49 protein-coding genes and 3 tRNA genes (2 of these 52 only partly in view) are annotated in these 56,862 nt (G+C 65.5%); 20 read left to right on the forward strand and 32 right to left on the reverse strand.

What is annotated here, in order from left to right:
• The 3 genes from HV681_RS19890 to HV681_RS19900 form a co-directional block, all read left to right on the forward strand.
• On the forward strand, positions 1 to 428 hold the final stretch of the coding sequence (locus HV681_RS19890; protein ID WP_175124668.1) for a Bug family tripartite tricarboxylate transporter substrate binding protein. 541 nt of this gene lie to the left of the window's left edge; 428 of the gene's 969 nt are visible here — the last part of the coding sequence; the start codon falls outside the window, past its left edge; the stop codon is at positions 426 to 428.
• A 213-nt stretch (positions 429 to 641) separates the two neighbouring features.
• Positions 642 to 1,652 (forward strand): acyltransferase, encoded by a 1,011-nt coding sequence (locus tag HV681_RS19895; RefSeq protein ID WP_175124669.1) that lies wholly within the window; start codon positions 642 to 644, stop codon positions 1,650 to 1,652.
• A 290-nt stretch (positions 1,653 to 1,942) separates the two neighbouring features.
• Complete coding sequence (locus tag HV681_RS19900; protein ID WP_175124670.1) at positions 1,943 to 3,088, forward strand: aromatic ring-hydroxylating oxygenase subunit alpha; 1,146 nt, start codon at positions 1,943 to 1,945, stop codon at positions 3,086 to 3,088.
• A 90-nt stretch (positions 3,089 to 3,178) separates the two neighbouring features.
• Here HV681_RS19900 and HV681_RS19905 read toward each other — a convergent pair whose 3' ends face one another.
• The 5 genes from HV681_RS19905 to HV681_RS19925 form a co-directional block, all read right to left on the reverse strand.
• Positions 3,179 to 4,309, reverse strand: coding sequence for a TIGR03364 family FAD-dependent oxidoreductase (locus HV681_RS19905; RefSeq protein WP_175124671.1), 1,131 nt, complete (start codon positions 4,307 to 4,309; stop codon positions 3,179 to 3,181).
• An 88-nt stretch (positions 4,310 to 4,397) separates the two neighbouring features.
• Positions 4,398 to 5,420 (reverse strand): putative 2-aminoethylphosphonate ABC transporter substrate-binding protein, encoded by a 1,023-nt coding sequence (locus HV681_RS19910; protein WP_175124672.1) that lies wholly within the window; start codon positions 5,418 to 5,420, stop codon positions 4,398 to 4,400.
• Positions 5,421 to 5,547: 127 nt separating this feature from the next.
• Positions 5,548 to 6,378, reverse strand: a complete 831-nt coding sequence (gene phnX / locus HV681_RS19915) for a phosphonoacetaldehyde hydrolase (RefSeq protein ID WP_414631980.1) — start codon at positions 6,376 to 6,378, stop codon at positions 5,548 to 5,550.
• A 17-nt stretch (positions 6,379 to 6,395) separates the two neighbouring features.
• The gene (locus tag HV681_RS19920) at positions 6,396 to 8,204 is read right to left on the reverse strand and encodes a putative 2-aminoethylphosphonate ABC transporter permease subunit (RefSeq protein ID WP_254595025.1); all 1,809 of its coding nucleotides are present in this window, start codon (positions 8,202 to 8,204) and stop codon (positions 6,396 to 6,398) included.
• Positions 8,182 to 9,255, reverse strand: a complete 1,074-nt coding sequence (locus HV681_RS19925; RefSeq protein WP_175124674.1) for a putative 2-aminoethylphosphonate ABC transporter ATP-binding protein — start codon at positions 9,253 to 9,255, stop codon at positions 8,182 to 8,184. Before HV681_RS19925 ends, HV681_RS19920 begins: the two co-directional genes overlap by 23 nt.
• A 145-nt stretch (positions 9,256 to 9,400) precedes the next feature.
• On the opposite strand from HV681_RS19925, the gene HV681_RS19930 reads away from it, so the two are divergent.
• Positions 9,401 to 10,264, forward strand: a complete 864-nt coding sequence (locus tag HV681_RS19930; RefSeq protein WP_175124675.1) for a LysR family transcriptional regulator — start codon at positions 9,401 to 9,403, stop codon at positions 10,262 to 10,264.
• A gap of 52 nt (positions 10,265 to 10,316) precedes the next feature.
• The gene (locus HV681_RS19935; protein WP_175124676.1) at positions 10,317 to 10,886 is read left to right on the forward strand and encodes a phosphonate degradation HD-domain oxygenase; all 570 of its coding nucleotides are present in this window, start codon (positions 10,317 to 10,319) and stop codon (positions 10,884 to 10,886) included.
• Between the two features lie 54 nt (positions 10,887 to 10,940).
• Here the strand turns inward: HV681_RS19935 and HV681_RS19940 are convergent, their stop codons facing one another.
• A complete protein-coding gene (locus tag HV681_RS19940; protein WP_175124677.1) occupies positions 10,941 to 11,792 on the reverse strand; it encodes a sulfurtransferase in 852 nt (283 codons plus the stop codon).
• Positions 11,793 to 11,829: 37 nt separating this feature from the next.
• Positions 11,830 to 12,684 (reverse strand): DMT family transporter, encoded by an 855-nt coding sequence (locus tag HV681_RS19945; RefSeq protein WP_175124678.1) that lies wholly within the window; start codon positions 12,682 to 12,684, stop codon positions 11,830 to 11,832.
• Positions 12,685 to 12,838: 154 nt separating this feature from the next.
• On the opposite strand from HV681_RS19945, the gene htpX reads away from it, so the two are divergent.
• Positions 12,839 to 13,720 (forward strand): protease HtpX, encoded by an 882-nt coding sequence (gene htpX, locus HV681_RS19950; protein ID WP_056567464.1) that lies wholly within the window; start codon positions 12,839 to 12,841, stop codon positions 13,718 to 13,720.
• A 102-nt stretch (positions 13,721 to 13,822) separates the two neighbouring features.
• On the opposite strand, the gene HV681_RS19955 is transcribed toward htpX, so the two are convergent.
• Entirely contained in the window at positions 13,823 to 15,214 is a 1,392-nt protein-coding gene (locus tag HV681_RS19955) for an L-serine ammonia-lyase (protein ID WP_175124679.1), read from the reverse strand.
• A gap of 175 nt (positions 15,215 to 15,389) precedes the next feature.
• Here HV681_RS19955 and HV681_RS19960 point away from each other — a divergent pair, with 175 nt between their 5' ends.
• The gene (locus HV681_RS19960; RefSeq protein ID WP_175124680.1) at positions 15,390 to 17,051 is read left to right on the forward strand and encodes a Na/Pi cotransporter family protein; all 1,662 of its coding nucleotides are present in this window, start codon (positions 15,390 to 15,392) and stop codon (positions 17,049 to 17,051) included.
• Between the two features lie 140 nt (positions 17,052 to 17,191).
• Here HV681_RS19960 and HV681_RS19965 read toward each other — a convergent pair whose 3' ends face one another.
• From HV681_RS19965 to polA, 3 genes are all read right to left on the reverse strand, one after another.
• Entirely contained in the window at positions 17,192 to 17,980 is a 789-nt protein-coding gene (locus HV681_RS19965) for a dienelactone hydrolase family protein (RefSeq protein ID WP_175124681.1), read from the reverse strand.
• A gap of 57 nt (positions 17,981 to 18,037) precedes the next feature.
• Positions 18,038 to 18,874 (reverse strand): ZIP family metal transporter, encoded by an 837-nt coding sequence (locus tag HV681_RS19970; RefSeq protein ID WP_175124682.1) that lies wholly within the window; start codon positions 18,872 to 18,874, stop codon positions 18,038 to 18,040.
• A gap of 102 nt (positions 18,875 to 18,976) precedes the next feature.
• On the reverse strand, positions 18,977 to 21,694 hold the full coding sequence (gene polA, locus HV681_RS19975) for a DNA polymerase I (RefSeq protein ID WP_175124683.1): 2,718 nt from the start codon (positions 21,692 to 21,694) through the stop codon (positions 18,977 to 18,979).
• Positions 21,695 to 21,710: 16 nt separating this feature from the next.
• Here polA and HV681_RS19980 point away from each other — a divergent pair, with 16 nt between their 5' ends.
• Positions 21,711 to 22,373: an LOG family protein gene (locus HV681_RS19980; RefSeq protein WP_496349920.1), complete on the forward strand. Its 663-nt coding sequence runs from the start codon at positions 21,711 to 21,713 to the stop codon at positions 22,371 to 22,373.
• 75 nt (positions 22,374 to 22,448) lie between these two features.
• Here HV681_RS19980 and HV681_RS19985 read toward each other — a convergent pair whose 3' ends face one another.
• Entirely contained in the window at positions 22,449 to 23,312 is an 864-nt protein-coding gene (locus tag HV681_RS19985; protein ID WP_175124684.1) for a LysR family transcriptional regulator, read from the reverse strand.
• Between the two features lie 106 nt (positions 23,313 to 23,418).
• On the opposite strand from HV681_RS19985, the gene HV681_RS19990 reads away from it, so the two are divergent.
• Positions 23,419 to 23,817: a tautomerase family protein gene (locus HV681_RS19990; RefSeq protein WP_175124685.1), complete on the forward strand. Its 399-nt coding sequence runs from the start codon at positions 23,419 to 23,421 to the stop codon at positions 23,815 to 23,817.
• 96 nt (positions 23,818 to 23,913) lie between these two features.
• On the opposite strand, the gene typA is transcribed toward HV681_RS19990, so the two are convergent.
• From typA to scpB, 8 genes are all read right to left on the reverse strand, one after another.
• Positions 23,914 to 25,737 carry a translational GTPase TypA gene (gene typA, locus HV681_RS19995; protein ID WP_175124686.1) on the reverse strand — a complete coding sequence of 608 codons (1,824 nt, stop codon included), beginning with the start codon at positions 25,735 to 25,737 and terminating at the stop codon, positions 23,914 to 23,916.
• A complete protein-coding gene (gene truB / locus HV681_RS20000) occupies positions 25,734 to 26,486 on the reverse strand; it encodes a tRNA pseudouridine(55) synthase TruB (protein ID WP_175124687.1) in 753 nt (250 codons plus the stop codon). The genes typA and truB overlap by 4 nt, the downstream gene beginning before the upstream one ends.
• Positions 26,487 to 26,528: 42 nt before the next feature.
• On the reverse strand, positions 26,529 to 26,930 hold the full coding sequence (gene rbfA, locus HV681_RS20005) for a 30S ribosome-binding factor RbfA (RefSeq protein WP_175124688.1): 402 nt from the start codon (positions 26,928 to 26,930) through the stop codon (positions 26,529 to 26,531).
• Between the two features lie 21 nt (positions 26,931 to 26,951).
• Positions 26,952 to 30,008 (reverse strand): translation initiation factor IF-2, encoded by a 3,057-nt coding sequence (gene infB / locus HV681_RS20010; protein ID WP_175124689.1) that lies wholly within the window; start codon positions 30,006 to 30,008, stop codon positions 26,952 to 26,954.
• Between the two features lie 97 nt (positions 30,009 to 30,105).
• A complete protein-coding gene (gene nusA, locus HV681_RS20015; protein ID WP_056322387.1) occupies positions 30,106 to 31,584 on the reverse strand; it encodes a transcription termination factor NusA in 1,479 nt (492 codons plus the stop codon).
• A complete protein-coding gene (gene rimP / locus HV681_RS20020) occupies positions 31,581 to 32,081 on the reverse strand; it encodes a ribosome maturation factor RimP (RefSeq protein ID WP_175124690.1) in 501 nt (166 codons plus the stop codon). Before rimP ends, nusA begins: the two co-directional genes overlap by 4 nt.
• Positions 32,082 to 32,595: 514 nt before the next feature.
• Positions 32,596 to 34,482 (reverse strand): 23S rRNA pseudouridine(2605) synthase RluB, encoded by a 1,887-nt coding sequence (gene rluB / locus HV681_RS20025; protein ID WP_175124691.1) that lies wholly within the window; start codon positions 34,480 to 34,482, stop codon positions 32,596 to 32,598.
• A 35-nt stretch (positions 34,483 to 34,517) separates the two neighbouring features.
• Positions 34,518 to 35,795 carry an SMC-Scp complex subunit ScpB gene (gene scpB / locus HV681_RS20030; protein ID WP_175124692.1) on the reverse strand — a complete coding sequence of 426 codons (1,278 nt, stop codon included), beginning with the start codon at positions 35,793 to 35,795 and terminating at the stop codon, positions 34,518 to 34,520.
• Between the two features lie 63 nt (positions 35,796 to 35,858).
• Here scpB and HV681_RS20035 point away from each other — a divergent pair.
• Positions 35,859 to 35,935 (forward strand) — tRNA-Met (locus HV681_RS20035).
• Between the two features lie 795 nt (positions 35,936 to 36,730).
• Here the strand turns inward: HV681_RS20035 and HV681_RS20040 are convergent.
• The 3 genes from HV681_RS20040 to HV681_RS20050 all read right to left on the reverse strand — a co-directional run bounded on the left by HV681_RS20040 (position 36,731) and on the right by HV681_RS20050 (position 38,992).
• Positions 36,731 to 37,636, reverse strand: coding sequence for a LysR family transcriptional regulator (locus HV681_RS20040; RefSeq protein WP_175124693.1), 906 nt, complete (start codon positions 37,634 to 37,636; stop codon positions 36,731 to 36,733).
• A gap of 101 nt (positions 37,637 to 37,737) precedes the next feature.
• The gene (locus tag HV681_RS20045; protein ID WP_175124694.1) at positions 37,738 to 38,787 is read right to left on the reverse strand and encodes a CobW family GTP-binding protein; all 1,050 of its coding nucleotides are present in this window, start codon (positions 38,785 to 38,787) and stop codon (positions 37,738 to 37,740) included.
• A 129-nt stretch (positions 38,788 to 38,916) separates the two neighbouring features.
• A tRNA-Asn gene (locus tag HV681_RS20050) sits at positions 38,917 to 38,992 on the reverse strand.
• A gap of 213 nt (positions 38,993 to 39,205) precedes the next feature.
• On the opposite strand from HV681_RS20050, the gene HV681_RS20055 reads away from it, so the two are divergent.
• From HV681_RS20055 to HV681_RS20070, 4 genes are all read left to right on the forward strand, one after another.
• Positions 39,206 to 39,281, forward strand: a tRNA-Thr gene (locus HV681_RS20055).
• Between the two features lie 142 nt (positions 39,282 to 39,423).
• Positions 39,424 to 40,083 (forward strand): response regulator, encoded by a 660-nt coding sequence (locus HV681_RS20060; protein WP_175124695.1) that lies wholly within the window; start codon positions 39,424 to 39,426, stop codon positions 40,081 to 40,083.
• The gene (locus HV681_RS20065; RefSeq protein ID WP_175124696.1) at positions 40,080 to 41,408 is read left to right on the forward strand and encodes an ATP-binding protein; all 1,329 of its coding nucleotides are present in this window, start codon (positions 40,080 to 40,082) and stop codon (positions 41,406 to 41,408) included. Before HV681_RS20060 ends, HV681_RS20065 begins: the two co-directional genes overlap by 4 nt.
• 83 nt (positions 41,409 to 41,491) lie before the next feature.
• A complete protein-coding gene (locus HV681_RS20070; RefSeq protein WP_175124697.1) occupies positions 41,492 to 42,937 on the forward strand; it encodes a DegQ family serine endoprotease in 1,446 nt (481 codons plus the stop codon).
• Positions 42,938 to 42,962: 25 nt separating this feature from the next.
• Here the strand turns inward: HV681_RS20070 and maiA are convergent, their stop codons facing one another.
• From maiA to HV681_RS20085, 3 genes are read right to left on the reverse strand one after another with little or no spacing between them, the layout of a single operon-like run.
• Positions 42,963 to 43,607 (reverse strand): maleylacetoacetate isomerase, encoded by a 645-nt coding sequence (gene maiA, locus HV681_RS20075; RefSeq protein ID WP_175124698.1) that lies wholly within the window; start codon positions 43,605 to 43,607, stop codon positions 42,963 to 42,965.
• A gap of 49 nt (positions 43,608 to 43,656) precedes the next feature.
• Entirely contained in the window at positions 43,657 to 44,634 is a 978-nt protein-coding gene (gene ispH, locus HV681_RS20080) for a 4-hydroxy-3-methylbut-2-enyl diphosphate reductase (RefSeq protein WP_175124699.1), read from the reverse strand.
• On the reverse strand, positions 44,634 to 45,110 hold the full coding sequence (locus HV681_RS20085) for an FKBP-type peptidyl-prolyl cis-trans isomerase (protein ID WP_175124700.1): 477 nt from the start codon (positions 45,108 to 45,110) through the stop codon (positions 44,634 to 44,636). Before HV681_RS20085 ends, ispH begins: the two co-directional genes overlap by 1 nt.
• Positions 45,111 to 45,160: 50 nt before the next feature.
• Between HV681_RS20085 and radC the strand changes: the two genes are divergently transcribed.
• The 6 genes from radC to HV681_RS20115 all read left to right on the forward strand — a co-directional run bounded on the left by radC (position 45,161) and on the right by HV681_RS20115 (position 51,290).
• On the forward strand, positions 45,161 to 45,838 hold the full coding sequence (gene radC, locus HV681_RS20090) for a RadC family protein (protein ID WP_175124701.1): 678 nt from the start codon (positions 45,161 to 45,163) through the stop codon (positions 45,836 to 45,838).
• A gap of 92 nt (positions 45,839 to 45,930) precedes the next feature.
• Positions 45,931 to 46,557 carry an arylformamidase gene (gene kynB, locus HV681_RS20095; protein WP_175124733.1) on the forward strand — a complete coding sequence of 209 codons (627 nt, stop codon included), beginning with the start codon at positions 45,931 to 45,933 and terminating at the stop codon, positions 46,555 to 46,557.
• A 144-nt stretch (positions 46,558 to 46,701) separates the two neighbouring features.
• Positions 46,702 to 47,550, forward strand: coding sequence for a tryptophan 2,3-dioxygenase (kynA, locus tag HV681_RS20100; protein ID WP_056567541.1), 849 nt, complete (start codon positions 46,702 to 46,704; stop codon positions 47,548 to 47,550).
• Positions 47,551 to 47,771: 221 nt separating this feature from the next.
• The gene (locus tag HV681_RS20105; RefSeq protein WP_008164119.1) at positions 47,772 to 48,038 is read left to right on the forward strand and encodes a type B 50S ribosomal protein L31; all 267 of its coding nucleotides are present in this window, start codon (positions 47,772 to 47,774) and stop codon (positions 48,036 to 48,038) included.
• A gap of 124 nt (positions 48,039 to 48,162) precedes the next feature.
• On the forward strand, positions 48,163 to 49,893 hold the full coding sequence (locus HV681_RS20110; RefSeq protein WP_175124702.1) for an ArnT family glycosyltransferase: 1,731 nt from the start codon (positions 48,163 to 48,165) through the stop codon (positions 49,891 to 49,893).
• Positions 49,890 to 51,290, forward strand: a complete 1,401-nt coding sequence (locus tag HV681_RS20115; protein WP_175124703.1) for an MATE family efflux transporter — start codon at positions 49,890 to 49,892, stop codon at positions 51,288 to 51,290. Before HV681_RS20110 ends, HV681_RS20115 begins: the two co-directional genes overlap by 4 nt.
• 59 nt (positions 51,291 to 51,349) lie before the next feature.
• Here HV681_RS20115 and paaK read toward each other — a convergent pair whose 3' ends face one another.
• The 6 genes in view from paaK to paaD are tightly spaced (at most 47 nt apart) and all read right to left on the reverse strand, a layout consistent with a single transcriptional unit that may run on beyond the window.
• Positions 51,350 to 52,663 carry a phenylacetate--CoA ligase PaaK gene (gene paaK / locus HV681_RS20120; RefSeq protein WP_175124704.1) on the reverse strand — a complete coding sequence of 438 codons (1,314 nt, stop codon included), beginning with the start codon at positions 52,661 to 52,663 and terminating at the stop codon, positions 51,350 to 51,352.
• A 36-nt stretch (positions 52,664 to 52,699) separates the two neighbouring features.
• Positions 52,700 to 53,170, reverse strand: a complete 471-nt coding sequence (gene paaI / locus HV681_RS20125) for a hydroxyphenylacetyl-CoA thioesterase PaaI (protein ID WP_056569414.1) — start codon at positions 53,168 to 53,170, stop codon at positions 52,700 to 52,702.
• Positions 53,170 to 53,958: a 2-(1,2-epoxy-1,2-dihydrophenyl)acetyl-CoA isomerase PaaG gene (gene paaG / locus HV681_RS20130; protein WP_175124705.1), complete on the reverse strand. Its 789-nt coding sequence runs from the start codon at positions 53,956 to 53,958 to the stop codon at positions 53,170 to 53,172. The genes paaI and paaG overlap by 1 nt, the downstream gene beginning before the upstream one ends.
• Positions 53,959 to 53,973: 15 nt before the next feature.
• Complete coding sequence (gene paaN / locus HV681_RS20135; RefSeq protein WP_175124706.1) at positions 53,974 to 55,638, reverse strand: phenylacetic acid degradation protein PaaN; 1,665 nt, start codon at positions 55,636 to 55,638, stop codon at positions 53,974 to 53,976.
• 47 nt (positions 55,639 to 55,685) lie between these two features.
• Positions 55,686 to 56,774 (reverse strand): 1,2-phenylacetyl-CoA epoxidase subunit PaaE, encoded by a 1,089-nt coding sequence (gene paaE / locus HV681_RS20140; RefSeq protein WP_175124707.1) that lies wholly within the window; start codon positions 56,772 to 56,774, stop codon positions 55,686 to 55,688.
• 14 nt (positions 56,775 to 56,788) lie between these two features.
• Positions 56,789 to 56,862, reverse strand: partial view of a 1,2-phenylacetyl-CoA epoxidase subunit PaaD gene (gene paaD / locus HV681_RS20145; RefSeq protein WP_175124734.1) — the 3' end only. Its footprint extends 433 nt past the window's final position; 74 of the gene's 507 nt are visible here — the last part of the coding sequence; the start codon falls outside the window, past its right edge; its stop codon occupies positions 56,789 to 56,791.

Genomic DNA, 56,862 nt, shown 5'->3' on the forward strand with positions numbered 1-56,862 from the left:
TGCCCTTCAAGGGCGCCACGCAGGCCCTGCCCGCGCTGATCAGCGGCGACGTGGACCTGTTCTTCGACATGGTGGCGACCGGCATGCCGCAGGCTGACGCCGGCAAGGTCAAGGTCTTTGCGATCACGAGCCCCACGCGCCTGGCGACCGAGCCCAACGTGAGCACGCTGGCCGAGCAAGGCTATCCCGCGTTCGACATGACCGCGTGGTTCAGCTTCGTGGCCCCCAAGGGCACGCCGGCACCCGTTGTCGAGCGCCTGCAGGCCGCGCTGACCGAAACGCTGAAGGACGAAGCGGTGAAGAAGCGCCTGCTGGACATGGGCATCGACCCGCGTTCGGGCACGGCGGCCGAGCTGGACAAGCAGATCAAGACCGAGCAGCCCATCGTGTCGCAGCTCATCAAGCAGGCCAACATCGTCCTGCAGTAAGCCTGCCTTCATGCCGGTTTCGTGACAAAACGTTCGCGGAGTGCCGGCCCGCGACCGGTGTGCCCGCGGCCCTGCCGCGAGCATGCCTTTCCCCCCGACAGCGCCCTCACGGCCCTGTCGGTTTTTTACGCGCGGTCTAACCCCTGGATACAGAAATCGGCGTCACGTCGCTGCTAAGGTAAGGCGCAGTCGCCGAACCATTCCGGGAGCCCGATGCCTCAGACCGAAGACCGATACGCCCGCCTGGACTCAGCCCGCTGGCTGGCTGCGCTGGCCGTCGTTCTGCTGCACAGCGCCGCACTCATCGTCAGCGATCCCGCCGCCCACGGCCGCGGCGCATGGCTGGCCGCCAATCTGTACGACTCCGCCGCACGCTGGTGCGTGCCCGTCTTCGTGATGGTGAGCGGCGCCCTGCTGCTCGACCCCGACAAGCCCCAGGACGCGCGCCGCTTCTACAGCCGCCGTCTTGCGCGCATCCTGGCCCCGCTGCTGTTCTGGACGCTCTTCTACCTGGCATGGCGCACGGGGCTGGACTGGTGGGACGACGGCCGCATCGATTTTTCGTTCTGGCCGCGCAAGGTCGCGCAGGGCGAGCCTTACTACCACCTCTGGTACCTGTACATGATCGTGGGCCTGTACCTGTTCGCGCCGCTGGTCCGCGTGCTGTATGTGCGCAGCACGCCGAAGGCGCGCGCGCTGTGGGTCGTCGGCATCCTGGGCGTGGCGATCCTTGACGCCCTGTACCGCCGCGCGCTCGGCGCGCCGCATGGCTTTTTCCTGACGTGGTTCCTGCCTTACCTGGGCTACTTCGTCGCCGGCCGTCTGATCTTCGATGGCGAGATGCGCGTTCCGCGCCCGGGCCTGATGCTGGCCGCCACCGTGGCCGCGACCGCGTGGGGCGTGACCGTCATGTCCAACGGCCACGTGCTGGACACCTACTTCTACGACTACTTCAGCCTGACGGTGCCGTTCATGTCGCTGGCTGCGTTCCAATGGATCGTGTCCTCGCCGCGATTGCCAAGGCTTGCAGCGCTGGCCCCGTTGACGTTTGGCGTCTATCTCATCCATCCCGTCTTCCTGGATGTCGCGCGCCGCGTCGGGGCTTTTTCGGGCCAGGACCGCGATGCGTGGGTGGTGCCGCTCCTGACGATGATGGTGTTCGCCTTGTCGGCCGCCAGCAGCTGGTTGCTCAGGCGTCATCCGGCCACCCGCCGGCTCGTCTGAAAGACCTACGGAATAAAGGGTTAATCGCGGTTTGCGCGCGGTCAAACCCACCCCGGGATTCACGCGAATGGCCTGCCCTTTTGCCACGGGCGTCGTACAAGCCCTTGGGGTACAATTCACGGCTTATTTGATCGGCCAGACACCGATTTTTCTTCGCGCCAGTACGGATTCAACCAGGCTCGAATTCACGAACAAGGCCCCCGGCACACACCGCGAGGGACCTGGACTTGAACAAAAGCGCCTGGCAAGGCTCAAACCGTCCTGGCTTTTTTATCCGAGCGGAGGGAATCATGACCGACATCGGTCGGATGGCACATGTCGTGCCGGCTCGCACCCAGCTACCCGTCAGCGCTTATTTTGACGAAGCCCTCTTTGCCCGCGAGCAAGAACTCATTTTCAAGCAATCCTCGCTGTACGTCGGCCACCAGAAATTGGTGCCCGAAATCGGGGATTGGCGTACGTTGGTCCAGGAAAACGGAGGGCGCTCGCTGGTTCGCAACCAGCATGGCGTCGAACTCATCTCAAATGTCTGCCGTCACCGTCAGGCATTGATGCTTGGTGGCGAAGCCGGCAACGTGGCCGGCAACTGCAACACGCACGGCAACCTGAAGGCAACTGGCGGCAACATCGTCTGCCCGCTGCACCGCTGGACGTACAACAACCAAGGCGAGTTGTTGGGCGCGCCGCAGTTCGAAACCACGCCCTGCATGAATCTGCAGAAGTTCCGCCTGCGCGATTGCCACGGGCTGCTCTTCGAAGGCCCGCGCGACCCGGCTGCCGACATGGCGCCGCTGTTCGGGCGCCCCGAGTTCGACTTCGGCGACTACGTGCTGGACCACGTTGAAGTGCATCAGTGCAACTACAACTGGAAGACCTTCATCGAGGTCTACCTCGAGGACTACCACGTCGGCCCGTTCCATCCCGGACTGGGGCGTTTCGTCACGTGCGACGACCTGACCTGGGAGTTCAACGACTGGTACAGCCTGCAGAAGGTGGGCGTGCACAATGCGCTGGCGCAGCCGGGTTCGGACGTGTACAAGCAGTGGCACGACCGCCTGCTGTCGTTCCGCGAAGGCGACGCCCCCGACTTCGGCGCCGTGTGGGTCACGTACTTCCCGACCCACATGATCGAGCTCTATCCGCACGTGCTGGTGCTGTCCACGCTGTACCCGAAGGGCCCGCAGGAAACGGTCAACGTGGTCGAGTTCTACTACCCCGAGGAAATCGCTGCGTTTGAGCGCGAGTTCGTCGAGGCGCAGCGCGCGGCCTACATGGAAACGGCCATCGAGGACGACGAGATCGCCGAACGCATGGATGCCGGCCGCAAGGCGTTGATGCTGCGCGGCGTGAACGAGACCGGTCCCTACCAGTCGCCCATGGAAGACGGCATGCAGCACTTCCACGAGTGGTACCGCCGCATCATGCAGTCGGTGTAGTCCCCACCGCCTCAGCCCGCATGACAAAAGGGCCTTGCGACATCCTTTACGGATCGCAAGGCCCTTTTTTCGTCCAGGGGCAGCTCGGGTTCAGCGTCCCGTGACGCCCGCCACCGTCCGTTCGCCGATCGCCAACCCCACCGTCATGCCGACGCCAGAGTGCATGACCGCCACCGTGGTGGCCGCGTCCACCGGCAGCACGGAAAACGGCGCCGGTCCGTGCGCGCCGTAGACGCCTTGCCACCGCTCGACCACGCGCAGCCGCGCACCCAGCGCCTGCGAGGCCAGATCCAGCATGGCGTTGTCGACGGCTTCGTCGTTGAATGGCAATGCGTCCTGCCCGTACTGGTGCGAGTCGCCGATGATCAGTTCGCCGTACGGCGTGGGACTGATCAGCAGGTGGATGCCGTTTTCCAGCAGCATCGGCGTACGCGCCTGGATCACGCCGCGCAGCGTCTGCGCCGTCGGCAGGTCCGAGAAGGCGCCGTAATGCACGCAGGACAGGCCGGTGAGCAGCGGCCGGTCCAGCGCAACGGGCGCGCCGTCGAACACCGCACGCAGCATCTGCAGGCGCGTGACCTCCAGGTTCAGCGGCGCGAACTGTTCGGGCAACAGGGTCAGGTAATCGTGGCCGGGACACACGAACACATGCGACGCCTTGAAGTCGCCCGCCGAGGTGCTGACTTCGCCGTTCTCCACGGCGCGCGCCAGGGTTCCCGTGATGAAGTCGATGCCCAGCGAGGACTGCAGATAGTGCGTGATGGCCGGCAGCGCCTCGCGCGAATAGATCTGCAGGTCATCGTGGCCGCGCAGCGCCAGGCAGTGGTGGGCCAGCTGGCCGTTGTACAGCGCCCCCACCTCGCGAGCCGACAGCAGGTCGGCACGGTACCCTTCCTGCCGCAGCCGCATGTCCGCGAATTCCCGCAACACGTCGGCCTCGTCGGCATTGCGCGCCAGCACCAGCGCGCCATTGGCACGCACATGAAAACCCGCCTTGTCCGCCAGATCGAGCCACAGCTCGCGGGACTGCTGCGCGTGCGACAGCATCGTGCCGGGCGCCTGGCCCGTCACGATGACCTGGCCGAAGTTGCGGATCGTCGCGCCGTGCGCCTGGCGGCTGCGCTCGATGACGGCCACGGACAGGCCGCGCTTGGCGGCCGCCCAGGCATGCGCGATGCCGAGCATGCCCGCGCCCACCACGATTACGTCGTAAGTCTTCATTTTTGAACTACTGCGAGAGGAATGTCGGGGAGACCCCCGCGGGTCTCCCGATGCGCGGCGGCGCGCTGCCGCCGCGGTGGGTCAGGAATTACTTCTTCTTCGGCTCGGACTTGCCGTCGTAGCGCTTCGTCCACTCGGCAATGATGCGGTCGCGGTTCGTTGCGGCCCACGTGAAGTCGTTCTTGATCATGCGCGAGGTCAGATCGGCCGGCAGGTTGGGATTGGCGGTCGCAATCGACGGGATCGCCAGCACTGCGAAGTTGGCCTTGTACAGCTCGTTGGCTTCGCGGCTTGCCGAGAAGTCAGCCAGCTTGCGGGCGGCGTCGAGGTTCTTGGTGCCCTTCATGATGGCGGTGGCTTCGACTTCCCAGCCCAGGCCTTCCGACGGGAACACGGCTTCGACCGGCGCGCCGTCGGCCTTCAGCTTGGCGGCGCGGTAGTCGAACGAGATGCCGATCGGGAATTCGCCGGCGGCAGCCATGTTGCACGGCTTGGAACCCGAGTGCGTGTACGAGCCGATGTTCTTGTGCAGGGCGTCCATATAGGCCCAGCCCTTTTCTTCACCGAAGATCTGTAGCCAGGCGCTAACGTCCAGGAAGCCCGTGCCGGACGAGGCCGGGTTCGGCATGACGATCTTGCCGGCGTACACCGGCTTGGTCAGATCCTGCCACGACGTGGGCTTGGGCAGCTTCTGCTTTTCGGCTTCGATCGTGTTGAAGCAGATGGCGGCTGCGTAGCCGTCCATGCCGACCCAGGCCGGTTCGGCCTTGGCGTCGCGCATGTTGGCGGCGATCTGGTCCAGGCCCTTCGGGGCGTAGGGCTGCAGCATGCCTTCCTTGTCCATCAGGCCCAGCGCCGTGCCGGCCAGACCCCAGATCACGTCGGCCTTCGGGTTGTTCTTTTCGGCCAGCAGCTTGGCGGCGATGATGCCGGTGGAGTCGCGCACCCACTGGATCTTGATGTCGGGGTTGGCCTTTTCGAAGGCGGCCTGATAGGCCTTGATCTGGTCGGCTTCCAGCGCCGTGTAGACGGTCAGCGTGGTCTCGGCCGAGGCGGCGCTCATCACGCCCGTCAGGGCGGCGGCCAGTGCAAGCAGCTTGTAGCGATTCATGAACAACTCCGTGAGTGAGCGGAAAAGCAGGGTGAACGAGGTCCCCACGGCCGGCGGCTGCCGGCTGCGGATCGTGGTGAGTCAAAGGTCTATGGGTGGCCCGGCACGCCGGGCGGCAGCGTCTAGTTCAGGGGCGGTCGCCTCGCGACAGTCGGGCTTCGATGTCGTCGACCACGGCCGGCAGGTCGGCCACCGTGTCGATCAGGTAGTGCGGACCGGCCGGATTCAGTTCCGCGCGGGCAGCATCGCGTGCCGCGTCGCGGGCGGGTTCGGAAAGGCCCTTGTATTCGTCCAGCGTCAGGCCCGCGGCGTTGCCGGACAGCAGCAGCCCCACGGTCCACATGCCGGCGCGGCGGCCCTCTTCGATGCCGGGCGCGGTGTCGTCGACCTTGATGCAGCCGGCCACGTCGGACAAGCCAAGCTCCACCACATTCTTCAAGGCCATGGCGGGCGCGGGACGCGCACGCGGCACTTCATCGCTGGCGACGATGCAGTCGGGCGTCAGGTCCTCGGTGGCGGCGCGTTCGACCACGCGGCCCATCACGCTGGCGGGATAGCCGGAGCACGATCCGATCGTCAGTCCGCGCGCGCGCAAGGCGCGCATCACCTCGGCGGCACCCGGAATGGCGGCCGAGTACTGCGCCACTTTTTCCAGCTGCATCGGCAGGAAACGCTCGTAGATGGCGGTGACGTCGTCGTCGCTCGGCAAGCGGCCGAAGCGGGCCTGGTACTGGCTGGCAATGGCGGGCTGGTCGCACAGCGTGCGGATGTGATCCCACTTGCCCATGCCCATCGGGCCGCGCGCTTCTTTCAGCGACACGTCCATGCCGAACTGCGCAAACGCATCCACGAACACCTTGGTGGGGGCAAAGGAACCGAAGTCGACCAGCGTGCCGGCCCAGTCGAAGATCACCGCTTCTAGGCGGACGGGCAAAGGTTGAGCAGTCATGAAAGTCATCCTGGAAAAATGATCGGTCAGCGGGACGCCGGGCGCCGCCAGGCCTGGGTGCGCGCCACCAGGGCGCGGCTCGCCAGGTGCAGGATCAGCGCGGCGACGGCGGAACTGGCCATGATGACCGTGCACATGGCGGCGGCCGGGCCGATGAAGCCGGCGTCGTCCATGTTCAGCACGGCGACCGCGGCCAGCACCGTGGACGGGCTGTACAGAAACACCACCGCCGACACGGTCGTCATGGCGGACACGAACAGGTAGCGGGCCACGTCCAGCGCCGCGGGCAGGCACATCGGCAGCGTCACGCGCAAAAAGGTCGTCAGGCGCGGCACCTTCAGCGACGCGGAGGCGGCCTCGAACTCCGGGTCCAGCGCATTGAGCGCGGTGGCGGCCGTCAGGTGGGCGCTGGTATAGAAGTGCACCACCGTGCACAGCACGAGCAGCGGCATCGTGCCGTACAGCACGTTCAGCGGGTTCGACACGCTGTTGAAGAAGAAGATGTAGCCCAGGCCCAGCACCAGCCCCGGCACGGCCATCGGCATCAGCGCCAGCATGCCGGCCACGCCGCGCAGGCCGCGCGCCATCGTGCTGCGCGCCGGCACCTTCTCCATCATCCACGCGCCGACAAAGACCACCAGGGTTCCGACGAGCGCGGTGCAGAACGCGAGTTGGAGGCTGTTGCGCCAGGCGAGCCAGCCGCCGCCGTCCATGTTGTCGAAGTCGTACGAACGCAGCGACATCGACAGGTTGTACGGCCACATCTTCACGAACGAGGCCCAGACCGCCACGCCGATGATCAGCAGCAGGAAGGCCGCCATCACGCCCGCCAGCGCCAGGAACGCCGCGTCGCGCCGGCCGTTCACGCCGGCCGCGTAAGGCTGCGCGCGGCCGCTCATCTGGGCGCCCTGACGGGCACGCAAGCGGCGGTCCAGCACGAAGGTCAGCAGCGCCGGCAGCAGGAGCAGGATGCCAATCGCCGCCCCCTTCGGGAAATTCTGCTGCCCCACCACCGCCTTGTAGGCTTCCATCGCCAGCACGTTGTAATCGCCGCCCACCACCTTGGGCACGCCGAAGTCCGTGACGGTCAGCGTGAACACCACGCAGCAGGCCGAGAACACCGCATAGCGCGTGCCGGGCAGCGTGACCGTCATGAAGGTGCGCCACGGCCCCGCGCCCATGGCGCGTGCGGCGTCATACAGGCGCCCATCTGCCAGCGCCAGGCCGGTCAGCAAAATCATGAGCGCATGCGGAAACGTGTAGAAGGCCTCGCCCACGACGATGCCCCAGAAGCCGTAGATGGTGGCGCCGCCGGTCAGGCCCTTGAGCAGGCCCTGATTGCCAAGCAGGTAGACCAACGCAATGCCAGGCAGCAGCGACGGCGCCAGCAGCGGCAGCAGCGCGATCGTGCGCAGCAGGCCCTTGCCCGGCAGGCGGGTGCGGGTGAGGCCATACGCAAAACCGTACGCGCACGGCACCACCAGCAGGGTCGTCACGACGCCCACCGCCAGGCTGCGCCCGACCATGTCCATGAAGCCGTCGGCGCTGATGATGCTGGCTATGACCGACAGGCCCGCCCAGCCGCCGTCAGCGTCCGTGACCGATTTGAGCAGGATCGCCGCCAAGGGCAACGCCAGGAAAAGCAGAAGGCCAAGCGCCAGGCCGCCTTGCCCCAACGCCAGGCCCAGCGCGCCGACCCACGCGGGCAACGGACGGCGTCCCAAGGCGGGCAGCGGCGCGGATGCGGGAACCGCGGGCGCAGCGGAAACCGCAGCGGGCTGGCCGATGGCGCGGGAATTGTTCACGGCAGGATCAAGCGTAGGCGCGTATCGCATGGCGCGGCAGCTCCACCCAGCAACGGCCGGCAGCGTGAGCGCCCAGCAGGGCGTCTCCGGTTTCAGGGGACACGATGGAATGGACCGTGGCGCCGGGCACGCCTTCCAGGCGCAGGGCGAGGCGATAACTGCGACCCAGGAACACGCCATCCAGCACGTCGGCCAGCATGGCGTTCGGCGCTTCCGGCTTGGCCATGGAAACGCGCACGGCCTCGGGCCGCACGAAAAGCTTGCCCGAGCCAGCGTCCAGCGCGGCGTCCACCGCCAGCTCCTGGCGGCCAACGCGGGCGCGGTGGGTGTCGATGCGTTCAAACGGCAGCCAGTTGGCCTCGCCGACGAAATCGGCGATGAAGGCCGATCCCGGCTGACGATACAGTTCGCGCGGCGTGCCGTACTGTTCGATGACGCCGCCGTTCATCACGGCGATGCGGTCGGCCATCACCATGGCCTCTTCCTGGTCATGCGTCACCATGAGCGTGGTGATGGACAGGCGCTTTTGCAGCGCACGCAGTTCGATGCGCAGGTGTTCACGCACCCGCGCATCCAGCGCGGACATGGGTTCGTCCAGCAACAGCAGGGACGGCGACGGCGCCAACGCGCGCGCCAGCGCCACGCGCTGCTGCTGGCCGCCCGATATCTGGCCGGGATATTTGTTCGACGCGCCCGCCAGACCCACGAGCGTCAGCATTTCCTCGACGCGGCTGGCGACGTGGCTGCGGTGGGCGCGCTTGCCGCTCAAGCCGTAGGCCACGTTCTGGGCCACGGTCAGGTTCGGAAACAGCGCATAGGACTGGAACAGGATCCCGTAGTCGCGCGCCTGCGGCTCGGCATGGGAGATGTCGCGGCCCGATAGCACGATGGTGCCGCTGTCCTGGCGCTCCAGCCCGGCAATCGCACGCAGCAGCGTCGTCTTGCCGCAACCCGACGGCCCCAGCAGACACACCAGCTCTCCGGCGCGGATATCCAGCGACACATCGGCCAGCGCCGTGTGGGTGCCGAATCGCTTGACGAGATTCTGCACGGAGAGAAAGGCGGTATCGCGTTGGGGCATGAGGCCTCCGGTCTGGGAACGAAGGCAGTATGGAATCGGCGTATTGAGCGTTTATGACACTTCGCGCAAATGCAGTAATAAAAACATCAAATTATTTTGGTGTACTGGCGGTCTTGCGCATTGCGTCCAATCCTCGCCCCCGATCGTGCTCGTCGCCGAACTCAAATCCTTCTATGCCGTGGCCCGCTGCGGAACCGTCACCAAGGCCGCCGCCCAACTGGGCGTGAGCCAGCCCACGGTGACCGGGCAGTTGCGTCAGCTCGAATCGCGCTACGGCATCGAACTGTTCCACCGGCAGGGGCGCGGCATGCGGTTGTCGGACGCCGGGCAGAACCTGATGCCGATGGTCGAGAAGCTGGTGCAGCAGGAGACCGAGATCGACTTCCGGCTGCGCGACGCGAGCGATCTGCGCGAGGGCAACCTGCGCATCGGCGCGACCGGCCCGTACTACATCATGGACACCGTGCGGCGCTACAACCAGCGCTATCCCGGCATCGACCTGACCGTCACGATCGGCAATTCGCAGTCGATGCTCCGGGCGCTGCAGGATTACCGCATCGAGATTGCCACGTCTTCCTTTCTGATGGATGACAAGCACCTATACCGGCGCAAGATCGCCGCGGACCCGATCCGCGTGGTGGTGCACCGGACACATCCGCTGGCCCGGCGCGGGCAGGTGCGCCTTGCCGATCTGGCGGACTATGCGCTGCTGCTGCGCGAGCCGGGTTCCATGACGCGCCACCTGACGGAAGAGGCGCTGCAAGCCGCCGGCGTCACCGTGCGCCGCACGCTGGAGATTGGCAGCCGCGAGTCGATCCGCCAAGCCATCCTGTGCGAGCTGGGCATCAGCCTGATCCCGTCACGCGAAATCCCGTCCCACCCCGATCTGGCAGCCCTCGACATCGAAGACGCCGGCATCGTGATGAATGAGTACCTGTACTGCCTGCGCGAGCGCCAACCGGTGCAGCTTATCGCGCGCTTTCTGGAGATGGCGCCGGCAGCCGGCTGACCGTTGCGGTCACTGCCCGCCTCTTCCCCTTGCGGCCACTCAGGAGACAACCATGGCCTTGACCCTGCAGGATATCGAACAGCTTTTCCTGGAACGCGGGCACCGTTCCTATCATGGCGAATCCGTCAGCCATCTGCGGCACGCGCTGCAGACGGCGACGCTCGCCGAACAGAACGGCGCCAACGCCCATCTCATCACGGCGTGCCTGCTGCATGACCTGGGCCACCTGATCGCCGATCGGCCCGGCACGCCGACGCTGCGCGGCATCGACGACAAGCATCAGTATTTCGTGCTGCCCTTCCTGCGCGGCTTGTTCAGCGCCGCCGTGCTGGATCCCATCCGCCTGCACGTCGAGGCCAAGCGCTACCTCTGCTATGTCGAACCGCAGTACGAAGCGAGGCTGTCCGAGGATTCGCGCCGCAGCCTGGCACTGCAGGGCGGCAGTTTCGACGCCGGCCAGGCGGTGGACTTCGCCAGCATGCCCGGCGCGCCCGACGCGATCCGCCTGCGGCGGTGGGACGACATGGCCAAGGTGCCGGGGCTGGCCACGCCGCCGCTCGATCACTTCCTGGAAATCGCCGAAAGCGTGTCTGGACGCGTCAAGCTGGCCGCGGTCTGGTAACTGCCCGCCCGCGACCATGAAAAAAGCCAGGGTGTGCGCCCTGGCTTTTGTCGTTCATTCGCCCTTGGCCACCGGCCGGGCGGGATCGCTGCACCATTCGCTCCAGGAACCCGGATACAGGCGGGAACCGGACAGGCCGGCGATTTCCATCGACAGCAGGTTGTGGCAGGCGGTGATGCCCGAGCCGCACTGGTGGACGATGGACGCCGGATCGCGCCCCGCCAGAAGCGCGCCGAATTCCGCGCGCAGCGCGTCGGCTGACTTGAAGCGGCCGTCCGGCTGCAGATTTTCGCCGTTCGGGCGGTTCAGCGCGCCGGGGATATGGCCGGCCACCGGGTCCATCGGTTCCACTTCGCCGCGATAGCGATTGGCGGCGCGCGCGTCGATCACGGTGAAGGCCGGCTGGGCGATGTTGGCCAGCACCGTCTGGGCATCCACCGTGCCGGCCAGCGGTGCGCCTGGCTCGACCGGCTTGCCCGGCTGCACGGCGGGCGCCGCGTCATGGCTGACGGGCAGGCCAGCGGCCGTCCAGGCTTGCCATCCGCCGTCCAGCACGGCGACCTGGTCATGGCCCAGCCACCGCAGCATCCACCACAGGTGCGCCGCATACATGCCGCCGCTGGCGTCGTACGCCACGACCAGCGTGCTGGGGGTCACGCCGTGGGCGGCCATCAGCGCGCCGAACTGGGCGCGGTCCGGCAGCGGATGGCGGCCGTTCTTGCCCGTCTTCGCGGCGGCCAGCTCGGTTTCATGATCCAGGTAGCGGGCGCCGGGAATGTGGCCCGCGTCATAGGCCTGGCGGCCCGCCGCGTGGTTGGTCAAATCGTGGCGCACGTCGAACACGCGCACGTCGGGCGTATCCAAACGCGCGGCCAGGTCAGCGGCGGAGATCAGGGTCGTCGTCATGCGAGGGGGCTCCTGTGGAATTCGGCGGATGCTGGGTTCAGACCGGCTTGGGATCGCGCATGGTGCGCCACACCGACAGCAGGCCCGCGAAGATGATGAGGCCCATGCCGGCCCAGGCCACGACGTCCAGATGGTCGCCCCAGAAGCCCATGCCGATCAGCGCCGCAAAAATGATGGTGCTGTACTGCAGGGCGGCGGTCAGCAGCGCCGACCCCATGCCGAACGCCCGGGTCATGGCCAACTGGCCAAACAGCCCCGCGACGCCCACGCCCAGCAGCGAAAGATAACCGGTCCAGTCCGCATAGCCCCAGCCTTCAAACGCCAGTCCGGCGCCGCTGGACGCGCACACCGCGACCGAGAAGAACAGCACCGTGCGCCATTCGGGTTCGCCGATGCGGCCCAGCTGGCGGATCTGCATCATCGCGATGGCGGACATGGCGCCCGCCCCCATGCCGAGCAAGGCGGCAAGCCACTGGTCTTCGTTGATGCTGGGCCGCAGCACGGCAATCACGCCCATAAACCCCAGCGCCACGGCCAGGATCCGCACCGGATCGCGTTGCGCCCCGCCCCACCCCAGCATCCAACAGGCGATGAACAGCGGCGCCGTGTAGTTCAGGCTGGTGGCCGTGGCCAGCGGCAGATGGGAGATGGCAAAAAAGCCCAGCCACATCGATGTGACGCCGGACAGGTTGCGCCAGATGTGCAGCTTCCAGCTCGTGGGAATGATGGACTGGCGGCCGGCGCGCGCCCAGATCAGCAACAGGATCACCGACGGCAGGCCGCGAAAGAGCACGACCTGCGGCAGCGACGCGCCGTGTTCGGTGCCGAGCTTCACGAACGACCCCATGATGGCGAACATGGCGGACGCCACCAACATCCAAAGTGCCTGCATGCGGGTCTACGCTAAGGGAAAAGGGGGGGATGGAATAAGGGAAAGCGATACTATACTCTCCGTCACCCGGAGCGGAGCCGGCGAGTCGGGGAACTGGCGAGGCCCCGCGATGTCGAAATCCGGGTATTTGCCGCTCGCAGAGGAATAAAAAAACATGAAACGCATTGTTCTGTTCGTCATCACCAACCTGGCCGTCATGCTCGTGCTGTCGGCCACGCTGCGCATCCTGGGCGTGGACCGTGTCATCACGGCCAACGGGATCAACTTCAACGCGCTCCTGATCTTCTCGGTCGTGGTTGGCTTCACCGGCGCCATCATCTCGCTCCTCATGAGCAAGCCGATGGCCAAGTGGAGCACCGGCGCGCAGGTGCTGGACCCCAACGCGCCCCGCAACCAGCGCGAAGCCTGGCTGGTCGACACGGTCCACCAACTGGCAGACCGCGCCGGCATCGGCCGCCCCGAAGTCGCCATCTACGAAGGCGCCCCCAACGCGTTTGCCACCGGCGCGTTCAAGAACGACTCGCTGGTCGCCGTGTCGACGGGCCTCCTGGAAAGCATGTCCGAAGAGGAAGTCGCAGCCGTGCTGGCGCACGAAGTCGCGCACATCGCCAACGGCGACATGGTCACCCTGACCCTGATCCAGGGCGTGGTGAACACTTTCGTCATCTTCCTGGCGCGCGTGGTCGGCTACTTCATCGACCGCGTCGTGTTCAAGAACGAACGCGGCATCGGCCCGGGCTACTTCGTCACGGTGCTGGTCTGTGAAATCATCTTCGGCGTCCTGGCCTCGATCATCGTGGCCTGGTTCTCGCGCCAGCGCGAATACCGCGCCGACGCCGGCTCGGCCCACCTGATGGGCGCCCGCGAACCGATGATCCGCGCCCTTGCGCGCCTGGGCGGCCTGGAACCGGGCGAACTGCCCAAGTCCTTCGAAGCGTCCGGCATCACCGGCAAGGGCGGCCTGGCAGCCATGTTCGCCTCGCACCCGCCGATCCCGGCCCGCATCGCCGCGCTGCAGAATGCTCGCGTGATCTGACCGGCCCCGGCCCTTGGCCGCAAAAAAGCCCGCTTCGGCGGGCTTTTTTGCGTACGTATCAAGCACAAGCGCGTGGATGGGAGGCCTCCACCCAGGCCGCGCTCAGCACTCGACGATATTCACCGCCAAGCCGCCCCGCGCCGTTTCCTTGTACTTGGTCTTCATGTCGGCGCCGGTTTCGCGCATGGTCTTGATGACCGAGTCCAGCGACACGTAGTGCTGGCCGTCGCCGCGCAGCGCCATGCGGGCGGCGTTGACGGCCTTGACCGAGGCCATGGCGTTGCGCTCGATACAGGGAATCTGCACCAGTCCGCCGACCGGGTCGCAGGTCAGGCCCAGGTTGTGCTCCATGCCGATCTCGGCCGCATTCTCCACCTGCTCCACCGACCCGCCCAGCGCCGCCGCCAATCCGCCGGCCGCCATGGAACAGGCCACGCCAACTTCGCCCTGACAGCCCACTTCCGCGCCCGACAGCGACGCGTTGTACTTGTACAGCAGCCCGATCGCGGCCGCGGTCAGCAGGAAGTCGCGCACGCCATCGCGGTTCGCGCCCGGCACGAAGCGATCGTAATAGTGCAGCACCGCCGGGATGATGCCCGCCGCGCCGTTGGTCGGCGCGGTGACCACGCGGCCGCCCGCGGCGTTCTCTTCGTTGACGGCCATCGCGTACAGGTTCACCCAATCCATGACGGACAGCGGGTCGGACAGCGTGCGCTCGGCGCGCTGCGTGAGATTGCGGTACAGCTCCGGGGCACGGCGGCGCACGCGCAGCGGACCGGGCAGCTCGCCGTCCGCCTCCGGATAGTTGATGCCACAGCCGCGCGCCACGCAGTCCTGCATCACCTGCCAGATCCGGTCCAGACCGGCATTGACTTCCGAGGCTTCGCGCCAGGTCAACTCGTTCTGCATCATGATCTGCGCGACGGTCATGCCGTTTTCCTGGCACATGGCCAAGAGCTCGCGTCCCATGCGAAACGGGTACGGCAACTGGTCGTGCGCGGCGATGACCTGGCTGTTGGACGCGCCCGCCGTGACGACGAAGCCACCGCCCACCGACAGGTAGCGCGCCTCGCGCAGGCTCTGGCCGTCGGCGTCGAAGGCGTGGAACTTCATGCCGTTGGGGTGCTCGGCCATGGCTTCGCGGCGGTAGAACATCAGGTGTTCCTTTTCCACGAAGGGCAGCGGGTACTTGCCCAGCAACGGCAGTTGGCGGCTGGCGCGTACGGACGCGACCATGCCGGCGATGGCAGCCGGATCGACGGTGTCGGGCGCCTCGCCCATCAGGCCCAGCAGCACGCCCTTGTCGGTGCCGTGGCCCTTGCCGGTGGCGCCCAACGATCCGTACAGTTCGGCCCGCACGCTGGCGACCCGCGGAATCAGGCCGTCCCGCTCCAGGCCCTGGGCGAACAGCAGTGCCGCCCGCATCGGACCCACGGTGTGGGAACTTGACGGGCCGATACCCACCTTGAACAGATCGAAAACGGAAACGGCCACGCCAAACTCCAAGACATCCACAAATGATCAGGCAATGATACGCGTAGCCCCGGGCGCACGCAGCAAAGCCCCGCCGGGCGTATCCTGTATCTTCGCGCCGGGTGTCAAAGCCCGGCGGGGCATGCGATCATTACAGAATTATTACTTGTCATAAAAAGAACGGAAAAACGCCTGGATGTCTGGACTCATTACCCTGCTTGACTTCGCCGGCTACGTGGCGCTGCTGCTTTGGGGCGTGCACATGGTGCAAACGGGCGTCCAACGCGCGTTTGGTGCGGCACTGGGCGCGGCGCTGGGGCGAGCCCTTGGCACGCGGCTGCGGGCATTCTTTGCCGGCCTGGGCATCACGGCCGCATTGCAGAGCAGCACCGCCACCGGCTTGATGATCACCGGCTTTGCCGCGGGCGGCGTCGTCGGCCTGGTGCCCGCGTTGGCGGCCATGCTGGGCGCCAACGTCGGCACCACGCTGATCGTCCAGCTGCTGTCCTTCGACCTGACCGAGCTTGCGCCGATCCTGATCCTTGCCGGCGTCTGGATGTTCCGGCGCTACCCGCCGGGCCGCACCCGCGACCTGGGCCGGGTCTTCATCGGCCTGGGCCTGTTGCTGCTGTCGCTGCACCAGCTCGTCGAACTCTTTGCCCCCTTCCAGACCGCGCCCATGCTGGGCATGGTCCTGGACGCGCTGGCGACCCAGCCCGTCGCTGCGGTGCTGCTGTCCGCGGCATTCACCTGGGCGGCGCACTCCAGCGTGGCCGTGGTGGTGCTGGTGATGTCGCTGGCCAGCCACAACATGGTGGCGCCGCACGTGGCTTTTGCGCTGGTGCTGGGCGCCAACCTGGGCACGGCAATCAACCCGATGATCGAAGGCGTGACCGGCGACGACCCCGCCGCCCGCCGCCTGCCGCTGGGCAATCTGCTGACACGGGTGCTGGGCGTGCTGGCCGGCCTGCTGCTGCTGCCGCTCCTGCAGCCCTGGATGAGCGACCTGGCGCGCGACCCCGCCCGCGCGGTCGCCAACTTCCACACCTTGTTCAATGTGGTCATTGCCCTGGCCTTCCTGCCGCTCCTGACGCCGTACGCCGCCCTCCTCACCCGCTGGCTGCCCAAACGCGCCGACCCGAACGACCCGTCGCGGCCCCAATACCTGGACGAATGGGCGCACGACGTGCCGGCCGTGGCGCTGGGCAACGCCGCGCGCGAAGCCCTGCGGATGGCAGACATGCTGCAGACGCTGCTGCTCTACGCGCGGGCGGGCTTCAAGCGCGACAACCGCCACCGCATGGTGCAGGCGCGCCAGCTCGACGGCGCGCTGGACAAGCTGGAAAACGCCATCACGACGTATCTGGCGACGCTGGACCAGGAAAACATGACCCGCGACGACATCCAGCGGCTCGACGACATCCTGGCCTTCACCAGCAACATCGGACACGCTGGCGATATCGCCCATCACGGGCTGCTCAGCCACGTTGCCAAGTTGCGTAAACAGGGATGGACGTTCTCGCCCGAGCAACGCGCCAGCCTGGACGACACGCTGGGCCAGCTCATCGCCAACCAGCGCACGGCCGCCGCCCTCTTCGTGAACGACGACCTGCGCCAGGCGCGTTCGCTGGCCGGCGAAAAGGCGCGTTTCCGCACGATCGAAACCCAGGCGGCCGACACGCACCTGCAGAAGATCAAGTCGGGCCAGGTCGACGCGGCGGAAGTCGGCGCGTTGTATCTGGACATCCTGCGGGATATGAAGGGCATCAACTCGCATCTGGTGGGCGCGGCGGCGTACCCCTTGCTGGCACGCCACGGCGAGCTCTTGCCCAGCCGTTTGCGCGAAGCGGGGAATTAATAGCCTCCACGCCGCGCACGCTTCGCACGCTTGCTGCCCCCCGAGGGGGCGGCCCCGCATGAAAAAGCCGACCCGCGGGTCGGCTTTCTTCTGCGAAGCTCACATCCGGTGGGCAACTTTCGTGGCTCGCCCGTCCCGCTTCACAAATACCGCTTGAACCACTCCAGCATCCGCGCCCAGCCATCCTTCGCGGCCTCCGGGTGATAACTGGCGCGGTAATCCGCCAGGAACGCATGATCGGCCTCGGGATACACCACGATGTCGGACTGCTTCGCCGCAGCGTTGCCGGCGGCCAGCTTCGTCTTCATGGCTTCCACATCAGACAGCGGAATGCTGGCGTCGCGCCCGCCGTACAGGCCCAGGACGGGACCGTGCAGCTCGTTCGTCACATCCAGCGCCACGCGCTTGATGAGCGGCCCGTGGCCCACGCTGAGCTTGCCGTACCAGGCGACGCCCGCCTTCACGTCGGGATTGTGCGCGGCGTACATCCACGTCAGGCGCCCGCCCCAGCAGAAACCCGTCACCGCCACCCGGCGCGGGTCCCCGCCATTGGCGGCGGCCCAGGCGACGCTGGCGTCCAAGTCGCCAAACACCTGTTCGTCCGGGACCTTGCTGACGAGTTCGGAAATGAGCTTCGGGATGTCGGTGTAGGAGGATGCGTCGCCCTGGCGCTGATAAAGATCGCAAGCGACGGCCAGATAGCCGGCCTTGGCGACCCGGCGGCAGATGTCCTTGATGTGTTCATGCACACCAAAGATTTCCTGGATCACCAGCACGATCGGCAGATCGCGCTTGCCCTCGGGCGCCGCGTAGTAGGCATCGATGGGGCCACCCGTGACGGGTAGCTGGAAATCCCCATGGACGAGGCCCTGCGTGTCCGTGTGGATCACGGTGGGGGCGACATTGCCTGCGGCGGTGGAAAAACTCATGGAGAACTCCTTGGTTGGGGTCGACGAAAGCCGGCCATCCCTACCGCCGTGCCAGCGCTAGTGCTGGTGGCCGTGCTCCGCATGCGGCGCGCCATGGTCATGGCCGCCATGGTCGTGCCCGTGGTGCATCAGGGTCGTCACGCTGTAGATCAGCGCCACACCCACACCGACCAGCAGCAATTGCGGGACGGCATCGGACAGGGATACCCGCTCGTGCATCTGCGGCATCAGGTCGGCCACCGAGATATACAGGAAGCTGCTGGCGGCAACCACCAGAATGTACGGCGTCCAGTCCTGCGCCTGCTGCAGCACGAAGTAGCCTATTATGCCGCCGACCGCTGAACACAAGCTGGTAAAGAGAATCAGCGCGAAGGCCCGGCGGCGGCGCAGGCCGGCATTGATCAGAACGACGAAGTCGCCCAGCTTGTGCGGTATCTCGTGGATGATGATCGACGCCGCGGTCAGCACCCCCAACAGCGGATCGGTGAGAAACGCCGCGGCGATCAGCACGCCATCGCACAGGTTGTGCAGCGAGCTGCCGATCAGGATGAGCATCCCGCCGCGCCCCGCCTCGTGCCGGTCGTGTCCCTTGTGGTGGTGATGGCCGTCGCCTTCGTGGTGATGGCTGTGGCGCAGCAGCGCAATCTTCTCCAGCACGAAGAACCCGATCAGCGACGCCAGCATCAGCCCGAAGAGCACATGCGCGTTGCCAACGCCGGTCTCGAACGCTTCGGGCAGCAGGTGCAGCAGCGCGACCGACAGCAGCACGCCCACCGACAGACTCACCATGTGATGCAGGTATTTGGCAAAGACCTTGTACGCGAGCCAGCTCGCGATGAGGACAGCAATAAGGCCGCCGGTAATGGTGGCGAGCAAAACCCAGAGCAGCAACATGGAGGGGGGAAAAGATCAGGCGGGGGAAGCGCAACATTATATTGTTGCAATCCAAAAACCGGAAATGGGCCGTCCGAAGACGGCCCGGGGCGCTCTGTCCCTTTAGTGCGCCTGTTCCCAGTTCTTGCCCATGCCCACTTCCGCAACCAGCGGCACACGCAGCGTCGCCACGTTGCACATCAGGCGCGGCAGCGCCTCCTTGACCAGATCCAGCTCCTCGTCCGGCGCTTCCATCACCAGTTCGTCGTGCACCTGCATGATCATGCGCGTCTGCAGCTTCTCGGTGTCGAGCCAGTCCTGCACCGCCACCATGGCCATCTTGATGAGGTCGGCCGCGGTGCCCTGCATGGGCGCATTGATGGCCGCCCGCTCGGCGCCCTGCCTGCGCGGCCCCGAGGCGCCGCGGATTTCCGGCAACTGCAGCCGCCGTCCAAAGACGGTTTCCACGTAGCCCTGCTCGCGCGCCAGGCGCCGCGTGTCGTCCATGTACATGGCCACGCCGGGATAGCGCGCAAAGTAGCGGTCGATGTAAGCCTGCGCGGCGTCGCGCGTGATGCCCAGGTTGGACGCCAGGCCGAACACGCCCATGCCGTAGATCAGGCCGAAGTTGATGGCCTTGGCGGCACGGCGCTGATCGGTGGTCACGGCGTCCAGCGGCACGCCGAATACTTCGGATGCGGTGGCGCGGTGGATGTCTTCGCCCGCCGCGAAGGCGCTTTGCAGATTCGCGTCGTCCGAAACGTGCGCCATGATGCGCAACTCGATCTGCGAATAGTCTGCGGACAACAGCAGGCCGCGCTCGGCGATGAACGCCTCGCGCACCCGACGCCCGGCCTCGGTGCGGACCGGAATGTTCTGCAGGTTGGGATCCGACGACGCCAGACGCCCGGTGATGACGGCGGCCTGCGAATAGTGCGTATGCACCCGCCCGGTCGCCGGGTTGATCATGCGCGGCAGCTTGTCCGTGTAGGTGGACTTCAGCTTGGACAGCCCGCGGTAGTCCAGCAGCACCTGCGGCAGTGGATAGTCCAGCGCCAGCTTGCTCAGCACTTCCTCGTCCGTGGAGGGCGCGCCGCTCGCGGTCTTGCGCACCACCGGCAGCTGCATGCGGCCGAACAGGATTTCGCCAAGCTGCTTGGGGGAGTTGAGGTTGAACGGCTGGCCGGCGAGTTCATAGGCCTTTTGCTCGAGCTGCAGCATCTCCTGGCCCAGCTTGTTGCTCTGGCGGCCCAGTTCGGCGGCATCGACCTTCACGCCGTTGCGTTCGATGGTGGTCAGCACGCCGGACACCTGCATTTCCAGGCGATAGATACGTTCCAGCCCTTCGTCGGCGGCGACCATCGGACGCAGCACCTGATGCAGTTGCAGCGTGAAATCGGCGTCTTCGGCCGCGTAATGCCCGGCCTTGTCCACCGCCACTTCGTCAAACCCGATCTGCTTGGCGCCCTTGCCGCAGAGGTCCTCGTAGGACACGCCGCTGCGTCCCAGATAACGCTGCGCCAGATCGTTCAGGCCCACGCCGCGATGCGATTCCAGCACGTAGGCCTGCAGCATCGTGTCTTCGGCGGCGCCGGCCAGGCGGATGCCTTCGTTGGCGAACACGTGCGTGTCGTACTTGGCGTGGTGCAGCAGCTTGGCGCGCGCCGCGTCTTCCAGCCAGGGCTTCAAACGGGCCAGCACTTCATCCTTGGGCAACTGGACCGCACCGTCGGGACCCCGGTGCGCGACCGGGATGTAGCAGGCCACGCCGGGCGCCACCGACATCGACAAGCCCACCAGCCGGGCCTGCATCTCGTCCAGCGACGTCGTCTCGGTGTCCAGCGCAACCAGCGATGCCTGCTGCATCAGTTCCATCCAGGCGTCGAACGCGGCCCAGTCGGAAATGATGCGGTAATCCAGCGTGGCGGGCGCGGCGGGCGCCTCGTGCGCGACGCGCGCATCGCCCGTGGGCACGCGCTCGACATCACCGGTCAGGTCGCGCAGCCACGTGCGGAAGCCGTAGCGTTCGTACAGTTCGGTCAGCGTGGCGTCGTCGCGCGGGCGCGGCGTCAGGTCGTCCACGCTGTCGATGTGGCCGGTCAGATCGCAATCGCACTTGACCGTGAGCAGTTGGCGCGTCAGCGGGAAATTGGGGATGGCTTCGCGCAGGTTGTTGCCGGCCACGCCCTTGATGCCATCGGCGCCTTCGATCAGCTTGTCAATCGAGCCGAATTCCGTAATCCATTTGGCGGCCGTCTTGGGCCCGACCTTGGTGACGCCCGGGACGTTGTCGACCGTGTCGCCCACCAGCATCAGGTAGTCGACGATACGCTCGGGAGGCACGCCAAACTTGTTCACGACGCCGGCTTCGTCCAGGACCTCGCCGCTCATGGTGTTGACGAGCGTGACGTGGCTGTTGACCAGTTGCGCCAGGTCCTTGTCGCCCGTAGAGACGATGGTGTGAACGTCATGCTGCGCGGCACGATGTGCCAACGTGCCAATGACGTCATCCGCCTCGACGCCTTCGATCGCCAGCACAGGCCAGCCCAGAGCGCGCACCGCGCGGTGGATGGGATCGATTTGTGCTGCTAGGTCCTCAGGCATAGGGGGACGGTGCGACTTGTATTCCGGATACAGATCGTCCCGAAACGTCTTGCCGCGAGCATCGAAGATACATGCGGCATACTCTGCCTTATGGTCAGATACAAGCTTGCGCAGCATATTGACCACGCCGTAAAGCGCACCTGTCGGTTCGCCTTGCGCGTTGCGCAAATCGGGCATAGCGTGGAAAGCGCGGTACAAGTAACTTGAACCGTCGACCAGTAATAGCGTTTTTTTCATGGTTACAAAGGCAGATATGGATACACCCGCCGGCAAACAAATTCCGCTGATTATGTCAGAGATAAGGACGGCGGCAGACAAGCTCGCTCACATCGGGCCCGCAGTCAGCGTTTTCGGTAGCGCACGAGTCAGCCGTAATTCCCCGTACTATGAAACCACCATCGCGATCTCCGCGGCGCTGGCAGAAGCTGGCTTCGCAGTCATCGCGGGCGGCGGCCCCGGCATCATGGAAGCCGCCAACAAAGGTGCATTTGAAGCAGGAGGCACGAGCATCGGGTTGAACATCAGCCTGCCGCACGAAGCCCACAACAACGAATTCCAGACCATCAGCCTGTCCTTCGAGTACTTCTTCCCTCGCAAGGCAGCGTTCTTCATGCACAGCTTCGCCTACGTGGCGATGCCCGGCGGCTTTGGCACGCTGGACGAGCTCTTCGAAGCGTTGACGCTCATCCAGACGGGCAAGGTGCCGCCGGCGCCGATCGTGCTGGTCGGCAGCGAGTACTGGTCGGGACTGGCCGAATGGCTGGGCGACCAGGTGCTCGGCAACGGCATGATCGGCGCCCACGACCTGGATCTTTTCATCATCGAAGACGACCCCGTCAAGGTGGTGCGAAAGGTCGTGGAATTCCACGAACGGGTGATGTCCGCCGAACAGTACGCCCCTTCCCTGCCCGCCTGACACGGCGGCTGTGCTACGGACAGGGCGTCGCCCGCGCTTGTCCGCACGCACCGCAACCTTCAGTCAAGGCGCTGCCTACGTCATCGCCTTGACGATCGCCTCGCGCGCCAGCCCCACGAACTCGCTTTCGCCGGGGCGGGCAGCGAGCAACCTGAATTCCACCGATGGCAACGCCGGCAAGCCGGGCGCCTGCAGCCGCGCCATGCCCGCACCCAGCGCCGATTCGTTCAGGCACGCAACGCCCAATCCCGCGGCGACGGCCAACTGCAGTCCCGCGACGCCGGACGCCACGTGCGATACCGCATACGGCACGCCGCGGCGCGACAACATCCGCTCTACGTATTGGCGCAGCGCGCAGGTTTCCGGCAGCGCCAGCAACGGCAAGGGTTCGGCCAGCGGCGGCGTCACGCCCTCGGCCGCCATCCACAGCAGCGGTTCACGCCGCAGCAGCGCGCCGTCCGCCCGGCCGCGCGTCGCGCCCTGCTCCTGGATGACCATGGATATGCCGACGTCGATCTCGCCGCGCTCGTAAGCCGCTTCGATCGCGCCGCTTTTCATGATGGTGACGTGCAGCCGCACCTGCGGATACTGCTCGTTCAGGCGGCGCAGCAGACGGGCGACGTCCCCCGGCCGGAAGTAATCGGTGATGCACAGGCGCAGTTCGCCCCGAAGCGCCACGCCGCGCAGGTCGCGGTAGGCCTCGTCGCTCAGGGCCAGGATCGTGCGCGCATGCGCCAGGAGGCGCTGACCGGCCGGCGTGGCGCGCACGCCCGCTTTGCCGCGCACCAGCAACGGCTGGCCCGCCCTGTCCTCCAGCTTGCGCATCTGTTCACTGACGGACGATTGCGACAGGAACACCTTGGGCGCCGCGGCCGTCAGGCTGCCCGCGTCCAGCACCGCAACCAGCGTGCGAAGCTGGTCCAGGTCGAATCCGCTCATGATTTATCCAACGGCTAAATCGATGGATGAAATCGTAATTTCCCGCTTTTCCGATGTCAACGCGCTTTCTACACTGGCCCTGTACCTACCCAACCGGAGAGCCGTCATGCCCCACATCGTCATCCATCGTTCCGGCACAACCGATGCCGCCATTGACCAACGCATCGTCGAATCCGTCGCCGGGCTGACCCAGTCCGTGCTCGGTAAAAAGCTGCCCGTCATCGCCATCACGCTGCAGCACATTCCGCACGAACTCTGGTTCATCGGCGGGCGTCCTTTGTCCGAGCAGGGCAAAAACGCATTCCACCTGGACATCAGCGTCACGGACGAGACCAACACCAAGTCCGAGAAGGCGCGCTTCATCAAGGACGTCTATGCCGCGTTCCAGGAGATCCTGGGCGAACTGCACGAGTGCTCGTACGTCCATGTGATCGACGCGCGCGCGGCGGCCTATGGCTATGGCGGGCGAACGCAAGAGTACCGGCACCAGCACGGCGCGGTGTAGCCGGCGGCCGCAGTGGTTGCAAAAAAAAGCCGCGCACCCGAAGGTGCGCGGCTTTTCATTGATCCGGCGACAAGGCGGCGACTGCCGCCTTCAAGCTCAGACCGCGGCTTCGCGCGCGGCGCGCTTGCGCTCGTTTTCGAGCAGGTAGCGCTTGCGCAGACGGATCGACTTCGGGGTGATTTCCACCAGTTCGTCGTCGTCGATGAATTCCACGGCGTATTCCAGCGACATCTGGATCGGCGGAACCAGGCGCACGGCTTCGTCGGTGCCCGACGCGCGCACGTTGGTCAGCTGCTTGCCCTTGATCGGGTTCACGACCAGGTCGTTGTCGCGGCTGTGGATGCCGATGATCATGCCTTCGTACAGCGCATCGCCCGGGTTGACGAACATGCGGCCGCGATCCTGCAGCTTCCACAGCGCGTAAGCCACGGCGTCGCCGTTGTCCTGGCTGATCAGCACGCCGTTGCGGCGCTCGCCGATGGAGCCTTCCTTGATCGGCGCGTACTCGTGGAAGATGTGGCTCATCAGGCCCGTGCCGCGCGTCAGCGTCAGGAATTCGTTCTGGAAACCGATCAGGCCGCGGGCCGGGATCAGGTATTCCAGACGCGTACGGCCACGGCCGTCCGGCTGCATGTCCTGCAGGTCGCCCTTACGGCGGCCCAGCTCTTCCATGACGCCACCCTGGTGCGCGTCTTCGACGTCAACGGTCAGCGACTCGAACGGCTCGCACTTCACGCCGTCGATTTCCTTGAACACCACGCGCGGACGCGACACGGCCAGCTCGTAGCCTTCGCGGCGCATCGTTTCCAGCAGAATGGTCAGGTGCAGTTCGCCACGGCCCGACACTTCGAAAACCGTGTCGTCGCCCGTGTCGCGCACACGCAGCGCCACGTTGGACTTCAGTTCGCGATCCAGACGGTCGCGCACCTGGCGGCTGGTCACGAACTTGCCTTCGCGGCCGGCCAGCGGCGACGTGTTCACCATGAAGTTCATGGTCAGCGTCGGTTCGTCGATGCGCAGCATCGGCAGCGGTTCCTGGTTGACCGGATCCATCACCGTGCAACCGATGCCCAGGTCTTCAATGCCGTTGATCAGCACGATGTCGCCGGCTTCGGCTTCGTCCACCACGACGCGCTCCAGGCCATGGAACTTCAGCACCTGGTTGATGCGGCCGCGGCCGCCTTGACCATCGGGACCGAACTTGTAGGCCACTTCCATGCCCGGGCGCATACGGCCACGGTTGATGCGGCCCACGCCGATCTTGCCGACGTAGCTGTTGTAGTCCAGCGAAATGATCTGCATCTGCAGCGGGCCGTTGGGATCGTCCTCGCGCTGCGGCACGTGTTGCAGGATGGCTTCGAACAAGGGACGCATGTCGCCTTCGCGCACATCCGGCGTCAGGCCGGCGTAACCGGACAGACCCGATGCGTACACGACCGGGAAGTCCAGCTGCTCGTCAGTGGCGCCCAGCTTGTCGAACAGGTCGAACGTGGCGTTGATGACGAAATCGGTGCGGGCGCCCGGACGGTCGACCTTGTTGACCACGACGATCGGCTTCAGGCCCAGGGCCAGTGCCTTGCGGGTCACGAAAATGGTCTGGGGCATCGGGCCTTCGACCGCGTCAACCAGCAGCAGCACGCCGTCGACCATCGACAGCACGCGCTCGACTTCACCGCCGAAGTCGGCGTGGCCCGGGGTGTCGACGATGTTGATGTGGGTGCCTTCGTACTCAACGGCACAGTTCTTGGCCAGAATCGTGATGCCACGTTCCTTTTCCAGGTCGTTCGAGTCCATGACCCGTTCGGTCAGCGCCTGGTTTTCGCGGAAGGTGCCGGATTGGCGCAGCAGCTGGTCGACCAGGGTGGTTTTTCCGTGGTCAACGTGGGCGATGATGGCGACGTTGCGCAAGGCGCGAGTCATAGCGAGTCCTTTAAGGTCAGGGTGGAGGGCAGCAAGCCCTCCGGCAATTCGTTCAGTGCAAGCAATGCCTGCTTGGGGTCTGGCATGGCCTGCAAGGCTTCCAGTTCAACGGCGCGTTCCAGAGAGAAGGGCCCGACGTGCGTGCGCCGCAGCGCCGTCAGGTGGGCGAAACAGCCCAGCACGCGCCCGATGTCCTGGGCCAGTGTTCGGATGTATGTGCCTTTACTGCAAGCCACATCGATCTCTGCCTGCGTCCCGGTCAGGGACAACAGCTCGATGCGGTATATCGTGATCTTGCGCGGCGCCCGCTCCAGCTCGATGCCCGCGCGGGCGTACTCGTACAGCGGCTTGCCGTCGCGCTTGAGCGCCGAGTACATCGGCGGAATCTGCTCGATGGTGCCCGAGAAACGTGACAGTGCATCGCGCAGCGCCTGTTCCTCGACAACAAAACCGGGTTCGGCGGTCGCGGTGACGTTGCCCGTCAGGTCGCCGGAATCGGTTTCCGATCCAAATTGCAGCGTAGCGCGATACGCCTTGTCGGCGTCAAGCATCGCGCCGGAAATTTTGGTGGCGCGGCCCATGCAGCACACCAGCAGGCCGGTGGCAAAAGGGTCCAGCGTGCCGGTATGGCCAGCCTTGGCCGCGTCCATGGCGCGTTTGGCGCGCTGCAAGGCGTGATTGCTCGACAAACCCACAGGTTTATCAAGCAACAGCACACCGTCGAGCGCAAGCCCGCGTCGTTTAGCCATCGTCGAAATCCGGAAAAAAATGAAGCAGTGACGACAGCCCGATCAGGACTTGTCTTCAGGCTCGTCGGGTACGCCCGAGTGCGGGCCGGGGCGGTTTGCGCGGTCGATGAGGATCGACATTTCGATGCCACGGGCGACTTGCTCGTCGTGGAAGAAACGCAAAGTGGGGACGGTGTGGATGTGCAGAAGCTTGTAGAGCTGCGAATGCAGCCAGCCGGCCTTCTCGTTCAGCAAGGTGGTGGCGGCTTCGGGCTCGGCGCCCAAAACCGTGAACCACACCTTGGCATGCGCGTAGTCGGTCGACAGTTCCACACCCGAAATCGTGATCAGTCCAGCGCGTTTCGTGTCGATTTCGCGCTGGATGATCCCGGCCAGATCCTTCTGGATCTGGTCGGCCAGCCGCAGATTGCGGCCGGGAATGGCTTTGGACTTGTGACGGCTCATTAACAATGCCTGGCGCCTGCTTTACAGCGTGCGCGCAATTTCCTTGATTTCAAAGACTTCCAGCTGGTCGCCCACCTGGATGTCATTGTTGCCGCGCAGCGTCAGACCGCAATCGAAGCCCGACTTGACTTCCTTGACGTCGTCCTTGAAGCGGCGCAGCGACTCGAGGTGCCCCGTCCAGTGAACCACGTTGTTGCGCAGCAGGCGGACCTGGGAATCGCGGCGCACGATGCCGTCGAGCACCATACAACCGGCGATGTTGCCGAGGCGGGAGATGCTGTACACCTCGCGGATCTCGACCAGGCCGATGATTTCTTCCTTCTTCTCGGGCGCCAGCATGCCCGACATGGCGGCCTTAACCTCATCCACGGCGTCGTAGATGATGTTGTAGTAGCGCACGTCGATGCCGTTGTTCTCGGCAAGCTTCTTGGCGCTGGCGTCGGCGCGCACGTTGAAGCCGATGACGACGGCGTGCGAGGCGATGGCCAGGTTGATGTCGGTTTCCGAGATGCCGCCGACTGCGGCGTGCACGACCTGCACACGCACTTCGTCGGTGGACAGCTTGACCAGCGACTGCACCAGGGCTTCCTGCGAACCCTGCACGTCGGTCTTGACGATGAGGGTAAGGGTCTGGGTGCCTTCGCCGAGGTTGTCGAACATCGATTCCAGCTTGGCTGCCTGTTGGCGGGCCAGCTTGACGTCGCGGAACTTGCCTTGGCGGAACAGCGCGATTTCGCGCGCCTTGCGCTCGTCGGACAGCGCCATCAGTTCGTCACCGGCGGCCGGCACTTCGGTCAGGCCCTGGATCTCAACAGGGATCGAGGGACCGGCCGTCTGGATCGGCTTGCCGTTTTCGTCGAGCATGGCGCGCACACGGCCAAAGCTTGCGCCGGCCAGCACGACGTCGCCGCGCTTGAGCGTGCCGCTTTGCACGAGAATCGTCGCGACCGGGCCACGGCCCTTGTCCAGACGGGCTTCGATGACCAGACCCTTGGCGGGTGCGTCTTCGGGCGCCTTCAGTTCCAGCACTTCGGCTTGCAGCAGCACGTTTTCGAGGAGGTCGTCGATGCCCTGGCCGGTCTTGGCGGACACGCCCACGAACGGCACGTCGCCGCCGTATTCTTCCGGCACGACCTGCTCGGCAACCAGTTCCTGCTTGACGCGTTCCGGGTTGGCGGCGGGCTTGTCGATCTTGGTCACGGCCACCACGATGGGCACGCCTGCGGCCTTGGCATGGTGGATGGCTTCACGCGTCTGCGGCATCACGCCGTCGTCGGCGGCAACCACCAGAATCACGATGTCGGTCGCCTTGGCGCCGCGGGCACGCATGGCGGTAAACGCCTCGTGGCCCGGGGTGTCAAGGAAGGTCACCATGCCGCGCTCGGTGCGGACGTGGTAGGCGCCGATGTGCTGCGTAATGCCGCCGGCTTCGCCCGCGGCAACCTTGGCGCGGCGGATGTAGTCCAGCAGCGAGGTCTTGCCGTGGTCGACGTGGCCCATGACGGTCACGACCGGCGCGCGCGGCAGTTGCTCGGCTTCGGATTGGGTGGCGGATTCGTCCAGGAAGGCTTCCGGGTCGTCCAGCTTGGCGGCGATGGCCACGTGGCCCAGTTCCTCGACCACGATCATGGCCGTTTCCTGATCCAGCACCTGGTTGATGGTGACCATCTGGCCCAGCTTCATCAATTGCTTGATGACTTCGGCGGCCTTGACGGACATCTTGTGAGCCAGGTCGGCCACGCTGATGGTTTCCGGCACGTGGACTTCACGTGCGATGAATTCCTGCGGCGCCGGCTCGTTGCGGCGGTCGTTCTGCTGGTTACGGCCACCACGGCCGCCCGACTTGCCACCGCCCTTGCCACCCGCACGCCAGCCGTCACGGCTGGCCGGGGCTGCCGGCTTGTCGGCCGGCTTCTTGCGCGACGAATCATCGGACCAGGTCGAAGCGACTTCGGCGGTCTTGATGGTTTTCTTGGCGCCAGGGGCAGCCGGCTTGGCGTCCTTCTTGGCCGCGGGGGCGGCGCCGGGCTTGCCGGCAGGCTTGTGCAGCGTGCCGGAGATCGGCGCGGCGGCAGGCGCCTCGGGCTCAGGCGCGCGCAGCACCTTGCGGGGACGGTTCAGCATTTCGCGCAGCGCGGCGGCCTCGGCCTCGGCGGCGCGGCGGGCTTCGTCGCGGCCTGCGGTCGTGGCGGAAGCGGCCAGCGGCGGCGCGGCACGGCGGTTGTCGACGCGACCACCCACCTTGGGCGCAGCGGCGGGCGCGGCGGCGGCGGGCTTCACGGATTCGGGTTTCGCGGCAGGCTGCGCCTGGGCGACAGGCGCGGCGGCCTGGGAGGAAGATGTTTCGGACTTATTGGCTAGCACAGCAGGTTCCGGCTTGGCTTCTTCAGCCAGAGGCTCGGTGGTTTCAGTCTTGATTTCGGGCTTGGCCTCTTCGGCCACGGGCTCGGCAGGAGCAGGCGCCGGCGTCGGTTCGGGTTCAGGCTGAGCCTGGACTTCGGGCGCTTGGGCCTCGACGGGGGCGGGCGCTTCGGCCGCGACGGATTCGGTTGCCGCGGGCGCTTCTGCCGGGGCGGCGGCTTCGGCTGCGACGGGCTCCTGCTGCGGCGCTTCGGCCTGGTCGGGAGCTTCGGCCTCTACAGGCGCCGTTTCGCGAGCTTCTGCGGCGACAGGCGCCGCGGGAGCTGCGGGTGCAGCCGGTGCGGAAACCTGCGGTGCGGCGTCTGCCGCGACTTCTTCTTCGGGACGGGCCGAGGCGGCCTGTTCGGCGGCGAGTTCGGACGGGTCGCGCTTGACGAAGACGCGCTTCTTGCGCACTTCGACCTGGATCGTGCGCGAACGCCCGGTGGCGTCGGCTTGCCGGATCTCGGAAGTCTGGCGGCGCGTCAGCGTGATCTTCTTGCCTTCGGTTGCGCCGTGCGCGCGACGCAGCGATTCGAGCAATTTCGCCTTGTCGCTGTCGGTGACGGAGTCGTCGACCGATTTGAGGTCAACGCCAGCCGAACGCAGCTGATCCAGCAGCACGTTGGCAGGCATTTTCAGCTCGGTAGCGAACTGGGCGACGGTATTACTCGACATTAGGCTCTCTCTTCCCTATAGGCAGCTATTACAAACAACGTGAACTTGCGGTGGATGAAGCGGCTGCAGCGCCCACCGCAGACCCGTGTCCTTTTGGTTATTCTTCGTCGAACCAATGGGCGCGGGCACGCATGATGAGATCGCTGGCTTCCTGTTCGGTCAGACCGGCGATTTCCGCCAGTTCGTCCGTTGCCAATTCGGCCAGATCATCACGCGTATGCACTTGACGCTCGGCCAGCTTGGCGGCCAGTTCCGGCGTCATGCCTTCGAGTTCAAGCAAATCCTGTGCGGTCTCAAGGCGCTCTTCCTGGGCGATTGCCTCGGTCAGCAGCGCATTGCGGGCACGGGCGCGCAACTCGTTGATGGTGTCTTCGTCAAACGCCTCGATTTCCAGCAGTTCCTGCATGGGAACGTAGGCGATTTCCTCGATACCGGTAAATCCTTCGTCGATCAGGATGTCAGCGACTTCCTCGTCGACGTCCAGCTTGCTCATGAACGTGGTGCGCAGACCCGAACGCTCGACTTCCTGGCGGTTCAGGCTTTCTTCCGGCGTCATGATGTTGATCTGCCAGCCGGTCAGTTCGGACGCCAGGCGCACGTTCTGGCCCTTGGCGCCGATGGCCTTCGGCAGGTTTTCCTCGTCCACCACGACGTCCATCGCATGCTTGTCTTCGTCGACAACGATGGATTCGACGTTGGCCGGCGCCAGCGCGCCGATGACGAACTGCGCGGGGTCTTCGGACCACAACACGATGTCGACCTGCTCGCCGCCGAGTTCGTTGCGCACGGCGGTCACGCGCGAACCGCGCATGCCCACACACGTCCCGATGGGATCGATACGCTTATCGTATGCCACGACGGCGATCTTCGCACGCACGCCGGCATCGCGGGCGGCAGCCTTGATCTCGAGCAGACCCTGCTCGATTTCGGGCACTTCATTCTCGAACAGCTGGCGGATGAACTCGGGCGACGTGCGCGACAGGATCACTTGCTGGCCACGCGCGGCGTGGTCAACACGCAACACGAAGGCACGGACGCGGTCGGCAACCCGCAGGTTTTCCTTGGGAATCATTTCGGAGCGCGGCAGGCGCGCTTCGATCTTGCCGGTTTCGACGATGGCGTCGCCCTTGTCCATGCGCTTGATCGTTCCGGACACGATGGTTTCACCACGGTCCAGGAAGTCGTTCAGCACCTGTTCGCGTTCGGCGTCGCGGATCTTTTGCAGGATGGCCTGCTTGGCGGCCTGGGCGCCGATACGGCCGAACTCGATGGGTTCGAGGGGCTCTTCGATGTACTCGCCTTCCTTGATGCCGGGGACGATTTCCTCGGCATCCGACAGCATTTCCTGCTTGTCGGGTTCTTGCAGACCGGCCTCGTCGGGCACGACCAGCCAGCGGCGGAAGCCTTCGTGGTCTCCCGTTTCCCTATCGATGGAAACACGAATGTCCGCATCATCCTTGAAGCGCTTTTTCATGGCCGAGGCCAGCGCACTTTCGAGAGCGCCGAACACGACGTCACGCGTGACGTTTTTTTCACGCGCCAAGGCATCGACCAACAGAAGAATTTCGCGACTCATCGCTTTTTGCCCTTGAAATCCAGAACGGGATCCAGTTTTGCACGCTCGATATCTTCGACCGTGAAATTCAACACCTGGACTTCGTTCTTTTTTGCCTCAAATTCGAGACCGAACACGGTCTTGTGCATCCCAGCAGCTGCGTCGGCTGCGGCTTCGTCTTCCGGCACGGTCAACGTGCCCGAGAAGACCTTGCGGCCGTCCAATGCCTCACGCAGCTTGATTTCGATGCGCTCGCCTGCGAAACGGCGGAACTCGGCCTCGGTGCGCAGCGGGCGGTCAACACCCGGCGAACCCACTTCGAGGCGCTTGTAGTCGATGTTCTCGACCTCATAGACCCGCGACAATTGGCGGGACACCTGCTCGCAGTCTTCGATGCGCACACCGCCGACCCGATCGATCGTGACGCGCAAAAGGCCCAGGGCGGCACGTTCCACGTCGACAAGTTCGACGTCCATGCCGGCCAGAGCCTCTTCGGTCAATGCGAATAAATCAGCCATATACTCAAAAAAAATGGGCTGTACGCCCAGCCCACCGATATTGCACAGAGCCCAGCCGCTTCCCTACTACACGTAAGGAGCAATGCTGGGCAGTGCCCTATATTGCGACCTAATTTTTGGCTTGCGCCGCCCTGATTTCCCGACCCGGTGCCGAACCCGGCTTTCGACGGACTTGGCTGGGTACTCAGGCGCCTGTGCGCCTTCCGCGAAAAGCGGCACGCGCCAAGGAGATTGCTGCAAACAGCGCCCGGCAACACGCCAGCCAGCAACACGCCAGCACAAGGCCGTGCGCCCGATCGGCCCAAATGCAGCCAACAAGCATGCAGCCGACGTGCTTTTTGCGGTAAAGCGCACTTAAAGAATCCAGTGCTTCCAGCAAAAAGCCATGACGCGAAGCCATGAAAACCATTGATTTTACCAGATAAACGGGAAAATCGCCTGATTCGTCACGGGCTTACGTTTATATGGGACGGATGCGGGGCGGCGGCGCAGTCTGCGGGCCGCCCTGCGGGGATCAGCGACCCTGACGTCCCCGGCCACCGCCCATGACGCCCAGCCGCGATTCGTGAGCCGAAGCGCTGCGGGGTTGCCAATCGTCGCCACGCTGGCCGCCGTCGGCGCGGGGACCGCCACTACGCGGCGCACGCGGCTTGCCACCGGCGCCCGGACCCTTGTTGTTGCCGCCGGTGCGCGCGCCTTCGGCCTTGTTGCCGCCGCGACCGCCCGCGGCGGGCTTGCCGCCACGACCCGGATTGCCGCTACGCGCGCCTGCCGGTTTGCCGCCAGCCGGCTTGCCGCCGCCAGGCTTGCCACCGGACTTGCCGCCAGGACGGCGGCCAGCGCCAGCCGGCGCATCGCCCGTGCCGCCCGCTGCCGGATTGCCGGCCACCGGATTGCCGGCCACCGGACTGCCGGCCACCGGGCTGCTTGCCATCGGATTGCCGGCCGCGGCGTTCGCTGCGGCGCGGGGACCGCGTGCGTTGCCGCCCGCGCGCCCACCCGGCTTGCCGCCGGCCTTGCCGCCCTGCTTGCCACCGGACTTGCCGGCGCCCGCGGAGCGCGGACCCGATTTGCCCTTGCGATTGCCCAGGCCGGGTTCGCCCGAGAGCGGGTGGCCGTTGGCGTAACCACCGGCGATCATGAGGCCGGTGCCGAAAGGATCAGAAGGACACGCCGCAGCCTGCCCTGCACTGCCCAGGCCGCCGCCCTGCAACTTGCCACGGCGGCCGATGCGGGCGCCGTTCATGCCGTTGCGGTCGAGCGTGCCGAATCCGGGTGGCAAGGCGCTGTCGTGCGATTGCGGCTGCTTGGAGCGGCGACGGTTGCCCGACGAATCGTCGTCATCGCGCAACAGTCCCAACTGGACCATCAGCGCGGTCACCAGCGAAGCGTCCAGTTCGTCCCAGCGGCCACGGCGCAGCGTGCGCGGCAGCACGACATCGCCGAAGCGCGTGCGGATCAGGCGGCTGACAGTGACGCCGACCGCTTCAAACATGCGGCGGACTTCGCGGTTACGGCCTTCCTGCAGCGTGACACGGTACCAGCGGTTGCTGCCGTCGCCGCCCAGGTAGTCCAGCGCGCCGAACGCGGCCAAGCCGTCTTCGAGTTCGATTCCGTCGACCAGCGACTGGCGCTGCGCCTCGTCCATTTCGCCCAGGACACGAACGGCGTACTCGCGTTCCGTGCCATAGCGGGGGTGCATGATCCGGTTGGCCATGTCGCCCGACGTCGTGAAAATCAGCAGGCCTTCGGTGTTCAGGTCAAGGCGGCCCACCGAGAGCCACTTGCCGGTACGCAGCTTGGGCAGTCGGGCAAACACGCTGGCGCGGCCACCGGGGTCGTCGTGGCTGACGATCTCGCCGGCGGGCTTGTGATACAGGATCACGCGCGGCGGCTTTTTCGTGTTGGTGCGCATGATGGGCTTGCCATTGACACGCACCTGATCGTTGGGCCCCACGCGCTGACCGATATGCGCCGGTTCGCCGTTAACGGACACCCGGCCCGCGACGATCAGCTCTTCCATTTCGCGGCGCGACCCGATGCCTGCGTCGGCCAGCACCTTGTGCAGCTTGGGCATGACCACTTCGCTGTTCAGGTACTTGCCCAGACGCTGCTCCATGCGGTCAGCCGTATCCAGGTAGGACAGCGCCTGCTCGGCTTCCTGCTCGCCACCCCGGGAGTCCACGGACTCGACCGGTGCGGCGGGCGCAGTGGCCTGCCCTTCGGCGGCGGGCGCCTGTTCGGCGGCAGCGTCGCCGCGGCGGCGGCGGAACGGGGTCCTCAGCTTGCGGCCGCGGCTGCGGGCGCCGGCTTCGCCCTCGGCGGCCGGTTCGCGCGCGGCGGAGGATTCCGGCTGCGCGCCGGCAGCGGCGTCATCCGAACGGGGGGTGTCGTCCTGCATTGCTGTATTCGTTGTCACTGGGACAGCTCCGAATTTCAAACTTGGGTAGGCCTGCCGGGAGCAGGCTCGTCATCATCTGGGGACGCCGAATCCGGTTCAGACCCGGACCGGTCGGGGTCCGCCTGTTCCGAAGCCGCGGCGGCAGCATCGGGTTCGGACTGAACAGCCTCGTCAAGACCGTAAACGGGCTCACGCCTGGCGTCGCCAGGGGCCTCGGCATCGGTCTTGTCAGTCGGGTCAGTCGGTTCCGCGTGTTTTGCGTTCTCGACTCTTTCCTTTGCAGCACCGGCCTCGGAGGCATCGGCGGCCATATCGGAAATGTCGTTGCCAGCCCTGTCGTCGGGAAGATCGGACGAGAGCGGCGTATTGGACAAGCCTTCGGCTTGCTCCCGGACGGTGGATTCGTCGGCGGGATCCGCGCCTTCTTCTGTGCGCGAAAGCTGGGATTCTACGCTATCGATGGCCGCTATGGGGACATCGTCTTCCGAAACAGACAATTCCGCAACGGGGAAAATCTCGGAGGATTCGGCATCAGGATCGGCAGCAGGCGGATTTTCGCCTTCTTGCGACGCTTGTTGCGGGGCGTCCGCCCCCTGCTGGACGATGCCGTCCGCCCCGGATTCAGCCGCTTGCGCGCCATCTTCCGCCGGCGCCGCGTCCGCACCACCCTCGCCATCAGCCGGCTCCGGCGACGCGTCCGCACCGCCCTCGCCATCAGCCGGTTCCGGCGTCTCGCCCAGCACCTGCTGCACTTCGCCCAGATCCAGCCCGGCGAGCGCGGCGGCAGCGTGCGCGGTTTCCAGCGGCGGCAGCTCGTCCAGCGCACGCAGCCCCAGATCGTCAAGGAACTGGCGCGTAGTGCCGAACAGCGCGGGACGACCCGGCGCGTCGCGGTGGCCAATGACTTCGATCCAGCCGCGGTCCTCGAGGGCCTTCACGATCTGCGACGAAACCGTCACGCCGCGGATATCTTCGATGTCGCCGCGCGTCACGGGCTGGCGCCAGGCGACGATAGCAAGCGTTTCCATCACGGCGCGCGAATACTTGGGCGGCTTTTCAGGGCTGAGGCGCTCCAGGTAGCGCTGCATGCTGGGGCGGCTCTGGAAACGCCAGCCGGAGGCGAGCTGTACAAGTTCCAGCCCGCCGTCGGCCCAGTTGCCTTGCAAGGTCTCCAGAAGCCGGCGCACCGTGCTGCTGTCGAATTGTTCATCATCCCCGAACAGCTTGCGCATATCGGAAATCTGCATCGGCTGAACCGCGCACAGCAGCGCGGTTTCCAGCACGAGTATTGCCTCGCTATCGTTCATCGACATCCAAATTCAAAAAGGGGCTAACTTGCGCTTGGTTGGAAATAAGGTTAATATTCTTTTCTCAGACGCGGGGTGGAGCAGTCTGGCAGCTCGTCGGGCTCATAACCCGAAGGTCGTAGGTTCAAATCCTGCCCCCGCAACCAATTTGATGAAGGCCTGGCATTCGCCGGGCCTTCTTCATTTGCGGCGCCGGATTCAAAATAAATAAACGAGCGATCGGCGTGGCAATTCAAACCCGCGTGGCACTTCGAACCCGTGCCGCGATTCAATCGCGCACCGCAACTCAAATCAACGACGTGATTCGTTTCGACGCCACCGGCAGCGGTGCCGCGGAATCCAAATCCACGCATCTCGGCGCGGCCACCCGCGGATCTCCCAACGCGACGCTCGCCCGCAAACGACCGAGCCGCCGCAAAAGCGGCGACGCAACAGTCAATGTTGGCTTGCGAAATTGTCACTGGGTTCCTGTTTACCGCCACGCCCACACCTCATGGCGCTGCCCTGCGCTAAAACCACCACGCCGGCGCCCGTAAGGCGGAATGCCTGCCGCGGCTGCGCGGCTGCGGCAAAACGTCTGAGCAAATTCTGGAAAAGCTGGCGCCAGCAACGCTGACGCCTATCGCCAATATGGCCGCGGAACGCGCCGGAACCTCCGGCACCAACCCTTTCCGCGAAGATTGATAGCAAAGACTAGAACCGACGGGCATCGGCCATTGCCGTGCGGCCGAACGCCGCTGCCAGACCGGCTCGCCCCCTTGCGCAAACCGAGCCGGGCTCTGGATTGCGCCGGCCTGCCACCAGGCCGGAACGATTGTTAGGTATTTTTTGGGTCAAAAGCTGGCAAATTATACCGCCATCTATTCCGGCCTCAAGCTGCGGCGTACCCGTTATCGGCCCACCAACCCGCCGCGCCGGCCTACCCCTCACCCGTCCGCCACTCAGCCCGCCGGCTTGTCCCACGGCGCCGACCCCAGCCGCTCGGCTAGATAATCCATCATCGAACGCAAAATCAGGGGCATCTGCCGGCGCGAGGCGTACACGCCATAAATGCCTAGTTCCTGGGGTTTGCATTGGGGCAGGATGACCTGCAGCTTGCCCGACGCGATGTATTCGGCCGCATAGTACGTCGGCAACATCGCGATACCCGCCCCTTCCACGGCGGCACTGCACAACACCGAGACTTCGTTGGCACTGATGCTTCCCCCCACAGGCACGTCGACCGGCTCGCCATCGCGCTCGAAACGCCACAGGCTCTTGCCGAAATACGAATGGGTCAGGCAATTGCGCAATGACAGATCCTCGACGCGCGCAGGCACGCCTTCGCGCGCGAGATATTCCGGAGACGCGCAGACCACCGATCGGCACACCGCCAGCTTGCGCGCAATCAGATTGGGATCCAGATCATTGGTGATGCGCACCGCGAGGTCGACCCGCTCTTCCACCAGATTGACCGCGCGCTCGACCAGCATCAGATCCACGGACGTTCCGGGGTGGCGTTTGACGTAGTCGGTGACGGCCGGCGCCAGATGGCGGGCGCCAAACGACATGCTCGTCGTGATGCGCAGCAGGCCGCGCGGCGTATCCTCGGGTGTGGCGACGGCGCTGTGCAGATCGCCGACCATATCCAGCATCTGGCGGCAGCGCGGCAGGGTTTCGGCGCCAGCCGGCGTGAGGCTCAGGCGCCGCGTCGTGCGATGCAGCAGGCGCACCCCAACCCATTGCTCCATCTCGGCCAGGTATCGCGACACCATGGCGCGAGACATGTCCAGATGCACGGCGGCCGCCGACAGGCTGCCCCGATCGGCAACCTCAACGAACACCTGCATGGCTTTCAGTCGATCCATCACTGTCTCGGCAAGTGCATCAGACCGTACCGGTTATACCGTATTTCCGTGCAGCATCCGCAACGGAATATCGATCAATGAAACGGGGTCCTTCGGCGCAATCACGCGGACGATTGGCCCAAAGCGTGACGCACAGCGGCAGCCACCTCCGGCACGGCCAAGCCGCGAACGATGAACACCAGCCGCGAGACGCGCACATCATCCGGCCATTCGTTCAAGGACTGCAACGGATACAACTCGCCATGCACGCCATGCACTTCACACGGACTTGATTCACCGGCGAAACAGACGATGCCTTTCATCCGGAGCACGCCCGGCCCGTAGCGCTCCTGGATACGCGCGACGCCTGCCAGAAACGCCGCTCGGCTCATCGGCGTTTCCAGCGTGAGCGAAAAACTGCTTACGTCCGCATGCCGTACCGCGGCCGACGACGAAAATGCGCCAAGCCACTTTGCCGTGACCTTTCCATCGCGACGAGCAAGCAGGTCCGGCCCTTGGAGCAAGCCAACGGCCAACGGGGCATCCGGGCGTTGCACGTAGCGCCGCGCGCCAGGATTGATGGCCTCGATCGCCAGTTCGACTTCGTGCAGTTGCGCCGCATCGACAAGATCGGATTTGCTGATTACGACGGTATCAGCAAGCGCAAGCTGCCGGGCCGCCTCGGGCTGCGCGCGCAGCTGTTCCGCGCCGTGCGCAGCCGACACCACGACGATTGCGCCGCGATACGCGTAGCGCTCGGCCAGAAAGCGTTCGTGCTTCAGTGTGAAGAGGATGGGCGCCGGATCGGCAAGACCGCTAGTCTCGATGATGACGCGCCGGAACGGCTTGATCTTGCGCGCGAGCGCCTGCATGAAGAGATCACGCAAGGTGTCGACCACCGAACCGCTGACCACGCAGCACAGGCACCCACCCTCGACCAGCACGACCTTGTCCGGCGCCAGACGCACCAGATGATGGTCCACGCCGATATCGCCATATTCATTGACGATGACCACCGCGTCGGCGTACTCAGGCGCTTGCAGCAGCCGGTTCAAGAGCGACGTCTTGCCGCTGCCCAGAAAGCCCGAGATGACGGTGACACCGATGCGCTTGTCTTGCACCGGCCGGTCGCCCTGCCCGCCTTGATCGCGGCCGCGCTTGTCGTCATTCATGCCGATCGCCTTAGTTGTCGATGCGCACTTGGTAAATACCCATGCTGTGGACCTACACGCACAGAGACGCGAACACCACCGCAAAAACCAAAAGGGCCACTCACTTGCGTGAGCGGCCCAAAATTCTTTTGGCTCCCCGAGCTGGGCTCGAACCAGCGACCTGCGGATTAACAGTCCGTCGCTCTACCGACTGAGCTATCGGGGATCTGCCAAGACCGAAATTATGAACTAAAAATTCGGCGCATGCAAATCTCGTTTTTTTCTGAATTTTTTGCGCTTCTAGCTGCCCATCGCGAAAAAACTCTGATATAGTTTCGGTCTTTCCAGATCGGGCCCTAAAAAAGCCGACGAACTGGAAGAAAAAAGATGTTTTGCTAGCGCTTTCCGGCTTGGTCCAGAAACAAAAGCAAATGGTCTTGCCGGCATAGCTCAGTTGGTAGAGCAGCGCATTCGTAATGCGAAGGTCGTAGGTTCGACTCCTATTGCCGGCACCAGATTTCCAAAAAGGCAGCCCTCTCGGGCTGCTTTTTTCATTTCACCCCTGCCCGCCCTCACCCCCACCCCGCCACCCCGGCCGGGAACTCGCGCTGATCGCCGCGCGTCCAACCCCCTTGGACCATCCCAGCGGAATAAACCATGCGCATTCTTCTCGTGGAAGACGACATGATGATCGGCGAAAGCGTACTGGACTGCCTGCGCGCGGAACACTACGCCGTCGATTGGGTTCGGGACGGCAGCGCGGCGGACTCCGCGCTGCGCACCGATCCTTACGACCTTGTACTGCTCGACCTGGGCCTGCCCAAGCGGGACGGACTGACGCTGCTGCGCGACATGCGCACCCGCAAGGACCGCACGCCGGTGCTCATCGCCACTGCGCGCGACGCGGTCAGCGACCGGATCGCCGGGCTGGACGCAGGTGCCGACGACTACATCGTCAAACCCTATGACGTAGACGAACTGCTGGCGCGCATGCGGGCACTGATCCGCCGCAGCGCGGGCCGGGCAGAGCCCATTTTCGAGCACGACGGCGTCACCATCGACCCGCAATCGCACGCCGCCATGGTCGACGGCGCGCCAGTGGCGTTGACCGCGCGCGAATGGGCAGTACTGGAACCGCTGATCGCGCGGCCCGGCATGATCTTCTCGCGCGCCCAGCTCGAGGAAAAACTCTATAGCTGGAAAGACAGCATCAGCAGCAATGCCGTTGAGGTTTATATTCATGGCCTGCGCAAGAAACTGGGTCCCAACCTGATCCAGAACGTCAGAGGCGTCGGCTATGTCATCCCCAAAACATGAGCATTCCGCTTAGCTATTCGCTGAGAGCCCGGCTGCTTTTCTTTCTGCTGGCCGCCATTGCGGTCGGCGCGCTGGTGCAAGGCGCAATCGCCTACCGCAGCACCCTGGCGCAGGCCGACGACATCTTCGACTCGCTGCTGCAGCGCACCGCCCTGTCGTTGGGCACCGGCGACGGGCTGCTGAGCACCGGCCCCACACATGCGCGCGGCGCCGGATCGCCGGTTGCCGATGACCTCATCATCCAGATCTGGACGCCGGACGGCTTGCGCGTCTTCAACTCACGCTCGCGCCTGCGCCTGCCCAGCCAGATCGTATTGGGGTTTTCCGACGCGAAGCTGGAAGGCGAAACCTATCGCGTGTATTCGCTGGCCACGCCCTTCCAGGTGATTCAGGTGGCGCAGGACATGCGCGTGCGCAAGAACATGGCCAGCGCCCTTGCGCTGCGCACCGTCGCGCCGATTGCCGCCGCCGCGCCGCTGCTGATGCTGATCATCTGGTGCGTCGTCAGTTGGTCGCTGCGTCCGGTCAAGCGCGCGCGCGCCCAGGTGGCCGCTCGCCAGCCCGAAGATCTGTCGCCCGTCAGCGTACGCGGGCTGCCTGATGAAATCCGCCCGCTGGTGCAGGAACTGAACCTGCTGCTCGAACGCATGCGCGGCGCTTTTGCGCAGCAGAAGCAATTCGTGGGCGACGCGGCGCACGAACTGCGCTCGCCGCTGGCGGCGTTGCGCCTGCAAATGCAGGCGCTGCAGCGCGCAGCAGACCCCGCCGCGCGCCAGCTTGCCGAACAGCGCCTGACTGCCGGCATCGACCGCGCTACGCGGCTGGTCGAGCAGTTGCTGTCGATGGCGCGCCAGGAAGGCGCCCAGGAGCAGACGCCGCTGGCGCCGGTGGATCTGGCGGACGTGCTGCGGCAGGCGCTGTCCGAGACACTGCCCGAAGCAAACGCCAAATCCATCGACGTCACGCTGGACGGCGATACGCAAGCGCAGATGCAGGGCAATCGCGATGCGCTGGTGCTGCTGGTGCGCAATCTGCTGGACAACGCGATCAAGCACTCGCCTGCCGGTGGCCGCATCGGGATGCGTCTGGAACACGGCCCGGGCCGCATTTCGCTGATGATCGACGACGAGGGGCCCGGCATCCCGGTCCATGAGCGCGAACGCGTGTTCGACCGCTTCTACCGGGCCGAAGGCAACACGACCCATGGCAGCGGATTGGGACTGGCCATCGCACGCACCATTGCCGACCGCCACGGCGCATCCATCACCCTTGAAGACGCGCCGTCCGGCCAAGGCCTGCGGGCGCGCGTCAATTTTCCCGCTTAGCCTGGATTTCTCCCGCTTAAGTTTCCCCTAAGTGTGCGGCCCGAAGATAGCGCCATGTTCCCAACATGATCGCAGGAGCCGACATGAAGACCACGCAAATCAAACCCTCGCGCCTCGTCCTGGCGCTGCTGGCAGCCGGCGCCATTGGCGGCGCAGGCGCAACCGCCTTGACCGGCAGCGTTTCGATGGCCGCCGAAGCCCCCGCCGCCACCGCTGCGTCCCAGCCGATCAGCGCGTCCGTGCCGCCCAACTTCGCGCAAATCACGCGCGAGTCCGGTCCGGCCGTCGTCAACATCAGCGTCAGCGGCACGCGCAAGGTGTCGGCCGCCGAAAGCGACGACCCGTTCGCGCAGTTCTTTGGCCAGGTGCCCGGCGCTCGTGGCCGCGCGCCGGCTCGTGAAGTCCCGATGCGCGGCGAAGGCTCGGGCTTCATCGTCAGTTCCGACGGCATCATCCTGACCAATGCGCACGTGGTCCAGGACGCCAAGGAAGTGACAGTAAAGATGACCGACCGCCGCGAATACAAGGCCAAGGTCCTGGGCGCCGACCCGCAGACCGACGTCGCCGTCATCAAGATCGAGGCGAAGAACCTGCCGGTCATCAAGGTGGGCGACGTGAACAAGCTGCAGGTGGGCGAATGGGTGCTGGCCATCGGCTCGCCCTACGGCCTGGAGAACACCGCCACCGCCGGCATCGTCAGCGCCAAGGGCCGTTCGCTCCCGGACGACACCTCGGTGCCGTTCATCCAGACCGACGTGGCCGTGAACCCCGGCAACTCGGGCGGTCCGCTGTTCAACGACCGCGGCGAAGTCGTGGGCATCAACTCGCAGATCTACAGCCGCACCGGCGGCTTCCAGGGCCTGTCGTTCTCGATTCCCATCGACCTGGCCTACAAGATCAAGGACCAGATCCTTGAGCACGGCAAGGTGCAGCATGCGCGCCTGGGCGTGACGGTGCAGGAAGTGAATCAGGACCTGGCCGACTCGTTCAAGCTGGATTCGCCGTCGGGCGCACTGGTGTCGAGCGTCGAAAAGGGCAGCGCCGCCGAAAAGGCCGGCCTGCAGCCGGGCGACGTGGTGCGCAAGATCGACGGCAAGACCATCGTGTCTTCCGGCGACCTGGCTTCGACGATCACCATGGCCGCCCCCGGCGAGAAGATCAAGCTGGACGTATGGCGCAACGGCGGGCAGAAGGAGATGGTCGCAACGCTGGGTGGCGTGCCCAAGGACAAGACCCAGGCGTCGGCCGACGGCCAGGAAGTGCAGCGCGGCCAGCTTGGCCTGGCGCTGCGCCCCCTGAGCCCTCAGGAGCAGCAGGAGTCGGGTGCGGAAGGCCTGCTCATCGAGCGTTCTGCAGGCCCCGCCGCCAAGGCTGGCATTCAGCCCGGCGACGTGCTGCTGTCCCTCAATGGGGTGCCGGTGCACAACGTCGGCCAGGTGAAGGCCGAGTTGTCGAAGGCGGGCAAGACCGTAGCCTTGCTGGTGCAACGCGGCGAAGACAAGATCTTCGTGCCGGTGCAGATCGGCTGATCAGCCGGGTCTGATCAGCCGGGCATCACTCCGCGTCGGGCTGGTTGCCCGGCGCGGCCGCTTCAAATGCCGGCAGGGCCCGGCACGCCGCGTCGATGCGCAGCACATTGGGCATGGCCGACAGGTCACACTCGAAGCGCTGCGCATTCGCCACTTGCGGCACCAGGCACAGGTCCGCGATGGTCGGCGTGTCGCCGTGGCAGAACCGACCCGTGGCGGGGGAAGCAGCCAGTTGGGCTTCCAACGCTTCAAGACCCTGATGCACCCAGTGCTTGTACCAGGCCGTCTTGGCCGCTTCATCCACGCCCAGCGTGTGCTTCAGATACTTCAGCACGCGCAGGTTGTTCAGCGGATGCGTATCGCAGGCGATGCCCAGCGCCAGATCGCGCACACGGGCGCGGCCGATGGCGTCGGCAGGCAGCAGCGGCGTTTCCGGGTGCGTTTCTTCCAGGTATTCGATGATGGCCAGCGATTGGCCGATGACCGCATCGCCGTCGACCAGCGTGGGAACCAGCGCAGTCGGGTTCACCTTGCGGTAGCCGGCCGACAACTGCTGGCCGCCCTCCTTCAGAAGATGAACCGGCACGGTCTCGTACGGCAGGCCCTTCAGGTTCAGGGCAATGCGTACGCGATACGCGGCCGAGCTGCGGAAGTAGCTGTAAAGCTGCATGGTGTCTCCTCGGTATTTTTGTGGCGCCGCCCGCGTGGGCGGCGCTTGTTCATTCCAGCGATTCGGTCTGGGCCGCCTTGCGCGACAAGCCCTTGGGCAACGGGAACGCGACGTTTTCTTCCAGCCCCGGCATCTTGCGCACCGAGACGGCGCCCAGTTCCTTGACGCGCGCGATCACCTGCTGCACCAGCACTTCCGGCGCCGAGGCGCCCGCGGTCACGCCAATGCGCTTGCGGCCGACGAGCCAGGCGGGGTCGATGGATTCCGCGCCGTCGATAAGATAGGACGCGACGCCCTTGCGCTCGGCCACTTCGCGCAGGCGATTGGAGTTCGAGCTGTTGGGGCTGCCCACGACCAGCACCAGATCGCATTCCGGCGCCAGGATCTTGACCGCATCCTGCCGGTTCTGCGTGGCGTAGCAGATGTCGCTTTTCTTGGGCTCGGCGATGCTGGGAAAGCGCGCCTTCAGCGCCTGCGACACCGCGGCCGCATCATCGACCGACAGCGTGGTCTGCGTGACGTAGGCCAGGTTTTCGGGATCGGTGACTTCGAGGCTGGCGACGTCTTCGACGGTTTCGACGAGGTACATGCCGCCCTGCGCCTGGCCCAGGGTGCCTTCGACCTCGGGATGCCCCTTGTGGCCGATCATGATGATCTCGCGGCCGGCGGCGCGCATGCGCGCGACTTCGATGTGAACCTTGGTGACCAGCGGGCAGGTGGCGTCAAAGACCTGCAGCCCGCGCGCTTCCGCTTCCGCGCGCACGGCCTTGGAGACGCCATGCGCCGAAAACACCACGATGGCGCCCGCGGGCGCATCGTCGAGCTCGTCGATGAAGATGGCGCCCTTGGCGCGCAGGTCTTCCACGACGTAGCGGTTGTGAACGATCTCGTGACGCACGTAGATGGGCGCGCCGTGCAGTTCGATGGCCCGTTCGACGATATCGATGGCGCGATCCACGCCTGCACAGAAGCCGCGCGGCTGCGCCAGCAGGACTTCGGCGTCGGAGGCGGTGACAGCCTGGCTCATCAAAGCACTCCCAGCAGCGCCACGTCCACTTTCAGGCTGATGCCTGCCAGCGGGTGGTTGAAATCGAATAGCGCGGATTCGTCGTTGATTTCCTTGAGGACGCCCGAATAGCGGCCGCCGTTGGGCGCGGTGAATTCAACGAGGTCGCCGGGTTCGAACGTGGCGTCCTCGCCGGCGTGCTGCGCCAGCATGGTGCGCGTCACGCGCTGGATCAGTTCGGGATTGCGGTCGCCGTAGGCGTCTGCCGGCTCGATGGTGACGCTGAACTTGTCGCCCTCGGCGCGGCCGACCAACGCGGCCTCCAGGCCAGGCGCCCACTGCCCGCCGCCCATCTGCAACGTGCCGGGACGGCCGTCGAAGGTGTCGGTGAACACGGAACCCGCCCCCGGGCCCGAGGCCAGGGTGATGCGGTAATGCAGCGTCAGGTAGGAATCCGGACGGACCAAAACGTTCACTTCATTAGAGGCGATGCTCACGATCTGCCACCGTATGGGTATTTGAGTAAACCCTGATTTTAGAGCCTCTTATGAAATTGTCCGTCCGGCTGCCAAAACAAGACCGTCCCCGAGAGCGTCTGCTCCGTCACGGGGCCGCATCGATCCAGGATGCCGAGCTGCTGGCCGTCGCGCTGCGCACGGGGATTCCAGGGCTGAATGTAGTGGATCTGTGCCGTCAATTGCTGGACCGGTTCGGCGGGCTGCGCGGGTTGCTGAGCACCTCGCCCCAGGACCTGATGTCCATCGCCGGATTGGGGGCGTCCAAAGCCTGCACCCTGGCGGCGCTGCTGGAACTGGCCCGCCGCGCCATGGAAGAAGACCTGGTCCGGGACACCGCCATGAACCACCCCACCCGAGTGAAACAATATTGCAAGGCGGCGCTCGGCCATCTGCAAGTGGAGCACTGCATCGCCCTGTACCTGGACGCCCAGCTGCGCCTGATCGCCACGGGCGAACTGGCGCGGGGCACGCTCTCGCAGGCGGCGGTCTACCCGCGGGAGGTCGTGCGCGAGGCCTTGCGCCACCACGCGGCGGCCCTCATCGTGGCGCACAACCACCCGTCTGGCGTGGCGTCGCCCAGCGCGGCAGACCACGGCTTCACGCGGCACCTGAAGGAAGCCCTGGCGCTCGTGGACATCAAACTGATCGACCACCTGATCGTCGCGGGAGGCTCGGCGGTGTCGCTGGCTGAACTGGGCTGCCTCTGACCGCAACAAGCGCCGGAATTCCGTTAGACTACCGCCCGATATTGTTTTAGGCTTAACCTAATTCCGGCCCTCGCGACCTTTCCTTGCCCGCCATGAAACGCCTGTGGGACATTTCCCCGCCCGTCTCGACGGCATCTCCCGTCTTTCCGGGCGACACGCCGTACCGCCAGCAATGGAAGTGGACGCTTACGCCCGGCTGTCCGGTCAACGTCAGCGAAATCACGATGTCGCCGCACATCGGCGCGCATGCCGACGCCCCGCTGCACTACCAGAACGGGGCCGCAGCCATCGGCGCGGTTTCGCTTGAACCCTTCCTGGGCCCTTGCCGCGTGATCCATGCGATCGACTGCGGCGACCTCATCACGATCGACCATCTAGCCCATGCGGCGCACAACCTGCCGCCCCGCGTGCTGGTGCGCACCGCCAAGCACGCCGCGCAGGACTGGTGGACGGATGACTTCTCCGCCTACGCGCCCCAGACCATCGAATGGCTGGCCGAACGCGGCGTCATGCTGATCGGTCTGGACACCGCCAGCATCGACCCCGCTTCCAGCAAGACCCTGGACAGCCACCATACGATCTTGCGGCACGACATGCGGGTACTGGAGAACCTGGTGCTCGACGACGTGCCTGAAGGCGATTACGAGTTGATCGCCTTGCCGTTGGCGCTGATCCAGGCCGATGCCAGCCCGGTCCGCGCGGTCCTGCGCGAACTGTAGGCTGATTTGCCGGCCCGGGCGCGGCTGCCCGACAGCAGCCGCCCCGCTTGGAGAATCGACCATGCAATTCCTTTTCGCGCCCCACTGGCGCGCCCTGCACGCATCCGCCCGCCGCGCCGCGCCGCCCTGCCACGGAGGCCGCGCATGAGCCAGAACGAACGCCCCGAAGACATCGTCCACCAGGAAAAGGCGCAACTCGATTTCGCGCGCGACATGACCTACGGCGATTATCTGCATCTTGATGAACTGCTTGGCGCCCAGCACCCGATGTCGCCCGAGCACAACGAGATGCTGTTCATCATCCAGCACCAGACCAGCGAGCTCTGGATGAAGCTGATGCTGCACGAGCTGCGGGCCGCGATCGCCAGCGTCGCAGAGGACCGCCTGCAGCCGGCCTTCAAGATGCTGGCGCGCGTCAGCAAGATCATGGAGCAGCTCGTCCACGCCTGGGACGTGCTGGCAACCATGACGCCGCCTGAATACTCTGCGCTGCGTCCCTATCTGGCGCGCTCCAGCGGATTCCAGAGCTACCAGTACCGCCAGGTCGAATTCCTGCTTGGCAACAAGAACGCGGCCATGCTCAAGCCGCATTCGCACCGCGCCGACCTGCTGGCCCAGGTGCAGAGCGCCTACGAGGCCCCGTCGCTGTACGACGAGGCACTGCGGCTACTGGCGCGCAACGGCCTGGACATCCCGGCCGATCACCTGGAACGCGACTGGACCCAGCCGTATCAGGCATCGGCGGCGGTCGAAGCCGCCTGGCTGACGGTCTACCGCGACACGGACCGCTATTGGGCGCTCTACCAGCTTGGTGAAAAGCTGACCGATCTGGAAGACGCCTTCCGGTTGTGGCGATTCCGCCACGTTACGACGGTCGAACGCGTCATCGGCTTCAAGCGGGGCACGGGCGGCACGTCGGGCGTGGATTACCTGCGGCGCATGCTGGAAGTGGTGCTGTTTCCGGAAATCTGGAAACTGCGCACGGATCTCTGACATTTGCGTCGCGCTGAAACCCGGGATGCATGACAGCCCGGGCGCCCATTTGCGGCTGGCCGCAGGCGGGATCGCGTGCTAGAATGCGGGGTTACTTTTTGGATACGTGGCTAGCGCCTGTCGCGCCAAGATTTGGTAGCGAACCGCGGCAGCGGAACCAGGCAGCTGTAGCTGGCGACCCTAACTCTTGAAAAAGACTCGACCGAGTCTAGGAAAGCACCATGAAAGAAGGCATTCACCCCGAATACCGCGAAGTCGTCTTCGCCGACCTGCAAACGGGCAACAAGTTCATCACCCGTTCGACCGTCCAAACGCGCGAAACCGTTGAACTCGACGGCAAGACGTACCCGCTCTTCAAGTGCGACGTGACCTCCGAATCGCACCCGTTCTACACTGGCGCCCAGACCCGCATCGTCGAAACCGGCCGCGTGGAAAAGTTCCGCGCCCGCTTCGCCCGCACGGCTGGCACGGTCAAGTCCGCTTCCTGATCCTGTTGCTCCTACGGGAGTCACAGCAAAAAGGCAGCCTTCGGGCTGCTTTTTTTTCCCCCCTCGGCGCCAGGAGGCCGGTCAGGGGGTGGCGCATCCCGACCACTCGGTTACATTAACGCCCGTGTCCCCACTTTCCATTTCCACACCGGCCCGGCTTACGTCGGTAGCCACCGCAAAACTGCCCCGCCTTATCCTGCTGGGCCTGTCCCTGGCCTACATCGTGGCCGGGCTGTTCATGCGCGACCCGTGGAAAACCGACGACGCCGTCGGACTGGCGACGATGATCACCGCGATCCGCGAAGGCGGCCTGACCTGGCTGCTGCCGCAGGTGGGGCACCTGGCCCACGCCGAGGAAGGTCCGCTGATCACCTGGGTGGGCGCCATCAGCATCTGGCTGTTCGGGCCGTTCATCGGGGACATCACTGCCGGCCGCCTGCCCAATCTGCTGTGGTTCGGCATCACGGCCTCGAGCGTCTGGTACGGCACGTATCTGCTCGGCCGCCGGGCCGAAGCCCAGCCGCTGGCGTTGCCTTTTGGCGGGGAGCCCGAACCGCGCGACTACGGCCGCATGCTGGCCGACGCCGCCCTCCTTTTGCTGCTTGCCACGGTCGGCATCCTGCAGCGCACCCACGAAACCACCGTCATCCCCGCCATCATGGCCTGCCAGGCGCTTGCGTTCTATTCGCTGGCGCGCACGGTGGATCGTCCCGTCACCGGCTCGACCACGCTTGGCATTGCGCTGGCTGCCAGCTTCCTGACGCGCGGTTGGGTGGGCGCCCTGCCCATCATGGTCGGCGTCGCGCTGGCCTTCTATCCGCGCAGCCAGCTCTGGAAGTGCAAGCGCTGGATGCTGTGGGCCGCGGTGCTGGCCACCGGTCTGATCCTTGCCTGGTGGATTCCCGCCAGCCAGGGCAGCGAGTACTGGATCCGCAACTGGAAGACCTGGAATCTGTCGTCCTTCGCCATCCCTGGCCTGCACGACGCCGCCCGCACGCTACGCGACCTGCCGTGGTACCTGTGGCCGACCTGGCCGCTGGCGCTGCTGGCGATCTGGCGGTGGCGCGCCTGGATCTACGCGCCGCACATCTGGGTGCCGCTGATGCTGCTGGTGTGTTCGGCGGTGATCCTGTTCTTCGTGGATGAGGCCAGCGATTCCGAATTCGTGCTGCTGGCCGTGCCGTGCGCGGTGCTGGGCGCGTTCTCGCTGCCCACGCTGCGCCGCGGCGTGGTGAACACGCTGGACTGGTTTGCCGTCATGTGTTTTTCGCTGACGGTGGCCACCGCCTGGCTCGGCTGGGTGGCGCTGCACTTCCATTGGCCGGCGCAGATTTCCCGCAACATCGCCCGCCAGACCACCGGTTATGAACCCGTGATCTCGTGGGTCGCCTTTGCGCTGGCGGTGCTCTTCACCCTGGGCTGGATCGTCCTGGTCGTCTGGCGGCTGCGCGTGCGCCCGCAGGCGCTGTGGCGCGGCACCGTGCTGTCGGCCGGCGGCCTGACCGTGACGTGGATCCTGCTCGTGCTGTTGTGGCAACCCGCGGTGGACTACGCACGCAGCTATCGCACGGTGTCAGGCCAACTGGCCCAGGCCATCGCGCAGCACAAGCGCCCGGGCGAGTGCATTCGGGGGCTCAGCCTGGGCAGCGGGCAGCGTGCCTCGTTCCTGATCTTCAACAACCTGTCGTTCCCGTTCGACACGCGCTGCACGCTGGTCCTGCAACAGACCACCAACCAGAGCCTGCGCGACGGCACGGCCGCGTACAGCGAAGGCGCCGAAGTCCTCTGGCAAGGCGGCCGCCGCGCCGACCGTTCCGAAGTCTTCCGCCTGCTGCGAACCGGCGTCAAGCCATGACCGCCGCGATCGGGGCGCCGATGACCTTCGGCGCCACCCTGCGCGGCATCGCCAAGCAGGCCTGGCCCGTCCTCATCAGCCAGTGGGCCAGCATCTCTTTCGGGGTGCTGGACACCGCCATGACGGGACACTCCAGCCCCGACGATCTGGCGGCAATGGCGCTTTCCGCTTCCATCTACATCACCGTCTTCGTCGGCCTGATGGGTGTCGTGCACGCCCTGATCCCGATCCTGGCGCAGCAGTTCGGCGCCGGCAACAACGCGGAAGTCGGAAAGAGCTGGGGCCAGGGCGTGTGGCTGGCGCTCGGCCTGTCGGTCGTGGGCGCCGCGCTGATGCTGTTTCCGGACATGTGGCTCTTCATGTCGGGGGACGTCGCCCCGGGCGTGCGCGACCGCATCGCGTCGTACCTGCAGGCACTGGTGCTGGCCCTGCCCGCCGCGCTGGTGTTCCGCACCATCTACGCGCTGGGCACAGCGGTGTCGCGGCCCAAGCTCGTCATGGCCATCAACCTGTCCATCATCGGCTTCAAGGCGCTGTTCAACTGGCTCTTCATCTACGGCAAGCTGGGCCTGCCGGCGATGGGCGCGGCCGGCGCGGGGCTGGCGACAGCCGTGGTGTCGTGGATGAGCCTGGGCCTGGGTCTGTGGGTGATCACGCACGATCGGTATTACCGCCGCTTCCAGCTTCGCATCGGCAAGCCGGACTGGAAGGCGCTCAAGGAACTGCTGCGCCTGGGCATCCCGATGGGCGGCTCGTACCTGGTCGAGGTCTCAGCGTTCACGTTCATGGCGCTGCTGGTGGCGCGCGAGGGCACCTTCGTGACCGGCGGGCATCAGATCATGTCGAACCTGGCCGCGCTCTGCTACATGATGCCGATGGCGCTGGGCGTGGCGACCGCCGCGCTGACGGCGCAGGCCATCGGCGCGGGCAATTATGCGCACGCCCATCGCACCGGCATGGCCGGTCTGGCGCTGGGTCTGATCGGCGCGCTGCTGACGGCTGCGGTGCTGCTGATCGGCCGTCCGCTGATCCTGGCCGCGTACACGGACGACGGCGCGGTTGCCGCCGTCGCAACCACGCTGCTCGCCGTGCTGCCGCTCTTTCACCTGTTCGATTCGATGCAGTGCATCAACTCGTACCTGCTGCGCGCGTACAAGATCGCGGTCGTGCCGCTGATCCTGCAGACGGTCGCGCTGGCGGGCGTGGGGCTGGTTGGGGGCTGGTGGTTTGGGTTTGGTCCCGGCCGGGGCGGCATCGACGGTCTGCGCGAAGTGCTGGTGCCGGGCTCGCCGCAGGGGGCCGGCAGCATGTGGCTGATGGCCATGTTCGGGCTGGCTTTGTCGGCGGTCCTGCTGCACCTCTGGTATCGGCGCATACTGCGGACGGTGGGGCGATAAAGGTCGCGAAATGAAGAAAGGCAGCCGGTTGGCTGCCTTTTTGCGTAGGGACGCGCCCTCTACTTCGGACGCTTGTCGATCACCCGGCGTGCCTTGCCGGTCAAGGTGCGTTCGACATGCCCGGCATCCGACACCTGGATCCGCGCGCTCACGCCGATGTGCGTCTTCACGGCATGCTGCAGCTGCTTGCCCAGATTGGCGCGTTCGGCGTCGGACAGGCCCGAGAACTCCGCGCGCACTTCTGTCAGGATTTCCAGTTCGTCCATGTTGCCCGAACGGGACAGCACCAGCTGATAGTGCGGCGCAAGCTGCGCGATCTTCAGGACCAGTTCTTCCACCTGCGTGGGGAACATGTTCACCCCACGCACGATCAGCATGTCGTCGCTGCGGCCGGTGATCTTGCCGATGCGGCGCATGCTGCGCGCGGTGGGCGGCAACAGGCGGGTCAGGTCGCGCGTGCGGTAGCGCACGATCGGCATCGCTTCCTTGGTCAGCGACGTGAACACCAGTTCGCCCGGTTCGCCGTCGGCCACCGGTTCGCCGGTATCCGGGTTGATGATCTCGGCGTAGAAGTGATCCTCCCAGACCACCGGACCGTCCTTGGTCTCGACGCATTCGCTCGCCACGCCCGGGCCCATCACTTCAGACAGCCCATAGATATCGACCGCGTCGATGCCCGCTTCGGCTTCGATGTCGGCACGCATCTGGCCGGTCCACGGCTCGGCGCCGAAGATGCCGATGCGCAGCGAGCTTTGACGCGGGTCGATGCCCTGGCGGCGCTGCTCTTCCAGGATGTTGCAGAAATAGGAAGGCGTGACCATGATGATGTCCGGACGGAAATCATTGATCAGCTGCACCTGCTTTTCGGTCTGCCCGCCGGACATCGGAATGACCGTGCAACCCAGGCGCTCGGCGCCGTAGTGCGCGCCCAGGCCGCCGGTGAACAGCCCGTACCCATAGGCCACGTGCACGGTATCGCCGGGCTTGCCGCCTGCGGCGCGGATGGAGCGCGCCACCAGGTTGGCCCAGTTGTCCAGGTCGCCCTGGGTGTAGCCGACCACGGTCGGCTTGCCGGTCGTGCCGCTGGACGCATGAATGCGCGAGATGCGCTCGCGCGGCACGGCGAACATGCCGAACGGATAGTTCTCGCGCAGTTCCTTCTTGGTCGTGAACGGGAACTTCGAAATATCCGACAACTGCTTCAGGTCGTCGGGATGCACGCCGGCTTCGTCGAACGCCTTCTTGTAGTGCGGGACGTTTTCGTACGCATGCTTGAGGGTCCACTTCAAGCGATCGAGCTGCAGGGCCCGCAGCTCGTCCTGGCTGGCATGCTCGATAGGATCCAGTCCCGGCTTGCTCATGGTGTTGGGCATGATGATGTCTCTCTTCTCTTTGGTACGGTGCAGCAGTCAGGCGTCCGTGGGCGTCCCGACGATCTGGCCCTTGATGCGGTAGGAACGCCCCCTGAACAAGGCCACGTTGCGTCCATCCTGATTGGTGACGGTGACGTCATAGACGCCGGTGCGGCCGGCCAGCGAACGCTCCTGGGCGACGGCGGTCAGCAGGTCGCCTTCGAATCCCGGCGCCAGATAGTCGATCGTGCAGCCCGACGCCACCGTGCTGACGTTGCGCGAATTGCATGAAAACGCGAACGCGCTGTCGGCCAGGGCGAAGATGAAACCGCCGTGGCAGGTCTTGTGGCCGTTCAGCATGTCGGGCCGAACGCGCATGGTCAGCCGCGCATAGCCCGGCGCCATTTCCTCGATCTTCATGTCCAGGCCTTGCGTGGCCGCGTCGCCGGCATACATCACCGAGCCCACGGCCTGCGCCAGCGCCTGCGGGTCGGTCGGCACTTCAACGGGGGGAACGTGCACGCTCATCATTGCCCCTTGAACTGCGGTTCACGCTTGCCAAGGAACGCGGCGACGCCTTCGGCGTAGTCCGCGCTTTGGCCCAGTTCGCGCATCATGTCGCGTTCCAGGTCGAGCTGCGTGGACAGGTCATTGCCCAAACTGGCCTGCAGCGCGCGCTTGGTGAACGCCAGGCCCTTGGTGGGCGCGGCCGCGAAGTGCGTGGCCAGGCGGTCCAGCGTGGCATCGAATTCCTCGTCCGCCACGCACTGCCAGATCAGGCCCCACTCTTCTGCCTGCTTGGCGCTGAGCTTGTCGCCCAGCATCGCCAGGCCCATGGCCCGCGCGCGGCCCACCAGACGCGGCAGCACGAACGTGCCGCCCGTGTCGGGGATGAGGCCCAGGCGGCAGAACGACTGGATGAAGCTGGCCGAGGCCTTGGCGATGACGATGTCGCCCGCGAAGGCCAGATTGGCGCCCGCGCCTGCCGCGACGCCATTGACGCCCACCACGACGGGCATGGGCAAGGCGTTGAGGCGGCGCACCAGCGGGCCATAGAACTTGTCGACGGTCTCACCCAGGTCGGGCGGCGTGCCGTCCGGTGCGGGCTTGCGCTCGCTCAGGTCCTGGCCGGCGCAGAAGCCGCGGCCCGCGCCGGTCAGCACCAGCACGCGCGCGCCTTCGGTTTCGACGCGGGTCAGCGCGTCGGCCACTTCGGCGTGCATGTTGGCCGTGAAGCTGTTCAGCTTGTCCGGGCGGTTCAGCGTCAGGCGCGCAACGCCGCCGGACAGGTCGAATTGAATATCCTGATAGCTCATCTGCGATCGCCCGGCTTAGATGTGACGGCGGGTTTGCACCACGCGGAAGCGGTTCGAGACAAACGCCGTGTCCGACAGCGCGGCGTTGGCCGCCGGATTGGCGCCGGTGCCGTGGAAGTCGCTGAAGGCGGCGGTCTGGTTGACGAACACCGCGCCCGTCAGGTTCAGCGAAAGCGACACGCCCGAGACTTCGGCGGCGTCCTGCACCTGCTCGGCCACGCGATCATCCGTCGTGTAGGCCGACAGCGACAGCGCGCCGTGCTTGATGACGCTGTCGCGCGCCAGCTGGATGCTGTGAGCGGTGGAATCCGTGGCGACGACAAACGCGATGGGGCCGAACCACTCTTGGCCCAGCGCCGCATTGCCGGCCTCGGTGCGCAGCAGCAGCGGCGTGCGCACGCGGGCGTTTTCGAACTGGGGATGCGCCAGCGTCTTGCTGTCCGCCACAACGGGCAGACCCAGCGCGCGAGCCTTCTCGATGCGTTCGACGATGCCTTCGTTCTGGATGGCGCCCGTCAGCTCGACGGCCTTGGCGGCGTCGGCGCCCACCTTTTCCAGCGCCACGCCCAGCGCGGCGGCCACGTCGTCGAAGCTGACACGGCCTTCCGGCGTGTTGATGCCGTCGCGCGGCACGTAGATGTTCTGCGGCGCGGTGCACATCTGGCCGGAATACAGGGCCAGCGAGAACGCCAGGTTGCGGGCCACGCCCTTCAGGTCGTTCGTCGAATCGATGATGACCTGGTTCACGCCGGCCTTCTCGGTGTAGACCTGAGCCTGGCGCGCATTGTTTTCGAGCCAGTCGCCGTTGGCGGTGCTGCCGGTGAAGTCAACGATCTTGACGGCCGGGTCCAGCGCCAGCTTCTGCGCAGTGTCGTCACCTGCCTCGTGCGCGGCCAGTTGCACGACGTCGGGATCGAAGCCCGCTTCCTGCAGCACTTCGCGCGCCACCTTCACGGTGATGGCCAGCGGCAGGATCGCGCCCGGGTGCGGCTTGACGATGACGGTGTTGCCCGTCGCCAGGCTGGCGAAGAGGCCCGGGTAGCCGTTCCACGTCGGGAAGGTCGAGCAGCCGATCACCAGCGCGACGCCGCGCGGCACGACGGTGAACTGCTTTTCCATGCGAATGGGATCGTTCTTGCCCTGCGGCTTTTCCCAGACGGCGATGCCCGGGATGCGCGACATTTCCTGCCAGGCGTAGGTCACGGCTTCAAAGCCGCGGTCCTGCGCGTGCGGGCCACCGGCCTGGAAGGCCATCATGAAGCCCTGGCCCGTGGTGTGCTGGACCGCGTAGGCGATCTGGAAGCTGAGCTTGTTCAGGCGCGCCAGGATTTCCAGCGACACGCCCACCCAGGCGTGGGGACCGGCGCGGCGCCAGTCTTCCAGCGCGCGTTTGGAGGCGGCGATCAGCTTGTCCGCCGGCACGCGGGGATACGTGATGCCCAGGTCGAAACCATAGGGAGATTTTTCGCCGCCCACGACGCCGTCGGCATCATGCAGGTTCAGCGGAAAGGGCTTGCCCTGAAGCGCTTCGAAGGCGGCGCGGCCTTCGTCGTTGGCGGTCTCGCCGTAGTTGCGCGGGCTGGGCGACTCGGCAAACGGGCTCCAGTAGCCGCGCAGCGCGGCGGCAGCCAGGGATTGTTCCAGCAGGGGCTGGTGACGTTCGAAGAATTTCTGGGACACGCTCGTCTCTCCAATAAGTTTTGAATGCTTGCCTGGCGCGCGCCGGGTCAGGTTTCCTGGTCGAAGTCGATGACCAGCCGGTCGCTGACCGGGAAGCTCTGGCAGCTCAGGATGAACCCGCGCGCGACTTCATAATCTTCAAGGGCGAAGTTGGCGTCCATGTCCACCTCGCCTTCAATCACCTTGCAACGGCAGGTGGAACACACCCCGCCCTTGCACGAATACGGCAGTTCAATGCCCTGCGCCAGCGCCGAATCCAGCACGCTGTCCTTGTTCTTGTCGATGACGAACATGCGGCTGTGTCCGTCCTGCACCACGGTGACTTCGCACTGCCCCTTGCCGGGCGCCTGCGGGGCGTCCTGGCCGGTGCGCAGCGCGCGCGGGCCCTTGGGTGCGCCGAAGAGCTCGAACTTGATGTTCGACTTGGGGATGCCGCGCGCCTGCAACCGTTCGACCACGCTCTCGGTCATGGTCTGCGGACCGCACACAAAAGCGTAATCGATATCCTCGGGGCTCATCCAGGCCGACATCAGCTGGTCGACCTTGTCGCCATCCAGGCGGCCGTTGAAGAGCTCGATGTCCTGCGTTTCGCGGCTCATCACGTAGACCAGCGAAAAGCGGTCCATGTACAGGTTCTTCAGGTCCTCGATTTCCTCGCGAAACAGCACCGCGGACGACGCGCGGTTGCCGAAGAACAGCGTGAACTTGCTGCGCGGCTCGGTCGACAGCGCCGTCTTGACCAGCGAAAACACGGGGGTGATGCCGCTGCCCACGGCAAACGCCACGTAGTGGCGCTGGTTCTCGGGCGAGAAGTCCACCGTGAAGTTGCCCGCCGGCGCCATGACCTCCAGGGTCTGGCCGGGCTGCAATTCGTGATTGGCCCAGCTCGAAAACACGCCCTCGTCGACCTTCTTGATCGCCACGCGCAAGAGCTTGTCGTGCGGCGCCGAACAGATCGAATACGAACGGCGCAGTTCTTCGCCATTGAGCTGGGTGCGCAGCGTCAGGTATTGGCCGGGCAGGAAGGCGAACTCGTTCGTCAGCGTGTCGGGCAGATCAAAGGTCACGACCACGGCATCGCGCGTATTGCGCGCCACGGACGCCACCTTCAAAGCATGGAATTGGTTCTGGCTCATCTCGAAACCACTCTTTAGTGAGTCTTGAAATAATCGAAGGGCTCGCGGCACGAAACGCAGCGATACAGCGCCTTGCACGACGTCGACC

Source organism: Achromobacter animicus (genome assembly GCF_902859585.1).
Classification (GTDB): Bacteria; Pseudomonadota; Gammaproteobacteria; order Burkholderiales; family Burkholderiaceae_B; genus Achromobacter; species Achromobacter animicus.

What these genes read in the sequence shown, in the direction of transcription:
- HV681_RS20045 (WP_175124694.1), bottom strand. Translation starts at nt 38,787, where the DNA reads ATGAATGACGACAAGCGCGGCCGCGATCAAGGCGGGCAGGGCGACCGG.
- truB (WP_175124687.1), bottom strand. Translation starts at nt 26,486, where the DNA reads ATGGCTAAACGACGCGGGCTTGCGCTCGACGGTGTGCTGTTGCTTGAT.
- paaK (WP_175124704.1), bottom strand. Translation starts at nt 52,663, where the DNA reads ATGCCCAACACCATGAGCAAGCCGGGACTGGATCCTATCGAGCATGCC.
- HV681_RS20065 (WP_175124696.1), top strand. Translation starts at nt 40,080, where the DNA reads ATGAGCATTCCGCTTAGCTATTCGCTGAGAGCCCGGCTGCTTTTCTTT.
- HV681_RS19965 (WP_175124681.1), bottom strand. Translation starts at nt 17,980, where the DNA reads ATGAGTTTTTCCACCGCCGCAGGCAATGTCGCCCCCACCGTGATCCAC.
- HV681_RS19970 (WP_175124682.1), bottom strand. Translation starts at nt 18,874, where the DNA reads ATGTTGCTGCTCTGGGTTTTGCTCGCCACCATTACCGGCGGCCTTATT.
- rbfA (WP_175124688.1), bottom strand. Translation starts at nt 26,930, where the DNA reads ATGAGCCGTCACAAGTCCAAAGCCATTCCCGGCCGCAATCTGCGGCTG.
- HV681_RS20070 (WP_175124697.1), top strand. Translation starts at nt 41,492, where the DNA reads ATGAAGACCACGCAAATCAAACCCTCGCGCCTCGTCCTGGCGCTGCTG.
- HV681_RS19940 (WP_175124677.1), bottom strand. Translation starts at nt 11,792, where the DNA reads ATGACGACGACCCTGATCTCCGCCGCTGACCTGGCCGCGCGTTTGGAT.
- paaI (WP_056569414.1), bottom strand. Translation starts at nt 53,170, where the DNA reads ATGAGCGTGCACGTTCCCCCCGTTGAAGTGCCGACCGACCCGCAGGCG.
- radC (WP_175124701.1), top strand. Translation starts at nt 45,161, where the DNA reads ATGAAATTGTCCGTCCGGCTGCCAAAACAAGACCGTCCCCGAGAGCGT.
- htpX (WP_056567464.1), top strand. Translation starts at nt 12,839, where the DNA reads ATGAAACGCATTGTTCTGTTCGTCATCACCAACCTGGCCGTCATGCTC.
- HV681_RS19910 (WP_175124672.1), bottom strand. Translation starts at nt 5,420, where the DNA reads ATGAATCGCTACAAGCTGCTTGCACTGGCCGCCGCCCTGACGGGCGTG.
- nusA (WP_056322387.1), bottom strand. Translation starts at nt 31,584, where the DNA reads ATGAGTCGCGAAATTCTTCTGTTGGTCGATGCCTTGGCGCGTGAAAAA.
- HV681_RS19960 (WP_175124680.1), top strand. Translation starts at nt 15,390, where the DNA reads ATGTCTGGACTCATTACCCTGCTTGACTTCGCCGGCTACGTGGCGCTG.
- paaG (WP_175124705.1), bottom strand. Translation starts at nt 53,958, where the DNA reads ATGAGCTATCAGGATATTCAATTCGACCTGTCCGGCGGCGTTGCGCGC.
- kynB (WP_175124733.1), top strand. Translation starts at nt 45,931, where the DNA reads ATGAAACGCCTGTGGGACATTTCCCCGCCCGTCTCGACGGCATCTCCC.
- HV681_RS19985 (WP_175124684.1), bottom strand. Translation starts at nt 23,312, where the DNA reads ATGAGCGGATTCGACCTGGACCAGCTTCGCACGCTGGTTGCGGTGCTG.
- HV681_RS19905 (WP_175124671.1), bottom strand. Translation starts at nt 4,309, where the DNA reads ATGAAGACTTACGACGTAATCGTGGTGGGCGCGGGCATGCTCGGCATC.
- HV681_RS19925 (WP_175124674.1), bottom strand. Translation starts at nt 9,255, where the DNA reads ATGCCCCAACGCGATACCGCCTTTCTCTCCGTGCAGAATCTCGTCAAG.
- paaE (WP_175124707.1), bottom strand. Translation starts at nt 56,774, where the DNA reads ATGAGCCAGAACCAATTCCATGCTTTGAAGGTGGCGTCCGTGGCGCGC.
- HV681_RS19895 (WP_175124669.1), top strand. Translation starts at nt 642, where the DNA reads ATGCCTCAGACCGAAGACCGATACGCCCGCCTGGACTCAGCCCGCTGG.
- rluB (WP_175124691.1), bottom strand. Translation starts at nt 34,482, where the DNA reads ATGCAGGACGACACCCCCCGTTCGGATGACGCCGCTGCCGGCGCGCAG.
- HV681_RS19945 (WP_175124678.1), bottom strand. Translation starts at nt 12,684, where the DNA reads ATGCAGGCACTTTGGATGTTGGTGGCGTCCGCCATGTTCGCCATCATG.
- HV681_RS20105 (WP_008164119.1), top strand. Translation starts at nt 47,772, where the DNA reads ATGAAAGAAGGCATTCACCCCGAATACCGCGAAGTCGTCTTCGCCGAC.
- typA (WP_175124686.1), bottom strand. Translation starts at nt 25,737, where the DNA reads ATGACTCGCGCCTTGCGCAACGTCGCCATCATCGCCCACGTTGACCAC.
- infB (WP_175124689.1), bottom strand. Translation starts at nt 30,008, where the DNA reads ATGTCGAGTAATACCGTCGCCCAGTTCGCTACCGAGCTGAAAATGCCT.
- polA (WP_175124683.1), bottom strand. Translation starts at nt 21,694, where the DNA reads ATGAAAAAAACGCTATTACTGGTCGACGGTTCAAGTTACTTGTACCGC.
- HV681_RS20040 (WP_175124693.1), bottom strand. Translation starts at nt 37,636, where the DNA reads ATGGATCGACTGAAAGCCATGCAGGTGTTCGTTGAGGTTGCCGATCGG.
- HV681_RS19935 (WP_175124676.1), top strand. Translation starts at nt 10,317, where the DNA reads ATGGCCTTGACCCTGCAGGATATCGAACAGCTTTTCCTGGAACGCGGG.
- ispH (WP_175124699.1), bottom strand. Translation starts at nt 44,634, where the DNA reads ATGAGCCAGGCTGTCACCGCCTCCGACGCCGAAGTCCTGCTGGCGCAG.
- HV681_RS20060 (WP_175124695.1), top strand. Translation starts at nt 39,424, where the DNA reads ATGCGCATTCTTCTCGTGGAAGACGACATGATGATCGGCGAAAGCGTA.
- HV681_RS19990 (WP_175124685.1), top strand. Translation starts at nt 23,419, where the DNA reads ATGCCCCACATCGTCATCCATCGTTCCGGCACAACCGATGCCGCCATT.
- HV681_RS19920 (WP_254595025.1), bottom strand. Translation starts at nt 8,204, where the DNA reads ATGCGATACGCGCCTACGCTTGATCCTGCCGTGAACAATTCCCGCGCC.
- HV681_RS20115 (WP_175124703.1), top strand. Translation starts at nt 49,890, where the DNA reads ATGACCGCCGCGATCGGGGCGCCGATGACCTTCGGCGCCACCCTGCGC.
- maiA (WP_175124698.1), bottom strand. Translation starts at nt 43,607, where the DNA reads ATGCAGCTTTACAGCTACTTCCGCAGCTCGGCCGCGTATCGCGTACGC.
- phnX (WP_414631980.1), bottom strand. Translation starts at nt 6,378, where the DNA reads ATGACTTTCATGACTGCTCAACCTTTGCCCGTCCGCCTAGAAGCGGTG.
- HV681_RS19980 (WP_496349920.1), top strand. Translation starts at nt 21,711, where the DNA reads ATGGATACACCCGCCGGCAAACAAATTCCGCTGATTATGTCAGAGATA.
- kynA (WP_056567541.1), top strand. Translation starts at nt 46,702, where the DNA reads ATGAGCCAGAACGAACGCCCCGAAGACATCGTCCACCAGGAAAAGGCG.
- HV681_RS19900 (WP_175124670.1), top strand. Translation starts at nt 1,943, where the DNA reads ATGACCGACATCGGTCGGATGGCACATGTCGTGCCGGCTCGCACCCAG.
- rimP (WP_175124690.1), bottom strand. Translation starts at nt 32,081, where the DNA reads ATGGCTGATTTATTCGCATTGACCGAAGAGGCTCTGGCCGGCATGGAC.
- scpB (WP_175124692.1), bottom strand. Translation starts at nt 35,795, where the DNA reads ATGTCGATGAACGATAGCGAGGCAATACTCGTGCTGGAAACCGCGCTG.